General features: G+C 61.5%; 47 protein-coding genes and 2 tRNA genes (1 of these 49 running past the window's edge). 28 read left to right on the top strand and 21 right to left on the bottom strand.

The window, feature by feature from the left end:
* The 12 genes from WC421_00800 to WC421_00745 all read left to right on the top strand — a co-directional run.
* On the top strand, window positions 1-1,104 hold the 3' portion of the coding sequence (locus WC421_00800; GenBank protein ID MFA5160761.1) for a DegT/DnrJ/EryC1/StrS family aminotransferase. The gene continues 30 nt to the left of window position 1, outside the view; 1,104 of the gene's 1,134 nt are visible here — the last part of the coding sequence; its start codon lies beyond the left edge, outside the window; it ends in the stop codon at window positions 1,102-1,104.
* 47 nt (window positions 1,105-1,151) lie between these two features.
* Window positions 1,152-1,943 (top strand): HAMP domain-containing sensor histidine kinase, encoded by a 792-nt coding sequence (locus WC421_00795; GenBank protein MFA5160760.1) that lies wholly within the window; start codon window positions 1,152-1,154, stop codon window positions 1,941-1,943.
* Between the two features lie 64 nt (window positions 1,944-2,007).
* Window positions 2,008-2,082 (top strand) — tRNA-Arg (locus WC421_00790).
* Between the two features lie 421 nt (window positions 2,083-2,503).
* Window positions 2,504-3,457 (top strand): NAD-dependent epimerase/dehydratase family protein, encoded by a 954-nt coding sequence (locus WC421_00785; GenBank protein MFA5160759.1) that lies wholly within the window; start codon window positions 2,504-2,506, stop codon window positions 3,455-3,457.
* 65 nt (window positions 3,458-3,522) lie between these two features.
* A tRNA-Pro gene (locus WC421_00780) sits at window positions 3,523-3,595 on the top strand.
* 44 nt (window positions 3,596-3,639) lie between these two features.
* Complete coding sequence (locus WC421_00775; protein ID MFA5160758.1) at window positions 3,640-5,628, top strand: NlpC/P60 family protein; 1,989 nt, start codon at window positions 3,640-3,642, stop codon at window positions 5,626-5,628.
* A gap of 3 nt (window positions 5,629-5,631) precedes the next feature.
* Window positions 5,632-7,338: an adenylate/guanylate cyclase domain-containing protein gene (locus tag WC421_00770; protein ID MFA5160757.1), complete on the top strand. Its 1,707-nt coding sequence runs from the start codon at window positions 5,632-5,634 to the stop codon at window positions 7,336-7,338.
* Window positions 7,339-7,345: 7 nt separating this feature from the next.
* Window positions 7,346-9,055, top strand: a complete 1,710-nt coding sequence (locus WC421_00765; protein MFA5160756.1) for a tetratricopeptide repeat protein — start codon at window positions 7,346-7,348, stop codon at window positions 9,053-9,055.
* Window positions 9,055-9,876, top strand: coding sequence for a 16S rRNA (adenine(1518)-N(6)/adenine(1519)-N(6))-dimethyltransferase RsmA (gene rsmA, locus WC421_00760; GenBank protein ID MFA5160755.1), 822 nt, complete (start codon window positions 9,055-9,057; stop codon window positions 9,874-9,876). Before WC421_00765 ends, rsmA begins: the two co-directional genes overlap by 1 nt.
* 115 nt (window positions 9,877-9,991) lie before the next feature.
* Complete coding sequence (locus WC421_00755; protein ID MFA5160754.1) at window positions 9,992-11,257, top strand: hypothetical protein; 1,266 nt, start codon at window positions 9,992-9,994, stop codon at window positions 11,255-11,257.
* Window position 11,258: 1 nt separating this feature from the next.
* Window positions 11,259-14,495, top strand: a complete 3,237-nt coding sequence (locus WC421_00750) for a prepilin-type N-terminal cleavage/methylation domain-containing protein (GenBank protein MFA5160753.1) — start codon at window positions 11,259-11,261, stop codon at window positions 14,493-14,495.
* Window positions 14,458-15,519: a prepilin-type N-terminal cleavage/methylation domain-containing protein gene (locus tag WC421_00745; protein MFA5160752.1), complete on the top strand. Its 1,062-nt coding sequence runs from the start codon at window positions 14,458-14,460 to the stop codon at window positions 15,517-15,519. Before WC421_00750 ends, WC421_00745 begins: the two co-directional genes overlap by 38 nt.
* Here WC421_00745 and WC421_00740 read toward each other — a convergent pair.
* From WC421_00740 to WC421_00715, 6 genes are read right to left on the bottom strand one after another with little or no spacing between them, the layout of a single operon-like run.
* Window positions 15,491-17,686: a hypothetical protein gene (locus WC421_00740; GenBank protein ID MFA5160751.1), complete on the bottom strand. Its 2,196-nt coding sequence runs from the start codon at window positions 17,684-17,686 to the stop codon at window positions 15,491-15,493. The two genes, WC421_00745 and WC421_00740, sit on opposite strands and share 29 nt — an antisense overlap.
* Window positions 17,683-18,414 carry a hypothetical protein gene (locus WC421_00735; GenBank protein ID MFA5160750.1) on the bottom strand — a complete coding sequence of 244 codons (732 nt, stop codon included), beginning with the start codon at window positions 18,412-18,414 and terminating at the stop codon, window positions 17,683-17,685. The genes WC421_00740 and WC421_00735 overlap by 4 nt, the downstream gene beginning before the upstream one ends.
* Window positions 18,414-19,505, bottom strand: a complete 1,092-nt coding sequence (locus WC421_00730; GenBank protein MFA5160749.1) for an AI-2E family transporter — start codon at window positions 19,503-19,505, stop codon at window positions 18,414-18,416. The genes WC421_00735 and WC421_00730 overlap by 1 nt, the downstream gene beginning before the upstream one ends.
* Window positions 19,502-19,996 carry a cyclic nucleotide-binding domain-containing protein gene (locus WC421_00725; protein ID MFA5160748.1) on the bottom strand — a complete coding sequence of 165 codons (495 nt, stop codon included), beginning with the start codon at window positions 19,994-19,996 and terminating at the stop codon, window positions 19,502-19,504. The genes WC421_00730 and WC421_00725 overlap by 4 nt, the downstream gene beginning before the upstream one ends.
* A 2-nt stretch (window positions 19,997-19,998) precedes the next feature.
* Entirely contained in the window at window positions 19,999-20,256 is a 258-nt protein-coding gene (locus tag WC421_00720) for a hypothetical protein (GenBank protein MFA5160747.1), read from the bottom strand.
* A gap of 57 nt (window positions 20,257-20,313) precedes the next feature.
* A complete protein-coding gene (locus tag WC421_00715; GenBank protein ID MFA5160746.1) occupies window positions 20,314-20,778 on the bottom strand; it encodes a prepilin-type N-terminal cleavage/methylation domain-containing protein in 465 nt (154 codons plus the stop codon).
* Window positions 20,779-20,854: 76 nt separating this feature from the next.
* On the opposite strand from WC421_00715, the gene WC421_00710 reads away from it, so the two are divergent.
* The 11 genes from WC421_00710 (at window position 20,855) to WC421_00660 (ending at window position 31,476) form a co-directional block, all read left to right on the top strand.
* Complete coding sequence (locus WC421_00710) at window positions 20,855-22,741, top strand: hypothetical protein (protein MFA5160745.1); 1,887 nt, start codon at window positions 20,855-20,857, stop codon at window positions 22,739-22,741.
* 107 nt (window positions 22,742-22,848) lie between these two features.
* Window positions 22,849-23,190 carry a 30S ribosomal protein S6 gene (gene rpsF, locus WC421_00705; protein MFA5160744.1) on the top strand — a complete coding sequence of 114 codons (342 nt, stop codon included), beginning with the start codon at window positions 22,849-22,851 and terminating at the stop codon, window positions 23,188-23,190.
* 1 nt (window position 23,191) lies between these two features.
* Window positions 23,192-23,644: a single-stranded DNA-binding protein gene (locus tag WC421_00700; protein MFA5160743.1), complete on the top strand. Its 453-nt coding sequence runs from the start codon at window positions 23,192-23,194 to the stop codon at window positions 23,642-23,644.
* Between the two features lie 70 nt (window positions 23,645-23,714).
* Window positions 23,715-24,011 (top strand): 30S ribosomal protein S18, encoded by a 297-nt coding sequence (rpsR, locus tag WC421_00695; protein MFA5160742.1) that lies wholly within the window; start codon window positions 23,715-23,717, stop codon window positions 24,009-24,011.
* Between the two features lie 63 nt (window positions 24,012-24,074).
* Window positions 24,075-24,524, top strand: coding sequence for a 50S ribosomal protein L9 (gene rplI, locus WC421_00690; GenBank protein MFA5160741.1), 450 nt, complete (start codon window positions 24,075-24,077; stop codon window positions 24,522-24,524).
* Between the two features lie 91 nt (window positions 24,525-24,615).
* Window positions 24,616-26,007 (top strand): replicative DNA helicase, encoded by a 1,392-nt coding sequence (gene dnaB / locus WC421_00685; protein ID MFA5160740.1) that lies wholly within the window; start codon window positions 24,616-24,618, stop codon window positions 26,005-26,007.
* Window position 26,008: 1 nt separating this feature from the next.
* Window positions 26,009-27,130 carry an alanine racemase gene (gene alr / locus WC421_00680; protein MFA5160739.1) on the top strand — a complete coding sequence of 374 codons (1,122 nt, stop codon included), beginning with the start codon at window positions 26,009-26,011 and terminating at the stop codon, window positions 27,128-27,130.
* A 29-nt stretch (window positions 27,131-27,159) separates the two neighbouring features.
* Complete coding sequence (gene gatB / locus WC421_00675) at window positions 27,160-28,608, top strand: Asp-tRNA(Asn)/Glu-tRNA(Gln) amidotransferase subunit GatB (GenBank protein MFA5160738.1); 1,449 nt, start codon at window positions 27,160-27,162, stop codon at window positions 28,606-28,608.
* Window position 28,609: 1 nt separating this feature from the next.
* Window positions 28,610-29,461, top strand: a complete 852-nt coding sequence (nadC, locus tag WC421_00670) for a carboxylating nicotinate-nucleotide diphosphorylase (protein ID MFA5160737.1) — start codon at window positions 28,610-28,612, stop codon at window positions 29,459-29,461.
* The gene (locus tag WC421_00665) at window positions 29,445-30,572 is read left to right on the top strand and encodes a metallophosphoesterase (protein MFA5160736.1); all 1,128 of its coding nucleotides are present in this window, start codon (window positions 29,445-29,447) and stop codon (window positions 30,570-30,572) included. The genes nadC and WC421_00665 overlap by 17 nt, the downstream gene beginning before the upstream one ends.
* Window positions 30,573-30,576: 4 nt before the next feature.
* Entirely contained in the window at window positions 30,577-31,476 is a 900-nt protein-coding gene (locus tag WC421_00660; GenBank protein MFA5160735.1) for a M23 family metallopeptidase, read from the top strand.
* Between the two features lie 73 nt (window positions 31,477-31,549).
* Here the strand turns inward: WC421_00660 and WC421_00655 are convergent, their stop codons facing one another.
* From WC421_00655 to WC421_00645, 3 genes are all read right to left on the bottom strand, one after another.
* Window positions 31,550-32,935: an 8-oxoguanine deaminase gene (locus WC421_00655; protein MFA5160734.1), complete on the bottom strand. Its 1,386-nt coding sequence runs from the start codon at window positions 32,933-32,935 to the stop codon at window positions 31,550-31,552.
* 3 nt (window positions 32,936-32,938) lie between these two features.
* Window positions 32,939-35,032 carry a tetratricopeptide repeat protein gene (locus WC421_00650; protein MFA5160733.1) on the bottom strand — a complete coding sequence of 698 codons (2,094 nt, stop codon included), beginning with the start codon at window positions 35,030-35,032 and terminating at the stop codon, window positions 32,939-32,941.
* A 201-nt stretch (window positions 35,033-35,233) separates the two neighbouring features.
* Window positions 35,234-35,440 carry a cold-shock protein gene (locus WC421_00645; GenBank protein ID MFA5160732.1) on the bottom strand — a complete coding sequence of 69 codons (207 nt, stop codon included), beginning with the start codon at window positions 35,438-35,440 and terminating at the stop codon, window positions 35,234-35,236.
* A 94-nt stretch (window positions 35,441-35,534) separates the two neighbouring features.
* Here WC421_00645 and nagZ point away from each other — a divergent pair, with 94 nt between their 5' ends.
* Window positions 35,535-37,061, top strand: coding sequence for a beta-N-acetylhexosaminidase (gene nagZ, locus WC421_00640; GenBank protein MFA5160731.1), 1,527 nt, complete (start codon window positions 35,535-35,537; stop codon window positions 37,059-37,061).
* A gap of 158 nt (window positions 37,062-37,219) precedes the next feature.
* On the opposite strand, the gene WC421_00635 is transcribed toward nagZ, so the two are convergent.
* From WC421_00635 to WC421_00620, 4 genes are all read right to left on the bottom strand, one after another.
* Window positions 37,220-37,909 (bottom strand): DedA family protein, encoded by a 690-nt coding sequence (locus WC421_00635; GenBank protein ID MFA5160730.1) that lies wholly within the window; start codon window positions 37,907-37,909, stop codon window positions 37,220-37,222.
* Window positions 37,902-38,837, bottom strand: a complete 936-nt coding sequence (locus WC421_00630; protein MFA5160729.1) for an ABC transporter permease — start codon at window positions 38,835-38,837, stop codon at window positions 37,902-37,904. Before WC421_00630 ends, WC421_00635 begins: the two co-directional genes overlap by 8 nt.
* Complete coding sequence (locus WC421_00625) at window positions 38,830-39,876, bottom strand: ABC transporter permease (GenBank protein ID MFA5160728.1); 1,047 nt, start codon at window positions 39,874-39,876, stop codon at window positions 38,830-38,832. Before WC421_00625 ends, WC421_00630 begins: the two co-directional genes overlap by 8 nt.
* A 131-nt stretch (window positions 39,877-40,007) precedes the next feature.
* Complete coding sequence (locus tag WC421_00620) at window positions 40,008-40,991, bottom strand: EFR1 family ferrodoxin (GenBank protein ID MFA5160727.1); 984 nt, start codon at window positions 40,989-40,991, stop codon at window positions 40,008-40,010.
* Window positions 40,992-41,199: 208 nt separating this feature from the next.
* On the opposite strand from WC421_00620, the gene WC421_00615 reads away from it, so the two are divergent.
* Window positions 41,200-41,469, top strand: a complete 270-nt coding sequence (locus tag WC421_00615) for a hypothetical protein (protein MFA5160726.1) — start codon at window positions 41,200-41,202, stop codon at window positions 41,467-41,469.
* A 113-nt stretch (window positions 41,470-41,582) separates the two neighbouring features.
* On the opposite strand, the gene WC421_00610 is transcribed toward WC421_00615, so the two are convergent.
* From WC421_00610 to WC421_00575, 8 genes are all read right to left on the bottom strand, one after another.
* Complete coding sequence (locus WC421_00610; protein ID MFA5160725.1) at window positions 41,583-43,895, bottom strand: glycosyltransferase family 39 protein; 2,313 nt, start codon at window positions 43,893-43,895, stop codon at window positions 41,583-41,585.
* Window positions 43,896-43,899: 4 nt separating this feature from the next.
* Window positions 43,900-44,856, bottom strand: a complete 957-nt coding sequence (locus tag WC421_00605) for a tetratricopeptide repeat protein (GenBank protein MFA5160724.1) — start codon at window positions 44,854-44,856, stop codon at window positions 43,900-43,902.
* The gene (gene lspA / locus WC421_00600) at window positions 44,844-45,347 is read right to left on the bottom strand and encodes a signal peptidase II (protein MFA5160723.1); all 504 of its coding nucleotides are present in this window, start codon (window positions 45,345-45,347) and stop codon (window positions 44,844-44,846) included. Before lspA ends, WC421_00605 begins: the two co-directional genes overlap by 13 nt.
* Window positions 45,344-48,103, bottom strand: a complete 2,760-nt coding sequence (gene ileS, locus WC421_00595; GenBank protein ID MFA5160722.1) for an isoleucine--tRNA ligase — start codon at window positions 48,101-48,103, stop codon at window positions 45,344-45,346. The genes lspA and ileS overlap by 4 nt, the downstream gene beginning before the upstream one ends.
* Before the next feature lie 99 nt (window positions 48,104-48,202).
* On the bottom strand, window positions 48,203-49,507 hold the full coding sequence (locus WC421_00590; GenBank protein ID MFA5160721.1) for a clostripain-related cysteine peptidase: 1,305 nt from the start codon (window positions 49,505-49,507) through the stop codon (window positions 48,203-48,205).
* Window positions 49,508-49,624: 117 nt separating this feature from the next.
* Entirely contained in the window at window positions 49,625-51,904 is a 2,280-nt protein-coding gene (locus WC421_00585) for an acetate--CoA ligase family protein (GenBank protein ID MFA5160720.1), read from the bottom strand.
* On the bottom strand, window positions 51,897-52,853 hold the full coding sequence (locus WC421_00580) for a hexose kinase (protein ID MFA5160719.1): 957 nt from the start codon (window positions 52,851-52,853) through the stop codon (window positions 51,897-51,899). The genes WC421_00585 and WC421_00580 overlap by 8 nt, the downstream gene beginning before the upstream one ends.
* A 4-nt stretch (window positions 52,854-52,857) precedes the next feature.
* A complete protein-coding gene (locus tag WC421_00575) occupies window positions 52,858-54,096 on the bottom strand; it encodes a CinA family nicotinamide mononucleotide deamidase-related protein (GenBank protein MFA5160718.1) in 1,239 nt (412 codons plus the stop codon).
* Between the two features lie 95 nt (window positions 54,097-54,191).
* On the opposite strand from WC421_00575, the gene WC421_00570 reads away from it, so the two are divergent.
* The 3 genes from WC421_00570 to WC421_00560 are packed head-to-tail and all read left to right on the top strand — an operon-like array spanning window position 54,192 to window position 57,567.
* Entirely contained in the window at window positions 54,192-55,235 is a 1,044-nt protein-coding gene (locus tag WC421_00570; protein MFA5160717.1) for a M48 family metallopeptidase, read from the top strand.
* Window positions 55,232-56,578 carry a tetratricopeptide repeat protein gene (locus tag WC421_00565; protein ID MFA5160716.1) on the top strand — a complete coding sequence of 449 codons (1,347 nt, stop codon included), beginning with the start codon at window positions 55,232-55,234 and terminating at the stop codon, window positions 56,576-56,578. The genes WC421_00570 and WC421_00565 overlap by 4 nt, the downstream gene beginning before the upstream one ends.
* Window positions 56,575-57,567: a potassium channel protein gene (locus tag WC421_00560; GenBank protein MFA5160715.1), complete on the top strand. Its 993-nt coding sequence runs from the start codon at window positions 56,575-56,577 to the stop codon at window positions 57,565-57,567. The genes WC421_00565 and WC421_00560 overlap by 4 nt, the downstream gene beginning before the upstream one ends.
* Window positions 57,568-57,671: the final 104 nt, after the last annotated feature.

Genomic DNA, 57,671 nt, shown 5'->3' with positions numbered 1-57,671 from the left:
CTTTTCAACCTGAAACTCCAGCACCAGTCCATACAAAAGGAAATTAACGAGGCCGTCATCCGCTCGCTTGAATCCATGCAATGGGTTCTGGGGCCGGAAAACACCGCTTTTGAAAAAGAATTCGCCGAGGCTATGGGGGCGAAATACTGCGTAACCTGCTCTTCCGGCGCGGCGGCGCTGCAAATCGCGTTGGGCGCCTGCGGCGTCGGGCCGGGGGACGAGGTTATCACCACCCCGTTCACCTTTATCGCCACCACCTCGTCAATTGCCCTGACGGGCGCGAAATTTGTTTTCGCGGACATAGACCCCCACACCTGCAATCTGGACCCGGATAAAATAGAAGCCAAAATCACCGCCAGAACAAAGGCCATACTGCCCGTCCATATCTACGGCTATCCGGCGGAGATGGACAAGATAATGGCCATCGCCAAAAAACACAATCTGAAGGTGATAGAGGATTGCGCCCAGTCCCATCTCGCCGCGTATAAGGGGAAAATGACCGGCGCCATCGGCCATGCGGGGGCGTTCAGCTTCTATCCCAGCAAAAATCTGGGAGCCTGCGGCGATGCCGGAGCGGTAACCACAAACGATGAAAACGTGGTCAAAGCGGCCCAGAGCCTGCGCCATTGCGGCAGGGCGCTGGGCAAGGCCTACGAATACAGTCATGAAGGCTCCACCCTGCGCATGGACGACATGCAGGCCGCCATCCTGCGCATCAAGCTGCGCCATCTGAAAAAATGGACGGAAATGCGCCGCGCCGCCGCCGCGCTTTACAACGGGGGCCTCAGGGATGTTCCCCAGCTTTCGCTTCCGCCGGAAACAGCGGGCGGCTCCAGCCAGTCTTTCTATGTCTACACCGTCAGGGCGGTAAAGCGCGACGAGTTGGCCGCGCATCTCAAGGAAAAAGGCATAGGCACGGCGGTGTATTATCCGCTTGCGCTTTACCGCCAGCCGGTGTATGCTTCGCTGGGGCTCAAGCCCGGGGATTATCCGAATACGGAAAAAGCCTGCGATTCGGCGCTGTCGCTGCCGATGTTCCCCGAAATCACGGCGGAGCAGGTGGCCCGCGTCTGCGAAGAGATAAAGGCCTTTTACCGCAAATAGCCGCGGCGGAGCATGCGGCAGTCTGAACGGGTTGCGAGGGTGTTTCCATGAAGCCACCGCTTCCGGCGGACTCTTTTTTCCGCGCGCCGCGTCTTGGCGGCGCGCTCAAAAAAGAGTTTTACAATTCGCTGTCGCACATATTCCGCGGTCCGCTGATGGGCGCGTCGGGGTATGTGGATTACCTGTTCAAAGGCTATGCCGGCCCGCTGACAGGGGAGCAGCTCAAGCAGCTGGCGCGGGTGCGGGAATCCATCAACCGGCTTGCCGGCGTTACCGATGCTTTCCTGGACCTGGCGGCTTTTGACCTGGGGCTTATACAGCCGGCCCGGTGCAGCAGCGATATCCGCTCCATGCTGGAAGGCATGGCGGCGGACATGGCGCCGGACATCAGACACCGCGGTTTTTCCTGCCGTGAGGCCGGGGGCAGGCCGCTTCTTGCGGTTGACATTTCCATCCCTTCCCAGCCGCTTTATGTGAGCATGGATTTCCACTGGCTGCAAACCCTGTTGCGCGAGCTGGCGGCCAATGTGATGCTGCTGGCGGAGGATGCCTCCTCCATAACCATAAGCGCGCGTCCGCGCCGCTCCAAAACGGAGATAGTAATTTCCTGCTCCGCCTCGCGGCTTGAGGACGGGAATATCCGGCTTTTCCGGCCTTTTTACCGGCTGCCGGAGCGGATTTATCCTCAGGGCGGCAGGCGCGGCGGGCTGGGGATGAGCCTTGTCCGGCGCATCATAGGCCTGCATGGCGGCGCGGTTAAAACCGCGCGCTGCGGCAGGACGGGGTTTTCGGTAACCGTAACTCTTGCGCGCGCGCGGCAGCCGCAGCGCGGCGGATAGCAATTCCCCGGCGCTATCAGCTATAATTGAATAAGAGCTTATTCTGACATAAGCCGGAATTTATGCGCCCGTAGTGAAACGGATATCACGGAAGCCTCCGAAGCTTCAAGTACAGGTTCGATTCCTGTCGGGCGCACCAAATAAAAAAACTGCAGCAGCGGTTTTTTTATTGCGCACGAAGCAGGCCAACTGCTTGGCCTGCGTCAGGAATCGAAGGCCGGAGCGATGCCGAGGCAGCAGCCGAGGCCGCGAGGCGGGGTCGCGACCTGCGGGTCGCGGCGGCGTCCCGCAGAGTTGTGACCGATTCCTGTCGGGCGCACCAAATAAAAAAACTGCGGCAGCGGTTTTTTTATCAGACATGCTCCCGAGAGAGATTTTATGACCCTGGAAATTGCGGCTGGCAGCGATAACCGATGCGGCGGACGGCGGGGACAGCCCGGCGCGGAATTTGACGGGCATACCCGCGTGTGCAAAAACAATTCTGCACAGGAATGCCCCGCCGGCTGCCGCCGAACCCCGCTGTGCAGCTGCGGGAAACGGGCTTGTCCGGGAGGAAGTTTGTGAAGGCTCTTATCACGGGCGGGACCGGTTTCATAGGCAGGGCGCTTGCGGCGCGGCTGCTGGGCGAAGGCTGGCAGGCGCGCGTGGCGACGCGGCGCATTCCCCTGAATCCGCCGCAGGGAGTGGAGATTGCCGAGACGGATTACGGCAGCGTGGAATCGCTTGCAAAAGCGGTTGACGGCTGCGACGCGGTGTTCCATCTGGCGGCGGCGATATTCGCCTGTTCTTATGCGGAGTTTGAAAAGGCCAATGCCGCGGCCACCGCCAATCTTGTTGCCGCCTGCGCGAAAGCGCAAAAACCGCCGGAATGCTTTGTCTACGTCTCCAGCCTGGCGGCGGCGGGGCCCGGCGCGTCCGCCACCGTTGCCAGGACCGAAGCCGACCCGCCCGCCCCGGCCTCCGACTACGGGAAAACCAAGCTGGCGGGCGAGGCCGCGCTTGCAGCCCTGCCCTCCGCCGCGCGCCGGGTGATTTTGCGCCCGGCCATAGTTTACGGCAAAAACGATTCCGGCGTCTCCAAAATCGCGCGGTGGGTGCGGCGGGGCCTTATGATCAACATGTGCGCCGGGGAGACGATGTTCAGCTTCACATATATAGACGACCTCGTGGACGCCATAACGGAAGCGCAGAAAAACCCCGCGCTGAGCGGGAAGGCCTATTTCATCTGCGAGGACAGAACCTATCCATGGACGCATTTCATCTCCGCCATGGCCAAAGCTATGGGCGCGCGCCAGCCGTTCATGCTTACGCTTTCCCCCTCCGCCATGCGCGTGGCCGGAAAGATATACCAGACCGTCTCCCCGCTGATAGGCGCGGACCCGGTTTTCAACACCGACAAGGCGCGCGAGGCCTGCGCCGGACACTGGACCGCCTCTCCCCGCCGCTGGATGGAGGACGCGGGCCGCAAAAGCTGGACTCCGCTGGAAGAGGGCCTCAAAAAAACCTTCGTGTAATCCCCTCCGATTTTTGAAAAAAGCGGCTTATAATTTGTATCCTTGAACCTGGCGGATTGTCTGCGCGGGGCATAGCTCAATTGGCAGAGCGCTTGGTTTGGGACCAAGAGGTTCCCGGTTCAACCCCGGGTGCCCCGATTGCCGTTTCGCGCAGGGTTATCTTAATTATGGGCGGTGCGCTTATGAAACTCGCTCTTTTCCAGCTTATGTCCTGCAACGGGGCTTATGCGGGCGCGTTGTGGCAGCCCGTGTCCGGGCCGGCATACACGGTCGTGCATATGTCCCTGTCGGATTTCGCCGCGGCGAAAGTCTCCGGCGGGGAGGAGATTGACCCGGGGCGCGGCGTTTTCGCCGTGGCCGCAGGGCCGGAGCGGCATGGCGTGATGACGCTGGAATCCGCGCCGGTCATGGCGCTTTTTGATTTTGACAGGCTGATAATCTCCGCCGCCGCCGATTTGCCCGCCGGGGCGGAAATATCCTGCGAGCTCAGCGCGGCATTCTCCGAAAAAGGCGGGCTTGCATGGAGCGGCTGGTACCGGATGGGAATGTTCCGTCCGGGCGGCAAGTCCGAAAGCTTTCCGGCGCAGGAGGACGATTTTGGCAAGGTGGAGACCGACATTCTGGCCCTCAAAAAACCCGCCGCCGCCTTCCGCTACAGGATTATTCTGGACGGCCCCTCCGGCGAAACCGCGCTGCGGCTTATTGCGGTGAGCTATCTGGATTCAACGCGGACCCGCGCCGGAGCGGACGCGCTGTGCACCCTTGCCGGCGGCGACAAGGCGCCCTGGCGGCGCAGGCTGGGCGTGCCGCGCCGGTCGCAGGAGGTTGAGGATAAAAGCGTCCGCGGCGACATTTGCAGCCCCACCTCGCTTGCCATGCTGCTGGAATACCACGGCATCAGGAAAACCACCATGGACGTTGCCCGCGCCGTCTACGACAACGGCGCGAAAATATACGGCAACTGGCCTTTCAACACCGCCTACGCCGCCTCTCTGGGGTTTGACGGTTTTGCGGACCGCTTCTCCGGCATAGCGCAGGCCGAGCATGAAATAGCCAACGGCAGGCCGTTCATAGCCAGCATAACCTATGCGCAGGGCGAGTTGGACGGCGCCCCCGTCAAGGCGACAAAGGGGCATCTGGTGCTTGTGGAGGGTTTTGACGCGGACGGGAACTTCCTCGTCAACGACCCGGCGGGCAAAACCGCCGACATCGTCTGCCGCGTCTACGACCGCAAGCAGTTCGCGGGCATATGGCTGGGCAACAAAGGCGGGCTGGTGTACCGCGTCATCCCGCGGCTGCCCAGGGTGATGCGCGCCGGCGCGCCGCTGACCGATGTCTACGAGGAGCCGGAAATCCTGGACGAAAAGCGCGTTACCCAGCTGCTTATGGGCGAGCTTGTGCTGGTTACGGGCCGGCAGGGCCGCTGGGCGCATGTGCAGTGCCTTGAGCAGGCCTATTATGCCGACGAGAAGGCCCCGCCCGAGGACGCCATGTCCCTGCCGGAAAAATGGGTGGGCTACCCCGGCTGGGTGCTGGCCGACAGCCTGGTCTACGGCGATATTTACGCCGACGGGCTGGCGGTCGCCGTTCCAGCCGCAAAGGTGGAGGAGCGCGCCGCAAGCGGCCCTCTTCCGCTGGAGGTTTACATGGGAACGCGGCTGTGGCCGCTTTCCGAAAAGGACGGCTCCGCAGACACGGTGCTGCCTGGCGGCAGGCCGGCAAAGTTTGACATAAGCGTCGCCCGGCTGGACAAAACCGATTTGCGCGGCGAGATAATACGGCTCGCGCGCGAGTTTATAGGCACGCGCTACCTCTGGGGCGGGCGCACGATAAAGGGGATAGACTGTTCCGGCCTTTCCAGCACGGTGTTCAGGGCGGCGGGGATATACCTGCCGCGCGACGCGCAGGAGCAGTACCAGTCCGCCCGCAAGGTAACGCGGAAGGAATTGAAAAAGGGCGATCTGGTGTTCACCACCTCGCGCAAGGATTTGACGAAGGTCAACCATGTGATGATTTACGCCGGAGGAGAAACGTTGCTTGAATCCACACAGGAAGTCAGCATGATGCGCGAGGTGTCTTTCCGGGACAAGCTGGGACTGCCGCTGGAAAAGATTGAATACGGCGACATGGCCTCCGGCAGAAAGGTGTATTTCGGTTCCGTCATGGATTAAAACATGAAACGGACGCTGGGGTGGGTTTTTGTGGCGGCGCAGCTTGCCGCGCCCGCGGTTTGCGCGTATGCGGAAGCGGGCGGCGGCGTTTCGTCCGGGACGGTATATCTTGACCCGGCCAGATTCAACACGACCGACAGGGAGCGTCTGTCCGCCGCGCGGGACATTTTCGCCGCCGCGCGCGCGCTGGCGGCAGAGCGGGGCGCGAAACGGGCCGCGCTGGCCGGCGGCGCGGCGCTGCTTGCGCTGTTTCTGTTTGTGATTCCGCGCGCCGTGCGCCCGAATCTGGAAGGCGCGGGTCCGGCGGAAATAATCGGAAAACTGAGCCGCTTTTTCACCCACCTGTGGGGCGATGAGGAGCTTAAAAAGCTTGCCTGGGCCTGCGTCCGGCAGGATATTTTGTGCCGGAAACTGGCCCGCAGGCTCAACGAACACCAATTGCGCGAATTCCTTAATTTCCTCTATATAGAAGGCGCCTTCCGGCTATACGCGGAGACGCTTTTTCTGCGCCGCGATGTTTTCGGGGCCGCCGCCGAAGCCGCCCCGGCGCTGGTTTACGGCCAGGTTTCGTGGGCGCAGATAAAAAACCTGCCGCAAAAACCGCTGGCGCGCGCGCTGGCCCTGCTTAACTCCGGCGGAGACGCCATGGCCGCGTTCCAGGCCGCAAACGCGCTGGCGCGGCAGCTTGTCTGCTCGCAGGAAAAGGAAAAGGCCGTGGCGCTGCTGGAATCTATACCCGTGTCCCTGCTGCATAAGACCACCTGGGAAACGCTGCTGGAGATAAACGGCGCGCGCGCGCTGCCGCCGCATCATCTGGACGCGCTGCCGCGCCATATGCTGGCGCAGGTGGTTACCATGCTGGTTGACGAGGGAAATTCCCAGATGGCCAAAGCGCTCATGGACCGCAACCCGCGCGACAAGTGGAGCGACGCCGACTACCTGGCTTATTTCACCCTCCAGCTTGAAACGGACCCGACACTGGCCAATGAATTCTACCCCGTGTTCGCCCGCAACGTAGACATCAGGCGCGCCACCGAACTGCACTATCTTGCCGCCAAGCGCTGCGAGCAGAAGGGCCATGCCGACATAGCCGTAAACATTTACCGCAAATTCACGGCGGAGGGGATAAACTACAGGGACGCCGTCTCCCGCTACAACATGCTGCACCAAAATCTGTCGGTGGAAACGCGCAACTATACGATAATGATGACCGACATCAAAGGCTACACCTCCAGGACCGCTTCCGAAACTCCGGCTTTTATGATGGAGTACCTCAGGCGGCATAACGACATTGTCGCGCCGGTCATACGCCGGTTCAAGGGCAAAATCGTGAAATCCATAGGCGACGCTTTCCTGGCGGTTTTTGAAAGTTCCTCCAATGCCGTAGCCTGCGGCGTGGAGATACAGGAGTCTCTTGCAAAATACAATGCCGGCAAAAGAACGCGCGAGGCGATATACGTGCGCGTCGCGCTGAACGCGGGAGAGGTGTCCCTCGGCGCCGACGGCGACATATACGGCGACGCCGTCAACATAACCGCGCGGCTGGAAGGCGCCGCCCAGGCGGGCGAGGTCTGGCTGACCGAGGCGGTTACCACCGCCATGAGCGGCAGGGACGCCCGCTGCCTTCCGGTAGGCCCGCACGATTTCAAAGGCGCGGGCCGGGAGATAATGGTCTACAGGATAGCGCCGGGCGGGGGCGCGTCGTCCTGAATCTCATATGCTGACGCGCATCTTGCTTTGCGTTTGCCTGTGCTGCGCGCAGGCTGCCGCCGCCGTCCCCGCAGACGACGAGCCGCCGGAAAAACACACCGTCTGGGACAGGCTTATGATGGCCCAGTCCTACCGCAACATGACGCACGGCGTCTCGCTGCTGGACGCGGGCCGCTATTCCGAGGCGGCAAGCGAATTCGGGCGCGCGGTGGTGGAAAACCCCTCCCACCCCTGGCCGCATCTGCTGCTGGGCGCGGCGCTTTACTGGTCCGGGCAGGTGGACCAGGCGCTTACCGAATACTCCGCCGCGCTGAAGCTGGACCCCCAAAACTCCGACGGCTGGCAGCTTGCCGGCATCGCCTATGCCTGGAAGGGCGACGCCCCCGCCGCGCTGGACGCCTTCGGCTCCGCCGCGCGCTACGCGCCGCGGCGCTCCGACATACAGATGAATCTGGGCTCCATACACATGGGGATGGGGGATTACGACAAGGCGCTGCCCTACCTGCGCCGCGCCGCGGAGATGGAGCCGCGCAACCCGCTTTACTGGTTCCAGTTGGGGACGCTGCATTCCCGCGCCGGGCGCGACGACGAGGCCGCCTCCGCCTTCAAAAACGCGCTGGATTTTTACCCGGACTACCAGGACGCCGCCATGGAGCTTGCCGCCATCTATGAGCGCGGGGGCAACACAAAGGAGGCGCTGCCGCTTTACAAGCGGGCCGTCAAGCTCAAACCCGGAGATTCGGTGGCGCGGCTGCGTTACTGCCTGCTGCTGGACAAAACCGGACAGCGCGCCCTGGCGCAGGAGGTGATAGGCCGCGGCTTTGCGCTGATGCCAAACACCGGCGGCGGCATCGCGCTTTCAATAGCCTATTCGGGGCTGACGTCCAAATCGCGCTCCTCCGCAGGCGAGGGCGCGCAAAAACCGGCGGCGGAAACCTCCCCCGGCTCGCCGCTTGATTCGCTGCGGCGCAATATGGAGCGTGTCCCGCTGGACCAGCCGGTGCGCGTTTCGGTGGAAATGGTTTATATGCCGGAGCATAAGCCGGAAAAACCCGCGTTTTCCGACAGCGGCAGCATGGGCAGGGCCCTCGGCGCGGAGTTAAACAAGCCCGCCGCGCTGGCCGCCCGGCGCGACTTTTCGCTGCCGCCGGCCTCCGGCCCGGAGGAGCGGGCAAACCAGATAAAATCCATCACGGACGAGCTGGACAAGGCCGTTTCCGGCGTGCCGGCGGGCGCGCAGATGAGCATGGCCGTCAGCATGACCTCCGCCAAAACCGGCGGCGCGGGCGGCGGCCCCGCCCCGGAAGGCGCGCCGGAGGCGGACAATTCAAAGGCGGTTTACAACCCGCGCATGGTCGGCAACGATATGGGGCTGTGGGTGATGGGATCGGGCTGGCTGGAGCTGGTCAGCGAGGTGCGGCCCTCCCTCGCCTCGCTGCCGCAGAGCGAAACGGACCCCGCCAGATGGTCCGCCGCCGGGCTTGCGCACCTGATACTGGGCGAGGCGGGCCCCGCGCTGGAAAAATTCAGCCGCGCCGGGGAGCTGGGCGCAAAGGAGACCGCGCTTATGGGCTCCGCCGTGGCGTGGACCATAATGGGCAAAGAGGACGAGGCGGCAAAATGCCTCAAAGAGGCGCTGGACCTCAACCCCGGCAACCAGACGGCGCAGGAAAATCTGAAATGGCTCTCCACGCCCTCCAACGTGGCGAAAAACTGATGCGGCATATAGTTAAATACGGGCAGAATTTTCTGGACAACGCGGCGGTGGCGCGGGGCATTGTCTCGCTGGCGGACAATTTTCCGGGGCATTTTATCATTGAAATCGGCCCAGGCAGAGGCGCGCTCACCGGCATGATAGCCGCGCGCGGCGCGGCTTTTGCCGCAGTGGAGATAGACCCCGCCCTGGTCCTCCGGCTGCAATCCCGGCCCGACGTGGCACGGCTTTGCGATATCGCCGGCGCCGATTTCATGGAGGCGGACCTGTCCCGCTTCCCGCCGGGCGGAGGGCGCATTCTTTTCATCGGCAATCTGCCCTACTGCTGCGGCGCGGCAATAATGCGCCGGGCGCTTTCGCATCCGGCTTTCGGCGGGGCGGTGTTCATGCTGCAAAAAGAGGTGGCCGACAGGATAACCGCCAAACCCGGCGGCGCGGACTACGGGCTGCTTTCGCTGGCGGCGCAGACAAAAGCCCGCGTCCGCCAGGCCATGCGGGTTGGCCGGGGCAATTTCAAGCCGGTTCCGAAAGTGGATTCCGCGGTGCTGGAATTTTCAAGACTGGAAACCCCGTTTTTTGAAAACGAGACGCGGGAGGCGGCGTTTTTCAGGACGGCAAAAGCCGCTTTCGCCCACCGGCGCAAGACCGTGCTGAACTCACTGTCGCTTTGCCTGGGCGCGGGCAGGCGGGATATTGAAGCCGCGCTTGAAGCCGCCGGCATAGACCCGCGCGCCCGCGCGGAAACAATTTCCATGGAAAACTATCTCAAACTTTCCGGCTGCCTGGATAAAACCGCCGGTCCCGGCGCGGCCCGTGGATTGTGAACAGATTTGCCCCGGGATAAGATTTATGAAACAAAGCGGAAAACGGGATGTGTTCATGTTGCTATTGCAATGCCCGTGTTAGGAGTTTATACTACTATTAAAAGGGTAATTTGATATGGGAATTGTTTTTCTGCGCGGCGCAAGGCGCGGGTCGGCTCTGGTGATAGCGGTGCTGCTGTCGCTGCTGGTCGTGTTTTTCATGACCGTGGGCGGACAGCTCATCGCCACCTCGCATAAGGAAACAAAAATCCAGCAGCATGTGCTGACCGAGGCCGACAACCTTGCCCGCGCCGGGCTGGTGGACTGCATCTCCTGGTTCAAGCGGCAGACGGTGCAGCCGGTGCGCAGCGGTGTGCCGCCGACGCTTTATTCATACCCCGACGCCGCTTTTTATCCGCGCTACAACGCCAACCCCCTGCTGCGCGACACCATAGACGAAAGCACCGGCCTGGTCAAGGAATTTCCCATAACAAACGACAACTCCAAATGGGGCCGCTACGAATTGCAGAGGCAGACCGTAAATCCAGCCTCCGGCGGGGCCAATGTCCATGCCGTGCGCGACATCACCGGCGACCGGGTTGACGGCCACTATTCCGGCGAGGGGCTGGTCTGGTATCTGGAAAGCGCGGGCTATATTTATAAAAAGGTGGACCCGGCGAAGGCTTACAACGTCTCGCCCAATGTGGTCCTCTCCCGGGTGCGCGCCTCCACCGAGATACGGCGCATCTCGCTTTCGCTGCCGATGGAGGCGGCATTCACCGTCAAAAACGGCGGCAGCGGCAGCACGAGAACAGTGGTTCTCAATAAAAACGGCAGGGTGATGGGAATGACCGGCGTCGGGGCCTGCCGCTACAGCGGCAACGCGCCCACGGTCAACACCGGCGCCACCCTGGCCGGCAGCCAGGCCAGCGCCACAATCACCAACGACCCCACCCCGCTTTATGTGATGGGCGTTTCCAGCGCGGATCTGAAGCTGCTGGCGGATTATGTGGTTACGGACACAAGCCTGCTTCCCGCCACATTGCCGGAGATGACGCTGATGTTTGTGGACGGGAACGCCGTTTTCTCCTCCACCCGCCCGCTGGTGGGCAGCGGGGTGCTTTTTGTGAACGGCAACTTGTCCATTACAGCCGGGTCCAACTCCTATTTCAGCGGGTTTATATACGCCACCGGCACTACAACCATTTACGACCCCGCGCTTATAAGCGGGGCGGTGGTAGGCTATACCGGCGGAACAATATCCCGCTCCGGCGCGACAAGTGTGGCGGAAATAGACTACGATTCCGCCATACTGAACGCCGTGCGCCAGCAGATTTGCCAGTACCGGGAGAACAAGTCCACGCTGCACGTCTTTATAGGCGTGCCGGGGCTGGAGAACTGATATGTTTTCAGAGCGTAACAAACCCGTTTCCCGCAGCCGGGCGGGATTCACTCTGATAGAAGTGGTGATGGCCAGCGTGATTCTGGCCATAGCGGTGCTGGGGCTTATGCAGATACAGAATTTCATGAGCAAGCAAAGCGTAACCATAAGCGAAAAAACCTTCGCCAACCAGAAAGCCATACAGATGCTGGAGGAGCTGCGCTCGCTGGTTTCCGGCTCGGAAAGCACCGACCTGTCCGTGCTGGACGATTTTGACGACGGCGCGGTGTACAAAAACATACTTACCACCAACACCTCCGTAACCTCGCCGGATTCGCCCGAAAGCGGCAATGTCAACGGCCAGTGCGGCGACAGCTGGAAATACCTGCGCCAGATTTCGGTGATAAAACTGCCGGAGGAGCCGTTCTCGCGCAGGGTGTATGCGCGGGTGTACAAGGCCTCCTGCTCCAACCCCAATCAGCCGGGCGAGACGCTGGCCGAGGCGATGACCATTCTCAAAACCATCAAATCCCAGTTCGTGCCCACGCAGGTGATGGATGTTTTCATTCTTGCCATAGAGAATGTCGCGGGCTGGTGGTCTTCGATAAGCGACATGAGGCCGACTTTTGACTCCGTCATGCAGGACCTGCAAAACCGCAATCCGGGGCTGGAAATACGCACGCATTGGGTAACCCGGCTTTCCTACGGGCGGGACCAGTATTACATGCCTTATATCAACGATGCGGCGCGCACCAATGTTTCCCCCAGCCCGCTTGTATATCTCTATCCCGGCAAAACCCAGCAGAGCGACGGGAGCGATTATGATTTCTACGTTTGGGACAAAATCAACGGAAGAATCAACGTGGACGGGGAACGCAAAAACGAAGACAACTATGCTCTGGCGGACCAGTTTAACCATTCAATGCGCGAGCCGGACGAAGAGGACGCCTATGCCCTGGCGGTTGCCTCCGCCGCGGCCATAGGCCAGCCTGCGCCGGAGCTGAGCTGGCGGCTGCTGCTGGAGCGGCTTAATCAGGCCGACACTCCATACAGGAACATTCTGCTGGTGAACCTGCACGGCGAATTGCTGCCGCTGCCGCCTATGCACAATTATTCCGACGCGGCCAAAGACCCGGTGAACTCTCCCAACCGGCGCGTGGTAACCCATCCCGAGAGAATACTTTACACCAGCACGGACACGGTCAAACTGCGCGTTTACGCTTATGTAACGGACCAGGCCGTATGCACCGCCGACCCTTCCGCCGCGCTTAATGACATCACCTTGCAGTTGTCAACAAGCGTGCCGCTCGTGAATCTGTTGACCGCACAAAGGATTGATGGCGACGCCAACAACAACTACGAAATAAATGATCGAAAAGGGGATGGCCTCACCGGAGCTGTTCGTTATGATGCGACATCATCAACATGCACGGTTATCCGGCTTACAAACGGTACCAAGCTGTGCAGCGGTCTACGTTCCACCAAAGGCCTGGCCAGTTCGGCACAACTTTACGGCATGGAGTATATCCCCTGTCCGATAGGAGCGGATTTCACCGCCGATTTGACCACGACCGGCACTACCCCCAAAAACACCGCGCGGTGGATTATATCGCTTGCGCCTCCGGCGGGCGGCTGGACGCCGGGCCGCTGGGATGTTGACACCTATATCGGGCCGTCCGCAAGCAGCGGAACGGTGTATTCCAATGTTTCAAGAACCCATGTGTGGATAAGCACGACTGTTCCGATAACAGAGCAGTACCAGCTTACCGGCGATGCCAGATACTGTCCCTACATGGACGTGAAAGCCAATAACGGCTACAACTGGTATTTTGCCGACCCGGATTCAATCGACAGCAGCTATAACGGAAATGCCGCGTACACCAATTTCTCAAAAGGCGCAAACGGCTGGGGCGAAACAGCCAACGATATAGACGTGCCCCGCTATATGTACATCGTCCGCAACGGGCTGCTGAACTCCCACGCGGTCTGGACGACGATGAACGGCTGGAGCTACTATTACCACGGTTTCGGCGGCGAGTTCGGCAGCGACATGCAGCCGCTGCCCAATGCGGTGCCGTATATCGTTACGCCCTGGTCGGCGACGCGCAACGTAACGGATGTCTACGGCGTCAACGAAATCGTCAATTATTGCGGCGCGTCAAGCAATAAGGTCAACAGCCGGCTTGTGGCCACCACCGACAATGCCTGGCATTGCAGCCCCTGGCTGGGAGAGCTGTATCCCGATACTGATTACTCCGTGTGGGGCGACACTTCCGCCGCGCCAGGCAATCTGCCTACAAACCTGAATTTGCGGACCGGCGTTCCCAACTATTACCGCGCCACGCATACCGCCAATGCGGCATGGAAGTTGGGACGGGTGCGCGAGTTCCGGCTGCAATCCAAAGGCTGCGAAACTTTCTTCAACGGCAAACCGGCTTCCCAGAACGGACCGTTTGAGCATGTCAGCGTTACCGGCAACGGCACAATAACCTCGCTGGCAAGCGATGTGGGCTCCATGTTCAATTTCCCGCTGCTCTCGTCAATAAACACGCCGCGGCCTTTCACGCTCAACTATAACAACAATTTCCCGAATGAATGGAGCGACACCACCTATTCCGGCACGTTGCGCACCACCATAGACATCCCATCCATAGGCAGCGTCGCACGTAAGTATTACACCTACGACAGTTCTTATGATTCAAGCGCGATAGTGCGCATGACCAATGCCGCGGGAACGGCTTTCGTGGTTGTCTCCGGCATGGGAACGCAGTCGGATTTCGGCACCTCGCAGCTTGGAAAATACATGATAATGCTGCTGCTGCGCAGCTTCATGGACGGCGGCCTCTACACCGGCGACAGCAAGATAACCCAGGTGCCGGTGGTGTCCATTTCCTCGCCCACGGTGGCCGACACTTTCACCGACCCGATGACCATAAACGTCGGCTGGAACACAAGCTGGACCCGCTGGGACGGCCAGCCGTACACAACCGAATACTCATCCGGCTACGCCGACAGCGAGACGCTGATGTACCATGTCAAATACTCCACCAACAACGGCAGGACCTGGAAATTCTGCTCCGACAACACGGCCACAACGGCGGGCGCGCGCGATTCGGCGCATCTTACGGCGCTGACTTCCTATGTCTGGACCGTGGCCGCGCTGGAGCGCGGGTCGTATATATTAAGGGTGGAGGCCTTCCGGGGCAACGTAAATCTTCATTATGCCTATCATCAGATGCAGGTATATATCTACCGCTGACAGCAGGGGCTTCAGCCTTATGGAGGTGGTGCTTGCCGCCGCCATAATGGCTATTGTCATGCCCGCCATAATAATGCTGCTCAACCACACCAACAAGGGGTTTGCCGGTTTTGAGGCTTTCAACTCGCTTAAAACCATGAACGAGAACACGGTAAATCGCATGTACCTGCGGCTGGGCCGGTGCAAACGGCTATTCCAGAACGACACCATGGGAACGGCGATGCTGAGCAACATGATGATGACCGGCGCCCCCGCGAAAATGATCGGCTCGCGCCTGCCGGTGGTTTTGCAGAACGGCTCGCTAACCCCGGGCACCACCAGTTTTGACGGGACCGCGTTCGGCAACAGCATGCTGCTGGCCTATAACAGCGAAACCAGGGTGATGGACAACATATCGGATTCCGCGTCCACCCCCTCCACCTGCACCGTGCGCGTTGATTTGTACAAATTCGCGTATTATTACCTGACGCCGTCTGGCTCTCCGTCCATAGGCGGCAAGCAGACCTATAAAAACACCGAATGGGAAAGCATTTCCTATGCGGACTGCGGCCAGCTTACCACTATTTCAAACTCGCAGAAAAGGTCCAAATCCATAGTGGCGCTCTATGACGGCGGCGTGCGCTATTGCTGGAACTCTTCCGCGTCGGCATACAATGTTTCCTTCTCCTCGCTGGTGGTAACCGGCACAGGGTCGGCGGCGGCAGGCTCGGTGTTTTCCGCGCCCGGGCACAAGGCGCAGAAAAACAGCGTGAAAACGCTTACCTCGCTGGTGATGGGGATAATGGGCGGCGCGTATCAGTACGGCGTGTCCGCCAACACCGCCGGCATGACGGGCAATACCCGCACGGTGCCCGCATTCGCCACAACATCCGGAACTTTCCCGGCGGGATTTGAAGTCGGAGTGATAGGGCCCACGGCGGGCAGGAAGGTGCTGGTGCGCAGCGTGATATATGCCTCCGGCCCCATGAACCGCCCTATCATGGACGAGAAGCTGATTATAGCGGTCGCCCGCGATATATGGTGAAGGCGGCGGCCAGCAGCGCCAGCAGCCGCAAAACAAAAGCCGCCAGGTATCCCGCCGGACAATAGCTGAACAAAACCTCGTGCCTGCCGGCGGGAACGAAAACCGCCTTGTTTATCAGGTTGGCGCGGTAAAGCGGCGCGGGCCTGCCGTCAATTTCCGCGCGCCAGCCGGAATCGTAATTATCCGCAAACACCAGAAAAGCGTCCTGTGCCGTTTCAATGGCGGCGCGCAGTTCCGTCTGCGAGTATCCGAGCGCGCGGACCTCGCCGCCCGGCCTGCCCCGGTTGCGTTTCCAGCCGGCGGGCGAACAAAGCAGCGCCCCCGCTTGCGGGGGCGGATTTTCAATCACCGCGGATTCATCAAAGAACTCTGGCGATGGGATGTGCTGGAAGCCGTAATACGCCTCCTCCGGCGAATGCGCCGGGACGGCGTTATAAGCCAGCCGCAAAACCGGCGCCGTAACGCCGAAAATTTTCTTTTTGTAGCTTTCCGGCATGGAGCAGCCGGCCAGCGCGTCGTAGTATTTCAGGCTGGCGAAATTGGCCATGCCCAGCAGCAGTCCCGGATCCTCTTTTGAAACCACTACGGCGGGCGACACAGCCGTGAAAACGCCGTATACCGCCGGCGCCATCATGGGATAGGCAGCGTATTTGTAAATGTCAATGCCGTAGGGCCGGTATTGCGGAAACTCAAGCGGGGGCTGCGCCCTGTAAACCGGAATTTTGCTTCTGTCCGGCGCAAAATCCGTGTTAAGAACCGTTTCGTAGCCGCGCGAGTAGCCGATTACCGCCGCCGCCGTCGCCGCGAAAAACACCGCTCCCGGATTGCGCCGTCTCATCAGCCATAACAGCGCGGCGCAGGCGGCCAGATACAGCGCCGCCGCTGAAGCGGCGAATACCGCCCCGCTCTCCGAGAGCCGCGCGAAATTCCCGAACGGCGGATGAAGATGGCGCGCGTCAATGCCCGCGGCGAAACACGCCGCCACGGCGGCCAGCGGCAGTTGCAGCGCCATGAAAAGCCGCCGGTCCGGCGCGGCGCAAAATCTCTCAAAACCGCGCAGCGCCAGCATAAGCAGCGCCAGCATGGCGGGGGTGAGCATGAAACCCCAGTTCCTTGTCAGCAGGAAGGTGCGGTCATGCCTGAAATAATCGCCGATTCCGAAAAGCCCCAGCGCGGGAACAATGCAAATTATAAAAAGCGCGGCGAAGGCGGTTTCCTCCGGCGGGATGTTTTTCCTCCTTGCAATATCCGCCGCCGCAAGCAGAAACCCCGCCGTCCCGAAAGCCGCAAACGCGGGGCCGATATGCAGCCCGCCCTGCCAGGTCGCAACCAGACGGACGGGGCTAAGCAACGTGGCGAAGGCAAACTGCGGCTCCAGCATGAAGCCGTAGTTGAACGCCCGGCGCAGCACCGGCGCCATGCCGGCGACTTTCAGCGCGGCCAGCGCGCTTGGCGCAATTCCCGCCGCGAAAACAAGCGCCGCCGCGCCGAAAGCCTTCCAATGCGCCGCGCGCGCGCCGCCGCGCGCCGCCGCGTAAACCGGCGCGAAAACGGCAAAAGCAAGCGCCGGATAAATCGTCAGATAGCCGAAATTGCCAAGAAAAGCCGCCGCGCCAAGCAGAACGCCGTTGAGAATGCAGGGCTTGTCCCATGCGCGCATGAACAGCCACAAAACCAGCGGAAAATACCGGTACGGGGCCAGAAATGTGAGCTGGGCTATGCCCGCCTCCATAGCCGGACCCGCCGCGCAAGCCAGAAACACCGCAAGCGCGGCCCACCAGTTTTTCGTCATGCGCAGCGCGCACAGCAGCGCGCCCAGGCCGAATGCCGCAAGCCACAGCGCGGCGCTCTGCTGAAGCGCCAGCATGGAATTGGCGCCGGCAAAATAATTCGCCGCCCATGCGATAAATGCCAGCGGGTCGCAGACGCCGTGCAGTTCCGCGAAAGGCCACAGCGGATGGCCGCAGTTTAGCTGCGGGCTCCACAACGGCAAATGTCCGGAAAACAGCGCGGAATAGAAAATCTGGAAGGAGGCCAGCATCGCCCTGTTGTCGTGAGTGAAAAGGAAGCGGCCCGTCAGAAAATGCCGGAACGCGAACAGCGCGAACGCGGCGCACAGCGAGAGAGATATGATTTTGACGCTGCGCGGCGGGGTATTCGTATTCATTTTGCGGGCGCAAACGCCGCGGCCAGTTTTCGCGCCTGCGGCGGGAAGGCCTCCGTTTCGCGCAGGTAAGCCTCTTTGTCCGCGCCCAGTTTGACTGCGGTTTTGACGTCCGCCGCCGCGCGCGCGTCCTGGCCTATGAAGGAATAGGCGGCGGCGCGCGCGGCATAACCGCGCCAATCCTCCGGCGCGATTTCAACGCAGAGGCCCGCGTCAACCAGCGCGTCGCCGAACCGTTTCAGCCGCGCGTATACGGCGCAGCGCCCGCGCAGAATGCGCCCGTAAAGCCCGCGGGACACCTCGGCCAGATTGGAGCCTCTGGCGCGCGCCTGCGCTTGCGCCTGGCTGTTTTGGGCAAGCGAGCGCAGGTACGGCTCCATTTTCAGCATCGCTTGATTGTAGTCGTCCAGCGCGGCCCTGAGGTTGCCGAAGGAGGCTGCTATTTCCGCCCTGTAGATATAGGCCGCCGGATAGCCGGAGGAATGTCTTATAACCCTGCCGAAATCCGCCCATGCCTGGGCTGGCCTGCCGGTTTGCATGTTCACGATACCACGCTCGGCCACGGCTTCGGCGCAGCCCAGCGCGGCGGCGGCGTTGAGAAGTTTCATTTTGGACCCGATGTCCGGCGCGGCGCAGGCCATGGCAAACAGTTTCCTGCCGCCGAACCACGCGCCCAGCATAAGCGCCGAAAACGCGAAAGCGCAGAGCAGCGGCGTCCTGAACCGTTTCATCAGATGTAGGGGATGCTGATGCGGGTCGGCTCCGGCTTGGGCTTCCAGGCGAATTCGGTGCGGTGCAGCTCTATGGCTATGGAAAGGAACACCTTAAGCATGCAGGTTACCGGCATGGCAAACACCACGCCCCAGATGCCGAACAGCTCGGCCCCCGCCAGCAGCGAAAACAGTATCACGATGGGATGCACCTTCACGGCGCGCTCCAGTATGAAGGGCTGCAGGAACCAGTCGTCAATAAACCGCAGAGAGACAAACAGCAGCAGCACCTGCACCACCGGCCCCGGCGAGGAAAACTGCATGAACGCCGCTGCGCCGCCCAGCGCGCCGCCCACTATCGGCCCCACATAAGGTATAAGGCTGCTTACGCCCATTATGACCGCCACGGCCACCGCGTATTCCAGATTCAGCATTTCCAGCCCCACCAGCGCGAGCAGGAAAAGTATGGCGGCTTCCACCAGCACGCCGCGCAGGTAGTTGCCAAGCGACTGGTCTATTTCGGACATTATGTGCAGCGTCATCTCCACATAGCGCGACGGCAGCAGGTCCAGAAACGAGTTGAGCATGCGCGAGCCGTCTATAAGCAGGAAAAACGCGATGAACGGCACCAGCACTATAAGCGTCAGCCCCGGCAGGATTTTGATAATCAGCATGGGCAGCAGCTCCGCAAACGAAGCCAGCTTCTGCCCGGCTATGGCGACCCAGCCGGCGTACATCTCCTTTGAAAACGGGGTGCCTTTTGTGACCCTGCTTTCCAGCGCGCCGGAGGCGGCCTTTATTTTGTCCACATACGCGGGCCACTGCTGCTGGAAAAGCTGCGCCTCGCGCACGGCCAGCCCGTAAAGCCAGTATATCGCCCACACCGCAGCCAGCCCCGCCACCAGATATATCGCGGCCACGACATGCAGCCGCTTGCAGCCCCTGTTTTCAAAAAAGGCCACCACCGGGTTGAGCAGATACGCCACCGCCATCGCCAGCACGAACGGGAACACCGCCGCCGAAGCCGAGACGGCAAGATACGCCGCCGCAGCGGCCAGCACAAGCGGCAGCGCCATCTCCGCCGGGCGCCTTTTCTGTGAAAACAGGTTCATTGCCCCGCCGCGGCGGACTGCTGCTCCATTATCGCCCTCAGCCGGGAGGAAAGCGTTCTGGCCAGATAATGGACTATCACCACGCCGATGGCCGGATAATCCAGCATCATGTTTTCCAGCCGGTTTTTGTAGAGAAGGTACACTTTGGTTTTTTCAGACGCCATGGCGCCGGCGGTGCGCGGCATTTCCTCCAGCAGCGCCATTTCGCCGAATATCTCGCAGGGGCGGACTTCCGCTATCACGGCGTCCGCTCCGCCGGTTTTCCTTGTAAGCTGCACGTTGCCGGCGGCCACTATGAAAAGCGCGCGGCCTATGTCGCCCTCGCAGAAAAGCGTCTCGCCTTTCAGATAGGAGCGTTCCTCCAGCACCTTGGCCAGATGCGTGAAATCGTTCTGGCGCAGCCCCTGGAAAATGGGAAGCTGCATCAGGAACTCGCGCTTGTCCGCGTGCTCCTTGTCGCGCAGGAAGGAAAACAGGCCGGAGAGCGGCATCGCTACTTCACCCTGCCGCTTACCACCGCCGCCGCGCATTGCGCGGCCTTGAACCAGAACGACTGCACAGTGTTGGAGATGGCGCTGACGGCGTTGAAAAGGCCGCGCGTCGCCTCCACCTTGTCGTTGGCGTTGATGGCCAGGTATTCCACCGCCTGCGCCGTGGCGCGCAGCTGCTTCATCGTCTCCACGAAATGCCACGCGGCATACGCCACGGAGATTGTTATCACGCCCGCGCACACCGCAAGAAACAGTCCCATAGAATTCTCCTTATCAAGCGGCCCGGCGGCGCGCCGCCGGGCCGGAAAACCGCCGCGTTAGCTGAGCAGCTCGTCGCACTGGCCGGAGCCGCCGGGGCAGGCCGCCGACGTTGGAACAGGCTTAAGCGGCATTGTTACGCTTATCGCGTAAACCCCGTAGCGCGGGGCAACCGTTGTGCTCATCGTGTGCCGCGTCATCGTAAGGGTATACGTCGGCGCGCCGCCGCTTCCCGCCGCCAGCGCGACAGCCGCCGTGAAATACTTCAACGTGATGGAGTTGGTGCTCATGTTCGGATACGAAATGTCCAGCTTGGTGAAATCGTTGCCGTACATCCCGCCGTTGCTGAGATACCGCTCCTGCGCCGATTTGATGGAAGACGCCAGCGCCATCGCCTCGCTGACCCGCGAGCGTTCCACCACCTTGAAATACTGCGGTATCGCTATAGACGCCAGCACACCCACTATCAGAACCACCACCAGCAGTTCTATAAGGGTAAAACCCAGCCTTGCATTCTTGCGCATACCACCTCCGCGTAACAGACGGCAAACCTCATCCGCATATCGGATGCGTGCTGCCTATGGTAGAATTATATGTGATATGAAAGTTTCCATCAAGCCCGCGCGGCGCCATGCGCGCGCCGCCGCGGCGGTTGCGCTGTTTGCGGTGCTGGCGGTCATTGTGTGGCGCAAGCTGTTTTTTGGCGGGCTTGTGCCTGCGGACGGCAACGCCCTGGCTTTTTTCTATCCCTTCACCACGGCGGTAAAGGACGCATTCGCGCGGCGCGAGTTGCCTTTGTGGAATCCGCTGAAAAACATGGGAGAGCCGCTGCTGGCGGATCCGCAGGCCATGATGCTGTATCCGCCGATGTGGGCCGCAGCCGCGCTGGGCTATGCCGGCTTTGTGAAATTCTGGGTGATTTTTCACTTCGGGCTGCTGTTTTATTTCTGCCGCAGAACGGCGGGGCTGGCCGCGGCGGGCGGCGCGGACGCCGCCGCCCAAGCGGCAGGCGCGGATGCCGCCGGCGCCACAGGCGGCTGGGCCGCGCTTGCCGGAGCGGTGTTTATCGCATTCAACCCGGCGCTGATTTCCAAGATAACGCTGCTCAATTATGTGTCGGCGGCGGCGTGGGCTGCGGCCTCGCTTTATTTTTTCATGGCGGGGAGGCTGGCCGCTTTCTCGGTTTCGCTGGCGCTGCTGTGGCTGGCGGGTTTTCCGCCCTACTGCATAATCGCCGCGCTGGCTCTGGCGGGGCTGGCTTTGTGGGGGCGGAAGGCGAAACTGGTTTTCTTTGCCGCCGGCTCGGCGCTGGCGGCGGCCCTGTCCGCCGCGCAATGGCTGCCTTTTCTGGAGATGCTGCGCAACTCGTCCCGCGGGCTGGTTCTGGGCCCGGAGCAGGCTGCCAAGTTCAGCGTTCCGCTCCATGCGCTGTTTACTCAGGTTCTTGTCCCGCCGGCGCTGAAAACGCCGGATTTCGGGGCCGGCGACCCCGCCATCCTTTCCTTCTATATCGGCATCCCCGCGCTGTGCCTGGCGGTTTATGCGGCCGCAAGGGACAGGCGCGCGCTGCTTGCCGCGCTGGCCGGCATTGCCGCGCTGGTTTTGTCGCTTGGGCCGACGTGTCCGCTTTACCGGCTGCCGCTGTTTAACATATTCCGCTTTCCGGCGCACTGGCTGCTGCCGGCGGTGTTCATAACGGGGCTGCTGTGCGCGCGCGGCATCGCCGGGCTGCGGAACGGGCGGCTGGCCGCGCTGCTGTCTCTGCTGGTCATGGCGGATGTGTTTGCCGCGGCGGCGGCGCTCAACTCCTGCGCCTGGGTAAAGCCGGTATTTTTCACGGAGGAGCCGCCGTTGTCTGTCATCGCGCGGGATACGGGCGGCAGGATATACCACACCGAAAATTACATGCGGCTGGTGGGCGCAAGACCGTTATACGAGAAGGCCGATTATCTGCGCGTCAAGGAGACGCTGCTGCCCTCTCACGGAACGGCTTTCGGCCTGGGCGAGGCGCGCAGCCTTCAGGAAATGCGCTCCCTTCAGTGCGCGTGGTACCTTGACCGGCTGGAAGACGCGCCGGACAAGCGCGCCCTGCTGGACGCCGCCCGCATCACTGTGGTGGTGGACGCCGCTCCGGGGCAGGGCGGCGCGCCGGAAATAATACTCTCGCGCAACGCCGCCGCCAGGCCGCCCGCGTTTTTTGACGGGCCGCAGCCTCCGCCCGAATACATCGCCTCGCGCAACCGGCTGCGCGCGCGCTTTGCGCCGGGAAAAGACGCGCGGCTGGTGTTTTCGCAGGTGAATTATCCCGGCTGGCGCGCCACAGTGGACGGCAAACCCGTCCCGCCGGAGGATTGGTGCGGCTTCATGTCGCTGCGCATTCCGTCCGGCGCGCGAGAGGCGCAGGCGCGGTATATGCCGCGCTCTTTTATCGCGGGCTGCGCGGTTTCTGCCTGCGCGATGCTTGTTCTGGGGCTTTTTTTGCTATAATAAATGTGTCCCTGCGGCTTGCCGCGGGACGGATTCACGGACGGCGATTTCCCAGAACCGCACCGGGCGGAGGGAGGTTTTCCGCCTGAAAACACATAAGGAAACATATGCGCATATATGAACTGACCATAATACTCAAGCCGCAGCTTTCGGACGCGGAAGTGGCCGCTTTCGTGGACAAGTCCAAAAAGCAGATAGCCGCAGACGGCGGCGAAGTCCTCGTGGAGGAGAAGCAGGGCCGCAGGCGCCTGTTTCACGAGGTGGACAAAAACAGGGAAGGTTTTTACGTTTTCCTGCGTTTCAAGGGAACCCCCCAGTGCAGCGAAAAATTCGGCGCCCAGTTGCGCGTGAACGAGACGGTGCTGCGCTTCATGGCCATACGCAGCGACGAGAAGGAAACTTCCGCCGCCGCGCCAAAGCCGGCCCCCAAGCCCGCGGCGGTGAAGTAAGATGGCCGCAGCCTTGCGCCTGCCGGAACAGAATCAGGTGCTGCTGGTAGGCAGGCTTACGCGGGACCCCGATGTGCGTTTCACCCAGAAGGGGCAGGCCTGGGCGCGTTTTGACATCGCCGTAAACCGCCGCTACAAGGACGCCGCCTCCGGAGAATGGAAGGAAATCGTCTGTTTTGTGCCGGTAGTTGTCTGGGGCCCCGCGGCGGAGCGTTGCCGCGACCGCCTCAAGAAAGGCAGCCCCGTGCACGTGGAAGGCCGCCTGGAGATGAACGACTGGACCGACAAGTCCGGCCAGAAGCGCAGGACCCTCCAGGTGCAGACGCGCCGGCTGCAGGTGCTGGCCTCCGAAACGGACGCGCCGGCAGAAGCTTCGGTTCACGCCGAAGGCGAGCCGTCCTCCGAGCCGCAGGCCGAGCCGTCGCCCGAGGCGATGGACGACGTGCCGTTCTGATTTGCGAAAGTCTGTCCGGCATCCCCGCGCGCGGGGATATTGAGCAGGCCGCTTTTTCAAGGAGACTGTTATGAAGGAAGAAGTTAAAACGGAAATCAAGCGCCCCGCCGCGCCGCCAGCGCAGGACGGCAGGCCCCCCATGCACCGCCGCCGCTACGAGGTGCGCCGCAAGGTGTGCCGCCTCTGCGTGGACAAGGTGGAGAAGATAAGCTACAAAAACATCCCCGTCCTTAAAACTTTCATGATGGACAGCGGGAAAATAATCTCCCGCAGGATAACCGGCACATGTGCCAGGCATCAGCGGCAGGTAACGCGGGCCATAAAGCGCAACCGCACCATAGCCGCGCTGCCCTACGAGATGAAATAGACAAACTGCCGCCGCCGCAGGGCCCGACAGGCCCCGGGGCAGGCCGCCAGGAGGGTTTTTAACATGAAGGTCATCATACGCAAGGACGTTCCCGCTCTGGGCAAAGCCGGCGAGGTCAAAAATGTGCGCGACGGCTACGCCCGCAACTATCTTCTTCCGCGCCGCATGGCCGAACTGGCCACCGATGGCGCGCTGAAGAACTGGAAGCTGGGCGCGCAGCGCCGCTCCGACCGCGCCGCAAAAGAGACCGCCGAGGCTAAAGCCCTCGCCGGCAAGATGGAGGGGCTGGTGCTTTCTTTCACCCGCGCCGCGGGCGAGGACGGCAAGCTCTTTGGCTCCGTAGGCAAATCCGACATCTGGAAAAGCGTCAAGGCCTCCGGCCACGAGATTGCCAAGGAAGCCGTGGACATCGCCGCGCCCATCAAAACCGTGGGCGATACCGACGTTACCCTGCGGCTGGCGCAGGGCGTAACGGCGACAGTCAAAATCCGCATCGCGGCGAAGGCGCAGTAATTTAACGCCGGAGGCCACGGGCCTCCGGCAATTCCGTCAAACCTGCCAAAACCCTGCGGATAGTTGCGGGGTTTTGCTGTCTACAAACACTATGGCCACGGCAAAAGACCGCGTTCCCCCGCAATCAATAGAAGCCGAGATGGCTGTTCTTGGCTCCATGCTGATAGAGCGCGACGCGCTGGAGCGCGCCTGCGAAATAGTGCAGGAAGAGCATTTCTACAGCGCCGCCCACCGCCTCGTTTACAGCGCCATGCGCGCGCTCTACGACAAAAGCCGCGCCGTTGACCTGGTAACGCTTACCGAGGAGCTCAAGCGCTCCGGCAAGCTGGAGGAGGCCGGCGGCGAGGTTTACCTCTCCGAGCTTATAGAGAAAGTCTCCACCGCCGCCCACGTGACCCATTACGCCGACATAGTGCGCCTCAAGGCCACCATGCGCGACCTTATCAACGCGGCCACCGGCATAGTGGAATCCTGCTACCGCGAGGACAACGAGCCCGACGAGCTTGTGGATAAGGCGCAGGAGAAAATTTTCGCCGTGGGGCAGAAGCAGCAGCTTAAAGGCTTCACAGACGCGGGCTCGCTCTCCCAGATAGTGATGGAGCGCATAGAAGCCGCCGCCCGCAAGAAAGAGACCATTACAGGCGTGGCCACCGGCTTCAAGCGTCTGGACGAGATGACGGGCGGACTCCAGCCATCCGACTTCATAATTCTCGCCGCCCGCCCCAGCCAGGGCAAAACCGCGATGGCGCTTAATATCGCCTACCACGCGGCGCTGTCAAAACATACGCCGGTGGCGATGTTCTCGCTTGAAATGTCCAAGGAAAGCATTTTTGAAAGAATGGTGTGCTTCGGCTCGCATGTGAATCTGCACGAGCTGCGCACCGGCATGTTCCGCCGCGAAAAATGGGCCGACATGACCCGGCAATTGGGATTGCTGGGACAGGCGGATATTTTCATAGACGATTCGCCCGGCCTTTCCATCACCGAGATAAAGATGCGCGCGCGCCGCCTCTCCGGCGACCTTAAGAAGAAAGGCAAGAAGCTGGGCGTGGTAATCATAGACTACGTGCAGCTTATCGCCGGCGCGCGCCGCGTGGAAAGCCGCCAGCAGGAAGTGGCCGAGATTTCGCGCCACCTCAAGGACCTTGCCCGCAGCCTTAACCTGCCGGTGCTGGCGTTGTCGCAGCTTAACCGCCGCACCGAGGACAAGGGGCGCGACGGCAACCGCCCCCAGCTTTCGGATTTGCGGGATTCCGGCTCGCTGGAACAGGACGCTGACGTGGTGGCCCTCATCCACCGCGAGGGCTATTACAAGCGCGACGACCCTGCGCTGGAAAACCAGGCCACCCTCATACTGGCCAAACAGCGTAACGGCCCCACGGGAGACATAGAGCTTAATTTCCTGCGGGAATACACGCTGTTCACAAACCCGGCACCGGCCAGCGCCGAATTCACCGGCGAAGCGGCGGTGCTGCCCTCCTGATATGCAGCCTGCCGGCGCGCTGCGCCCCGTCTGGGCGGAAATAAATCTTTCCGCCGTGGAAAGCAATTTGCGCGCGCTGCGCGCCGCCGCCGGAACCAAAATCATGTTCGTGGTCAAGGCCGACGGCTACGGCCACGGCGCGGCGGCCCTGGCGGCATTCGCGCAGGAAAAGGGGCTCTGCGACTGGTTCGGCGTCTCCTGCATAGAGGAAGGTCTGGAGCTGCGCCGCGCCGGCGTCAGCCTGCCTGTTCTGGTGCTGGGCAGCATATACCCGTTTTCGGGTTTTGACGCCGCGCTTGAGGCCGGGCTTTCGGTTACGGTGGCAGGTTATGACGCCGCCGTCCATCTGGAACGGGCCGCCGCCCGGCTTGGCAAAACCGCGCGCTGCCATATCAAGATAGACACCGGCATGGGCCGCATAGGCAGCCGCAGGCCGGGGGCGGTAAAGACGGCGCAGTTCCTGGCGCAGTCCCGCTCCGCCGTGATTGAGGGCGTCTACACCCACCTTTCAAGCCCGGACTGCGACGCGGCCTTCACCCGGCTGCAACTGAAGCATTTTGACGACGCGCTGGACGACATGGCCCGGCTGGGAATCAATCCGGGGCTGCGCCATGCGGCGGGCTCTTACGCCGCGCTGAATATCCCCGAAAGCCGCTACGATTTGATAAGGCCCGGCCTTGCCGCCTACGGGCTGATGGGCGATTTCATCCCCGCACTGTCGCTGAAAAGCCGGATAGTCTTTATAAAGGATATGCGCGCGGGCGCCAGCGTCAGCTACAACCGCTCTTTCCGCTGCCAGAGGCCTACGCGAGTGGCCACAATTCCGATAGGCTACGGCGACGGGTGGAACCGCCGCCTCTCCAACTGCGGCTGCGCGCTGGTCGGCGGAGTCCGCTGCCGGGTGCTGGGCAACATAACGATGGACATGACGATGCTGGATGTTACGCCCATCCCGGACGCAAAAGTGGGCGACGAGGCCGCGCTTATCGGCGCGCAGGGCGGCGAGGCGGTAACCGCGCAGGAGGCCGCCTCCGTCGCCGCCACCATCCCGTACGAGATAACAAGCGCGCTCACCCGCCGCGTTCCCCGCGTATACACGGCGGGGCAGCCGCCGGTTTTTTGATACCATATAACAGTACGGAGGATTTTTTTATGGCGGAACATGCCACCACGGAATTTGAAACCGTAATCGGGCTGGAAATTCATGTCCAGCTAAACACGGAAAGCAAGCTGTTCTGCTCCTGCCTCTCGGGCGCGGCGGACGCAAAGCCCAACACATCCATCTGCCCTGTATGCACGGCCCAGCCGGGGACGCTGCCCGTCCTCAACCGGAAGGCGGTGGAGCTGGCCATCAAGGCGGCGCTTGCCCTCAACTGCAAAATCAACGAGCGCTGCGTCTTCGCCCGCAAAAACTATTTCTACCCGGACCTGCCCAAGGGTTATCAGATATCGCAGTACGAACTGCCGCTTGCCAGCGGCGGCGGTATTTCAATCGGCGAAAAAACCATAGGCATCACCCGCCTGCACATGGAAGAGGATGCGGGCAAGCTGCTGCACGCCATAGGCAGCGCGGAGCTGGATTATTCGCTGGTTGATTTCAACCGCTGCGGCGCGCCCCTTGCCGAGATAGTCTCGGAGCCGGACATGCGCTCCCCCGACGAAGCGTATGCCTATCTTACCGCGCTGAAAGCTGCGCTTCAATGGGCCGGAATCTCCAACTGCGACATGGAAAAGGGCGAGCTGCGCGCCGACGTAAATGTCTCCGTCCGCCCGCGCGGGCAGGAGAAATTCGGCGTAAAGGCGGAGATAAAAAACCTCAACTCCTTCAAGGCGGTCAAAGACTCTCTGGCCCATGAGACAGACCGGCAGATTGCCCTCATAAAAAGCGGCGGCAAAGTAACGCAGGAAACCCGCCTCTGGGACGACAGGGAAGGCAAAACCTTCCCCATGCGCTCCAAAGAGGAGGCGCACGACTACCGCTATTTCCCGGACCCGGACCTGGTGCCGCTGTCGCCTTCGCGGGAACTGGTGGAGGGGCTTAAAGCCTCTCTGCCGGAACTGCCGGACGCCCGGCGGAAAAGAATTGCGCGCGAGTATTCGGTAAGCGACTACGACGCCGGAGTGCTGACGCTGGAAAAGCCGCTGGCGGATTATTTTGAAACCGCCATGAAGGCCGAAAAAATTCCGGCCAAGCCGCTGGTCAACTGGCTGACAAACGACCTGCTGGGCCGGCTCAACGCCGACAAGCGGGCTGTTTCCGATTCCCCCGTTGCGCCGCAGCGGCTGGCGGAACTGGTGGCGCTGGTGGAAAGCGGCAAAATCTCCGGCAAAATGGGCAAGGAAGTTTTTGAAAAAGCCTACTCCTCCGGCCAGTCGCCGCGCGAGATTGTAGAGGCCGCCGGCCTCTCCCAGGTAAGCGACGCTTCCCTACTGGAAGCCTGGGCGAAGGAAGCCATAGCCGCCAACGGGAAAGCGGCGGCGGATTTCAGGGCCGGCAACGAAAAGGCCGCCGGCGCGCTGGTGGGATTTGTGATGAAAAAATCCGGCGGGAAGGCCAATCCCGCCGCGCTTAACGCCATGATAAGGAAACTGCTTGCCTGATATGGACATCAAACAACTCGTCAAACTCGCTCTTCAGGAAGACATCGGCTCCGGCGACATTACAACGGAGGCGCTGCTGCCGGCGGGGGGGAAATACCGCGCCTGCGCGGTGGCCAAGGAAAGCGGCATAGTCTGCGGTATAGAGCCGGCGGCGCTGGCTTTCACGCTGCTGGACGGCAAAATCACCGCCGCGAAGCTGCTGCGCGACGGCGACCCGGTAAAGCCGGGAACGCGGATACTGGAGGTTTGCGGCGGACGCTCCATATTCACGGCGGAGCGGGTGGCTTTGAATTTTCTCCAGCATCTCTCCGGCGTGGCTACGCTCACCTCGCGCTTTGTAAAAGCCGCCGAGGGCACCGCCGCCGTCATACTGGACACGCGCAAGACCACGCCCGGCCTGCGGGAGCTGGAAAAGCGCGCCGTCAAATGCGGCGGCGGCTTCTGCCACAGAATGGGGCTTTACGACGCCGCGCTTATAAAGGACAACCATATCCGCGCCGCCGGCTGGAAGCGGGTGGCCGCCGCGGTGGAGGAGCTTCGCTCCCGGCGCGGGGTGGAATTCATAGAGATAGAGGCCCAGTCGCTTGACGAGGTCCGCCAGGCCGTTGCCATCGGGCCGGACATAATACTGCTGGACAATCTGCCGCTGCCGGAAATAAAAAAAGCGGTGCGGCTGGTGCACGCGCTGCCGCCCGCCCGCCGCCCGCAGCTGGAAATATCCGGCGGGGTGAATTTGGACACCGTGGGCGCGCTGGCGCGCGCCGGGACCGACAGGATATCGGTGGGCAGAATCACCCATTCCGCCCCCGCGCTGGACATAAGTCTTGAGATAACCGATGAAGCTTTATCTTAACATCATAGGCGTGCTGCTGGCGCTTAACGCCATATATATCGGCATGCATCTGTTCGTGGCGTGGTGGCTGGTGCGCCATTTTGAGTGCGTGCCGCCGGGGACGGCGCGGCTGCTGTTTCTGCTCATGGCGCTGCTGCTGCCGTGCGCGATGTATTACGTGCGCCACTGGCCCGGGGGCTTTACCGTAGCGGTGGAGATGTTGACGTATGCGTGGATGGGCGTCCTGTTTATCTGGTTCTGCGCGGCGTTTGCCGGCACAGTGGCGGAGTTTGCCGCCGGGTTTTTCGCCGGCAGGGCGGAAATTCTGTTCTGGGGCGGGCGGCTGACGCTGGGCGCGGTGGCGGCGCTGTCGGTATTTGCGGTGTTCTGCGCCTGGCGCGGGCCGGTGCTGCGGCGCATTGAAATTCCGGTGAAAAACCTGCCCGCCGCGCTGGATGGTTTTGTCATAGCTGAACTTGCCGACATTCACCTGGGCGGTTCGGTGCCGTTTTCCCGGCTGGAAAAGACGCTGCGCATACTCTCCTCAGTGAAACCGGACATGCTGGCAATCGCGGGCGATTTCGTGGACCCCGGCTTCCACGACCCGGAAAAGCTGCGCCGCGCGGCGGAACTGCTGCATTTCCCCGCCGGCAAATACGGGGTGTTCGGCAATCATGAGTTTTATTACGGCATACCGCAGGCGCAACTGATGTACGAGGCTTTCGGCGTGAAGCTGCTGCGCGGCGCGGCAGCGGAGCTGCCGGGCGGCCTGCAAATCGCGGGTATAGACGACAAGCGGGCGGGCCATGTCTCCTCCGCGCAGGTGGCGGAGCTGCTTGCGAAGCTGGACCCCGCCAGGCCGTCGGTGTACCTGTCGCATGAGCCGCTGGATTTTGACATCGCCGCGGCGCACGGCGTGTCGCTGATGCTTTCCGGCCACACCCATGCGGGGCAGATATTCCCGTTCAACCTGTTCGTGCGGACCACTTATAAAAAAATCTACGGCCTGTTCCAAAACGGCGGGGGCTGGCTGTATGTAACCTCCGGCGCGGGCTGGTGGGGGCCGCCCATGCGGCTGCTTACAACGTCCGAAATTCCTGTTTTCACGCTGCGCCCGGCTGTTGTAAAATAATCCGATGCATAAACTGATTCTGCTGGCGGCGGTGGCTTCCTGGGCGGGGACTCCGGCGGATATGGCTTCTTTCTATCCGCAATGGGCCAGATACTCGGTATGGACCCAGGCCGGCCCGCCGTCGCCCTCGGCGGAGACCTACCGCGCATTGAACTGCCTGGTGCAGGGAAAACACAAAATCTCCCCGCGCGACAGCATCAATTCCATAGCGCGCGTATATGGCACGGATGTGCGCTCGCTCCAGTCCACCAACCAGAATGAATTTGTCGTCATGCGCTCCGGCGGTTATATCCGAGTGATGAACAAGAAAGGTTTTCTCTACGAATCCGCCAGGGAGGAAAACCTGGATTCCATAGTCGCGCGCTACTGCAAAGGCGGGGACAAGGCCGCGCTGAAACGTAAAATTATAGACGAAAACCGGCTGCCCCCCTCGGCTATGCTGGGACCGTATCATCTGGAAAAAGGCGAGTACCTGATTCTGCCCGGGGTTTTCGTGGCGGTGGACGGCTACCATATCCCGATAAACGGGCAGTGGCGCATCAGCTCGGGTTTTGGCTACAGGCGGCATCCGCTGCTGCGCCGGCGGATAAAGCATCAGGGCATAGACCTCCCCAAGCCCTACGGGGCGAAGGTGTACCCGTCCCGCTCCGGCACGGTTTCTTTCGCCGGCTGGGAGGGCGGCTACGGCAATATGGTGGAAATAACCCACGACAACGGCGAGGCCACCAGGTACGGACATCTTTCCAGAATTTCAGTCGCCTGCGGCGAGCGCGTTAAAAAAGACAAAACCCTCATCGGCCTGGTCGGAGACACCGGCTACACTACCGGCCCCCATCTGCATTTTGAAATACGCGACAGGCGCGGCAGGCCGGTAAACCCCTACCTGCGGCTTGGCAAAGGCTGACCCGTCCCTCCGCCCGGAGCGCGCATGGCTCCCTGCCGCAACCGCGACTGCGGCCAACCGCATAAAACATTGCTCATGCAGGGGTAAGTCCGGCTTTGCGGTAGAGTTTGGCGGCGGCTTTGTTTTGCGCAGCGGCGATGCGGCGCTCGTCCAGTTTCGCCAGCCTGCCGTCCTTGACCGCGATTTTGCCGTTTACTATCACATGCCTGGCCCTGTGGCTTGTGCCGCAGAACATCAGCGCGGCCACCGGGTCGCTCTGCGCGCCGGCAAAATCCAGCCCGCTCACATCAAACAACGCTATATCGGCGGCCATGCCCGGCTCCAGCGAGCCGATGTCGTCGCGGCCCAGCACGCGCGCGCCGCCAATTGTGGCAAGGCGCAGCGCCTGCCGCGCGCTCATCGCGCCGGCGCCGTCTTTTACGCGGGCGCAGAGCATGGCGTTTCTGGCCTCGCCCGGCATGTCGTTGCAGTCGTTGGAGGCGGAGCCGTCCACCCCCAGCGACACCGCCACGCCGTGCCGCAGATACATATTCACCGGCGCGATGCCAGAACCCAGCCGCATGTTGGACGACGGGCAATGCGCCACGCCGGCACGGGTTTTGGCCATAAGCCGCGATTCGGCGGGATTGAGGTGCACGCAGTGCGCGAACCAGCTTCTGCCGTCCTCCAGCCAGCCGGACGAGCGCATGTATTCCAGCGGGCGCATTCCCAGGGTTTTCAGGCAATAGTCGTTTTCATCTTTTGTTTCGGCCAGATGGGTGTGCATGCGCACATCCCATTTCCGGGCGGCCTGGGCGGTGAGTTTCAGAAGCTCCGGGGTTACTGAAAAAGGCGAGCAGGGCGCAAGCGCGATGCGCGTCATGGCAAAACGCCCCCTGTCGTGGTATTTATTGACGAGGCGTTCGCAGTCCCGCATAATCTCGTCTTCGGTCTGGACCACGTCGTCGGGCGGCAGCCCGCCGGCGGATTTGCCGCGCGACATGGAGCCTCTGCACGGATGGAAACGGATTCCCAGCTCGCGGGCGGCCTCTATCTCCGCGTCTATGAGGTTTGCGCTTGCGCCGCCGGGGAAAAGGTACAGGTGGTCGCTTGAAGTTGTGCAGCCGGAAAGCAGCAGTTCGGCAAGGCCGGCCCGCGCGCTGGCGTGGACGCTTTCCCCGTCTATATGCCGCCAGATTTCGTAGAGATAGACCAGCCAGTCAAAGAGCTTGCTGTCCTGCGCGCCGGGCAGATTGCGGGTGAGCGTCTGGTAGAGATGATGATGCGTGTTCACCAGCCCCGGGACGGCGACGCAGCCGCGGGCGTCAACGGTCTCCATGGCTTTCACGCGCAGGTTTTTGCCGGTTTTAACGATGCGCGGGCCTTCAATATAAATATCCCCGCCGGAGATTTCGGTTCCGGCCCCGTCCATCACCGCGATTTTAAGCGCGTTTTTTACAAGCAGGGTTTTCTGTTTCATAAGTCATCTCCCGCGCAGCATTTTTCCGGCCACGGCTTTGCCGTTGCGCGCCGCCGCGTCGCCGGGGTTTAGCGAAAGCGCCCTGTCAAAATCCGCCAGCGCCTCGCCGTGCCGGCCCAGGTTGCCGCGCGCTATGCCGCGGTTCACATAAGCCTCACCGTAGTCCGGCCTCAGGCGCAGCGCCTCGTTCATGTCGGCTTCGGCGGCGGCAAATCCGCCCGTCCGCATCACGGCGCAGCCTCTTGAAAGATAATCTTCCGCCGAAGGCTCCAGCGCGATGGCTTTTCCGTAATCCCCGGCGGATTGCGGGTACCGGCCCAGCGCAAACTCCGCCGCCGCGCGCAAACGCCATGCCCCGGCGGAAGGTTCCAGCTCCAGCGCTTTGGAAACATCCTCCAGCGCCTGTTCATGCCGCCCCAGCGCGGCCAGAACGGAGGCGCGCGCGTAATAAGCATAACCGTAACGCGGCTTTAGTTCAAGGGCTTTTGCAAAATCCTCCATGGCGGCGGCGTATTTTTTTTGCGCGTAGCGCACCTTGCCCCGGTTCACATAGGTTTCCGCATACCGGGGCCGGGATTTTATGCCGATAGTATAATCCGCCTCGGCCCGCGCATAATCGCCGGTCGCGCTGCAGGCCGCGCCGCGATAGCCGTAAACATAATCAAAGGAGGGGTTGAGCTCTATCGCTTTGGTGAAATCCCCAAGCGCATTGGCGTACTGCCCGCGCGTGAAATACTCCGCGCCCCTGTTGGCCAGCATCGTGGGAACGGCGGTTGAGTCCGCGGAATTGCCGATTTTGGCGATGGCATCGTCGCAGAGGGCTATGCCGTCCAGCCATAAATTCACCCGCGCCGAGCAAAGCCAGCAGCACGCCAGCAAAACCGCGCCGGCGCAGGTTATGGCCGCTTTGCCGTAAAACCGGGCGAATACCGCGCCCGCCAGCAGGAATATCCCCGCCGCCGGTATATACGTGTACCTGTCCGCCGGGAACAGGTCCGGGAAAGGCAGCGCGGGCAGCAGCAGCAGCGCGAAAAAACCCAGCCCGAAAAACGCGGGCGCGCACAGCGGCGTTTTTTCCGGCGCGGCGGCTTCCCAATTCTTCCGGCGGCACAATAATGCCGGGGCAGCCAGCAATGCCGCAAAACCGGACAGAGGCAGGTATTTCGCGGCAAACTGTTCCGGCTGCGCGAAATGCGGGTACAGCACCGAAAGCCGCGCGGGCCACAACGTTTTTGCCAGATAAAACCACAACCCCCGCCCGCACAACGCCAGCTTGTCCATTACAGGCAGCCCCGCGCCGCTTGCCGACAGGAAAAACCCGCCTATGAAAAATGACATTGAAAACATCGCCGCGCCCGCAAGCAGGAACAGGATTTTTTCCGCCCAGACCACGCGCCCCCAGCCGCGCCGCAGCCGCCAGTCAACCAGCACAAGCGCGAAGGGGGCCGCCGCCGCGGTGGGTTTTGACAGCATGGCCAGCGCGAAAAGCAGGCACGAGGCCGCCAGCCCCCGCCAATCCCGCGATTTGACGTATCCGATATAAACCGTCAGCATCGCCAGCAGGAAAAAACAGCAGAGCAGGTCCTTCCTGCCGGAAATCCAGCACACCGATTCGGCGCGCAGCGGATGCGCCGCAAACAGCAGCGAGGCCGCCAGCGCGGCGGGCGCGCCGCCCTCAAGCGCGAGAACAAAGCGATACAGCAGCGTGCAGTTGGCGGCATGCAGCGCGATATTAGTGGCGTGATAGGCGGCGGGGTTGAGGCCGAAAACCAGCCTTTCCAGCCGGAAGGAAAGCGGCGTCAGCGGATGGTAATATCCCAGCGAGGACGACGAAAATACGCCGCCCCATCCCGCGCCGACGACATCGGCGTTGCCGGTTACATACTGCATATCGTCGCCGCCGAGGAAGCCGCCTTTCAGCGAGGGCCAGAACAGCGCGATAGCCAGCGCGGCGGCCAGAAAAGGCGCGGTTTTCGCTTTAATCCATTTCCTGCAGTTGGACAGCGGAATTCTGCGGCAACCGGCGGAATATTCCTGCGCGGAATTTTCCCTGCATGCCGGACGGGCATGCCCGTCAAATTCCGCGGCGGGAATCATCGGACTTGCTCCCGAATAAGCTTTTTGGCAAAAATCACGGCTTTCGCCTTGTGGCTTTGCGGTTTACGGCTTGCAGTCCCGGCGGGATGTCCCGCCAGCCGCCGCCGATTCCGCTGTCAGGCCGCAACTTCCGGATTTATTGCGGCAGACTCCAAAAAAAAGCCCCGGCACTAACCGGGGCTTTCGGTTTCGCTTTTCGGATTAAGCGGCTTTTCTGACGTTGATGGCTTTGGGGCCCTTGTCGGAATCGGAGGTTTCAAACTCCACTTCCTGACCTTCGGTGAGGCTCTTGTAGCCGTCGCCGGTTATTGCTGAGTAATGGACAAACAAATCTTTTGAGCCATCCTCAGGGGTGATGAAGCCGTAACCCTTCTGATTGTTGAACCACTTCACTTTTCCTTTTGCCATTTCTTTATTTCCTCTTTGTGTCTACAGCTTTTGCAAGGAAGCCGCACTGCGCTCCCTAAAACCATTATAGCACATAATTTTGTATTATGGCAGCATGTCGGCATTAAAAGAACTTATAGGCTGGAAACTTGTATTCGGAATATCCGGGCCCGAGGTGGACGAACGCACCCTGGCCCTCTATCACGAGACGGGCGCGCGCGGGCTTATACTCTACCGGCGCAATTACCGCTCCCCGCAGCAGATAAAAACATTGATTTCAACTCTGGAAAGCAGGCTGGAGCGCAGACTGCTGGTAACTCTGGACCACGAGGGCGGGCGTGTGGTGTTTTTCGGCGAGGACGCGGTAACCGTTTTTCCGGACAATTACACCTTCGGCCTGATGGGGGACAGGGAAGCCGCCCGCCAGCACGGAACAATAGAGGCGCGCGAATTGCGCGCGCTTGGCGTGGACGTCAATTTCTCCCCGGTTTGCGACGTCATAGCGGAAAATTACAACCCCGGCATACTTTCGCGCTCCTATTCCAAGTCGCCGGAGGTGGTGGCCTCTTTCATCAAAGAGCGCATCGCCGGCTCTCAGGCATTCGGCCTCAGCGCGACGGCCAAGCATTTTCCCGGAAAAGGCCACACCACGGTGGACGCGCATATAAAGCTGCCGGTCATCCATTCCACCATGAAGGAGATGGAGGATTTCCATCTCAAACCCTTTGAGGCCGCCATGGAGGCGGGGGTGGACTGCATCATGTCCTCGCATCCGCTTTATGTCAATATAGACCCGGACGCGCCCGCCACATTCTCGCGCAAGATAATCCACGGGCTGCTGCGCGAGAAATACGGCTACAAAGGCGTTATAGTCTCCGACGACCTGGAGATGGGCGCGCTGGCGGACTACGGCGGCGCGGGGGCGGCCATAGTCAAGGCCGACAAGGCCGGGCACGACCTGCTGCTGGTCTGCCATGCGACCGACGCGCAGAACAAATCGTATCACGAGCTGCTGAAGGCTTACGAGGACGGTTCCCTCAAGCGCGCCGAGCTGGAAAAATCGGTGGAGCGCATAAAGGCGCTGTTTGCCAAACGCGAAAAGCGGTTTGACGGCCAGCCGGGCCCGCTGGCCGAAGGCGGCGAGCTGGCAAGGCGCGCCGCGGGCCGGGCCGCCGACATAATCAATCCGGGCAATTTTGAGATTCCGGTCCGGCTTGCCGATTTTACCGGCAAAACTGTTTTCATTTACCCGCGCTTTGCCGACATGACCGAAACCCTGATGTGGGAGCGCGGCGCCGCGGACCTGGACAGGTATTTCCTGTCCCAGAGCTGCGCGCGCGGTTTCCGGCCCAAGCTGTGCCGCGTGCCGCTTGCCCCGGACGACAATGCCGTGGCCAGGACAATCGCGCAGATTGAAGGCGCGGACCTCTCCGTGATATTTGTCTGGGACGCGGGTCTGCATGACGGCTGGCGCAAGGTGTTCGAGGCGGCGCAGTCGCGCTCCAAGCGCTGCATCGCCATTCTGCTGCGCGATTTCTTTGACAGCCGCTTCGCGCTGCCCGGCACGCTTGTGGCCTCCGGCTACGGCTTCAGGAAATGCCAGCTTGACGCCGTCTGCGCCAAAGTCTTCGCAGATAACTAGCCCGGAAATCGCAGTTGGATTGCGGAATTCATCGGCGGCTGGCGCGGCCAGTCCGGCGCGGAATTTGATGGGCATACCCGCACGAACAATTCCGCACAGGAATGTCACGCTCTCCGCCGGCGAATTCCGCTGTCCAGCTGCAATTTCCTGGCTGAGCTTCAGCGGGAACCGGCGGCGGCAAGCTCTTTTTTGTGCCTGGCGGATTCCCTGAGGTATTCCACCACAGCCGGTATCACCGATATTATGATGATGGCGGCTATCACGTAATGAAAATGGTGCTTGACCACCGGCAGATTGGAAAACTTGTTTCCCGCCCATAAAAACGCGCATACCCACGCGATTCCGCCCGTAACGTTATAGAGCGCGAACTTGCCGTAGCCCATTGTCCCGATTCCCGCGACAAAAGGCGCGAAGGTGCGTATTATCGGGATAAAGCGCGCCAGTATTATGGTCTTGCCGCCGTATTTCTCGTAAAAATTATGCGCGCGCAGCAAATGCCCGCGGTTGAGCCAGCGCGAAGTCTCGCTGCTGAAAACCTTCGGCCCCGTCCAGCGGCCTATGGCGTAATTCACCGCGTCGCCCGCCACCGCCGCGACCGACAGCAGCAGCATGGTAAAGCCTATGTTGATGGGAGAGCCGTCCCTGGCAGACAGCGCGCCTATCGCGAACAAAAAAGAATCCCCCGGCAGGAAAGGCGTAACCACAAGCCCCGTCTCGCAGAATATCACCAGAAAAAACACCACATACAGCCACTGCCCCAGCGAGCCGGCCCATGTGTTGAGATGCGTGTCAAGATGAAAAAAAATATCAACGGCGGTGTGCAGCAGTCCGACAAGGGAGTCAATCATGCTCGTCCTCCGGGTATGGTTTGCCGTCGGCGGCGGGCGGGCGGGTCCTGCCTATCACTCCGGCCAGCACGGCTATGGTCAGCACGTAGGGTATCATTTGTATGAACTGCGCGGGAATATGCACGCCCGCGGTCTGGAGATTTATCTGCGCCGTTTCCGCCAGGCCGAAAAACGCGGCGGCGCAGGCCGCGCCCAGCGGGTTCCACTTGCCGAAAATCATGGCCGCCAGCGCGATATAGCCGCGCCCGCCGCTCATCCCGTCGCTGAACTGGTGCTGGTCAAAGGCCAGCCACGCGCCCGCCATGGCGGCCAGCACGCCGCAGAACAGAACCGCCAGATAGCGGGTCAGATACACGTTTACGCCCAGCGTCCCGGCGCATTCGGGATGCTCGCCAACGGCGCGCATCCGCAGCCCCAGCGGTGTGCGGTAGACCAGATGCCAGGCCGCATACATCAGCAGCGGCGCCGCCAGCATAAGCGGGTCCGCCAGCAACGTGCCCAGCGCCGGGATTTTTCCCAGAACGCCGGCCCCGCATTGCGGCAGCCCCGCTATCCGCGCCGAATTGGCGGACGAGTTGAATATCAGCTTGAGGAAAAATTTGGTGGCTCCCACCGCCAGCATGTTCACCGCCAGCCCGGATATTATCTGATTCGCCCGGCAGTGTATGGAGACGAAAGCGTGTATCAGCGAGACCGCAATCCCGCCCGCCGCCGCGCACAGCGCGCCAATCCACGGGTTGCCGGTGTAATAGGTCCCCAACGTGGCGCAGAAGGCGCCGGTGAGCATGATGCCCTCCAGCGCGATATTGACCACGCCCGCGGTTTCCGACACCGCCGCCCCCGCCGCCGCCAGGGCATACGGCACTGAAATCCTGATGGCCTGCGCCAGCAGCGCGGCGGCAAACACTATATATCCGCCTTCAGTCATCGGAAAACTCCGCCCGTCTTGCCAGCCCGTCAAAGGCTATGACGAAAATAATCACCAGCGCCTGGATGGCAAGCACTATATCTTTCGGGACCAGCGCGTTTATGACCAGCGTCCCGTGCGACAATGCGCCAAACAGCAGCGCCGCCGCCACTATGCCCGCCGGGTTGTTCTGCCCGGCCAGCGCCACCGCTATGCCCATAAACCCCGCCCCGCCGCAGAAACCTTCCTCAAAATAATGCTTGTAGCCCATCACGAAATTCGCCGCGCCCAACCCGGCCAGCGCGCCCGCCGCCACAAAAGCCCCGGCCATGCGCGCGGGGACGTTTATTCCCGCAGTGGCCGCCGCGTCCGGGCTAAGCCCGGCGGCGCGGACCTCGTAGCCGAACGCGGTTTTGCGCAGCAGCCACCAGACCGCGGCGCAGGCCGTCAGCGCGATGAGAAGCGACACATTGGCGGGCGAGCCTTTGAAAGCGCCGATAAACGCATCCAGCCGCGGCAGGAAGGAAGACGGCATTCCGGCGGCGGTATGCACGGTTTCCGGCTCGTGGAATTTAACCGCCACCAGATAGTTGGCCAGCGCGGCGGCGATGAAATTCATCATTATGGTGGTGATAACCTCGTGCGCGCCGCGCCGGGCCTTTAGCAGCGCGGGCGGCGCGGCCCACAGCGCGCCGCCCAGCATGGCGGCCAGCAGGCAGACGGGGATATGGACAACCGCCGGCAGCCCGCGCAGCTCCGACGCCGCCAGCGCGCAGCACAGGCCGCCCATCGTCATCTGGCCTTCCGCGCCGATATTAAACAACCCCGCCTTGAAGGCAAGGGCAACCGACAGCCCCGCCAGAATCAGCGGAGTTGCCTTGAATAAAATCTGCGCCAGGCCGTAGGGGTTTAGCAATGTCCCCTGCGCCAGCCGCGCGTAAACCGCCAGCGGGTCAACCCCCACAGCCAGCATAAGCGCGGCGCCTATGGCGAAAGCCAGCCCCACCGCCGCAACCGAGCTTGCCAGCCGCAATAAAGCCGTTTTCCGGGAGGCGGTCATCAGGCCTGCTTCCCGGGCATGGCTTGCGGCTTATGCGGGCTTGGGCAGGCAGGTTCCCGGCGAGGACGCGCTGTTTCGCCGCAAACCGAAATCTTGTGTTCTTGCCTCATAAATCTTATCCGGGAGCATGGCTATTTCGCCTCCGGGCGCTCTCTCATCGTATAGCGGCGGTAATCCTGCGAAAGGCTGGATGCCAGCAGCCGGCGCAGCGCCGGGAATTTATCGCAGCGGCGGAAAACCGAGTCGGCCAGCGGCAATGTAACCGCGTAGAAAACGAAGTTGAACAGAAACCCGGAAAACCATCCCAGCCCCAGCCCGAAAATAAGGCTCCACGGAATCAGCCAGCCGAAATTCATCGCGAAGGCGCGCAGCAGCGAAAATTGTATCGCCCGCTGCGGGCAGTCGTTTATGCAGCGCTGGCAGCCCTGGCAGGAGAATCTCCAGACAGGCCTGCCGCCGGACAACGTTATCGCTCCTGCGGGGCAGCTTCCGGCGCAATGGCCGCAGCCGTTGCAGTTATTGTCAGCGGCAAAGCATTTGCCCATCAGCCTGCGCCCCAGCGGCAGAAACAGCGCGCCCATGACCAGGCCGGCGGCATAAGCCGGGGCGGCGTTGGTCCTGAAATGCCTTTCCCCCGATACAATTGCCAGCGCGGCGTCATCCGCTTTTTCATCGGCGCGCTCGGTGATTTTGTCGCACAGGTCCTGCGGCGGCGGATTGAGAAACGACGTGATATTGCCCGGATAGGATATCGCCTCGGTGAAAAAAACCAGATAGCCGCGCGCCGCCAGTTCCGCGCAGGCCTGCTCCAGCGCGCGGCCTTCGTTGCCTTCCCTGCCGGGGGACTGGCTGCCCATGGTGGCCACCACAGCCGCCCTGGTCCGGGCGCAGCGCGGCAGGCCCGCGATGTGGCGCGACATTATCTCCGGCACGGAGCCGGCGTATACCGGGAACATGAACACATGCGCCGCATCGGACATGCAGTTGCCGCCCTTTTCTATGTCAAGTATCGGCGCGATTATATTTTTTGCCGAGAATGCGCGCGCTATCCGCCGCGCCGCGTGCATGGTGTTGCCCGTGCCGCTGAATACATGAATGCAGATTTCGGACGACATACGCTATGATACCATACCCGCCGCGGCGGGGGGAACATTATTGATGTCTGCATAAATAAAAGCCTATGCGAAGGCCCGAATTCAGGCTGCGCGCCAGCCTGAAAGTTTCAGTTGGTGTGAGGACCGAGGCGAAAAAGCGCGAGATAATGCCGAACAAAATTATCCGCGCGTGCTTCACAGCACGAAAGGATAATTTTGTGAAGGCAGTATGAAGCGATTTTTCGCCGAATCCCGCAGCCAACTGAAACTTTCAGGCCAGGCGCGGCTGCGCCGCTGTGCTGTCCGCACTGCAAACAGCCGCAACGACGCGCGCGGCCTGAAGGCGGGCCTCCCCGAAGGGGCCGAGCCGCTTTCGGGCTGCAACCGCGTCGCCAAAGGCCGGACATACGAACAGTATGTCCAGCCTTTGGCTTCTTGTTTCGCTGCGAAATCGGCTCAGTCGCATAGGCTTTTATTTATGCAGACATCAATAGCCTGAATGTTTCAGTTGGATTGCGGGATTCGGCGGCAGCCGGCGGGACATTCCTGCACAGAATTTTCCCCGCATGCGCCGGACAGGTATGCTCTTCAAATTCCGAGCCGCGCGGAACGTCAGTCGGCGCGTATTGAGATGGACGTGTTGTCAAAAACCACGTTGCTTACCACGAACCAGAAAGGCCTTGTGGGCGTGGGCGCGGCGTGAACGCCGATCTGCAGGGTGTTGAGCATGAAATCCGGCACGGTCCAGTAGGAGATATTGAGCGGATTGAATTTCAGGAACAGGTCGGAGGCCCCGCTGCGCTCTATTGTCGCGCTGCCGGAAAAAGGCGAATCGTTGTATTTGCCGCTAAGCGAGAGCCCGCTGAGCGTGTGCTGCTGTTCCTGTCCGGGCAGCAGGTGGATTTCCATTTTCAAATCCGACAACTGCGGAATAAGCGCGTGCGCCGCCTCGCCTATGTTGTCGGAGTCCACTATGCCGCTTGTAAGGCGCAGTGTCCCCAGCTTGAGTATTTTCGCGCCCTCAAATGTGGCCGGCGAGGCGGTTATGAACCGGCAGTCCTGCAAAACGGCTGAGACGCCGAACACATCTCCCTTGCCCAGCCTGATGGAGCCGGCGGTCAGGTTAATCCATCTGTAGGACTGCCTGTCCGGGTCCCAGGGGCCGATGTCCGCCAGCACGTCTTCCGCTATAAAGCCGGCGAATTTAAGCCGCTTGACGCTGTATGCCGCGCTTTTGAACGGCGGGAACCGGAAATCGCGCTGCGCCAGCACCGTAACAACGTCGCCGGTGTCAAGCTTGTAGCTTCCCCTGGCCTCATAGGCGTCAATGACCGGGTCCGGCCTGGCCATGTCGCCAAACAACGGGGATTTGGCCGGCGCGGCTCCCGGCGGGCGGACGTCCAGCACGACGGCGGGATAAACTGAAAATCCCGCGTCATCCCACATGAAAGACAGCGGCTTGAACCCGGCCCGCTCCGCAAGCCAGTTCAGATAGTACGGCTCAAGGGACGGGTTTTTTGATACGGCGACCACGCTCTGCCCCCTGGCGGCGGCGAGCCGTGCCGCATCCTGCAAAACCCTGCCCAGCGCCTGGCCGTAGGGCTTTCGCCGTCCGGCGTCCACAAGCGCCACCCTGCCCAGAGGGGTTGTGATATGCAGCGACGGCAGCGCGCCAAGCTGGTAAGCCGCGCTGAAAACGAATAGCCCGCCCAGTATCCAGAAATAGAATTTCCGGGGAGACATCACTCCCAGCATGACCGAAACCGCGGCAAGCGAAGGTAGATAATACTCCGCCCTGTGCTGCGGCAGAAGCGACACAAACAGCAGCGGCGCGAACAGCCAGTAGCATATGTCCCGCCTGTAGGGATAGACGGCGAACTGCGTGGTGAAAAACCACAGGCCCATGACGGATGCGGCGATGAAAAACGGGATCTGCAGCCAGTCCGCGGAATTGACCAGATACCACGGCATGGCGGACAGCGTATGCATGGCCAGCTGGCGCAGGTTCTCAAATATGCTTACAGAGGAAACCACCACCATCCCGGGCAGCACGTTGTGCGTAACCCACTGCATTATCGGCACCATGTTGTTTGACAGCCACAACAGATACACCCCCGCCCACACCCAGAACACGCGCATGACATTGGCGCGCGTTACATGGTTCATTATTCCGTAAAACAGAAGGTTCATCAGCGGAATGGTGCAAAGCGGGTAAACCCACGAGGTCAGCATCCCCAGCAGGCTGAATATGCCCCAGACGAAGGTCCACGGGGCGGATTCAAAATCGTCGGACCAGATGAAAGCCGCGTAAGCCGCGGCCGTAAACGCTATAAGCGCCAGCTCCGGAGAAAGCTGCCGCATGCAGCCCAGCACGAACGGCAGGCTGGAGGCGAATGCCGCCGCCACCAGCGACGCCGGCTCGGTGCGGCTGCGCCGGGTTATCAGATAGACCGACATGCATAATATCGCCAGATAAACCGTTTGAAGCCCCGTGCCGGAAGGCGGCCTGCCGGACTGTTCGGGCGAGGTCAGCGCCAGCGTCCAGTAATAAAGGGGCGGGCGGGGCAGCCCGTCCTCGTCCAGCGGGGACTTTATCAGCTCCATGAGCTTCCCGGAAGAAGCCGCCTGCCGGTATGTCTGCGCCGCCCGCAATGAGGCCACTTCCTCCGGCCCCAGCCGATGGCGCGCGTCCCTTGCCGCCCACATTGACAGCAGAAATCCCTGCGCCAGCGCCATCAGGCAGGCCAGAAACAGCCCGTAAAGCACTTCCGGTTTTTTGCTGCCGCGGGCTATGGTATCGGCGGTTTCCTTTTCAAAGTAAATGCCCTCCAGCACCATGCGCATCAGCCGGATTTTCTCGGACAGACTGCGCGGCCTGCAGCTTGGCTCCGCTCCGGCTCCGCGGGGGATTACAGAGTCGCTCATAATTTTATTTGCGGTTCCTTGCGGACGGCATGTTTCGCTCCAGATTTTTCTTCATAATGAGCACCTTTACATTGTAAATCGGCGCGTTCTGCGGGTCCAGTGTTCTGGCGGCCACATAGCTGCGTCCGGCTTCAAAAGGGTCTATATTGGCGTAAATGTCGCCGCGCAGCGCGTAGACGGCGGCGTTCATCTGGGCAAGACGCATGGCACGGTTTATATCCTCCGCCGCGCCGTCGTAGTAGCCGGCGCGCCAGGCGGCGCGCGCGCGCAGAAACCAGCCGTCGTAACTGTCCGGGCGCAGCGATATCAGCCTGCCGTAATCCTGGGCCGCGCCGCCGAAGTCGCCGTCGGTTTCGCGTATTATGCCGCGCAGCCGCCAGGCGGCGTACATGCCGGATTTTATGTCCAGCAGCCGGTCAAGGTCCTGCAGGGCGGCGCGGTTGTCCCCCTGCCCGCCCAGCGACAGCGCGCGCCCGTAAAGGGCCTGCGGAAAATCCGGCTCCAGTTTGAGCGCATGGGAAAAATCCTGCGCCGCGCCGGCCATATTGCCCTGTCCGTAGCGGGCCGAACCGCGGTTCACATAAGCCAGCACGTATTTGGGCGCTATTGAAACGGCCCTGTCGGCCAGCTTCTCGGCCTGGGGGTAGCGGTCCCTGTCCAGTTCCAGCGCGGCCAGGTTGTTGTATGCCTGAGCGAAAGACGGGTCGGCCTTTATGGCCAGCGCGTAATCCTGCGCGGCTTCCGGCACATCGCCGCGTTTTTCGCGCGCCATGCCGCGGTTGTTGAGCGCGGCGGCATAATCCGGCCTTTTTCCCAGGGCTTTGTTGTAGAGGACTATGGCGTCAGTATAGGCGCCGTTAAGCACCAGCTCGTTGGCTTTTGCAAACAGCTTCTCCGGGCTTTTGTAACAGCCGGACAGAAAAAACGCGGACAGCAGGACGAGTAGTCTTATCGGGCGCATCGTTTTTCCCCGCCGCGGTAGAAAGCCAGAGCCATCAGCGCGGCCCCGACCGTGATAAATGAATCCGCGGCATTAAACACCGGCCACACCCTGAAATCTATAAAATCCGCCACCGCGCCGCAACTAAGCCTGTCCCAGAGATTGCCCAGCGCGCCGCCCGCTATAAGCAGCATTCCCAGCCGCGCGGCCCTGCCGCAGGCGGCTATTTCCTCCCGCCAGAAAAACATCGCTCCCAGAAAAACGGCGGCCACCGCCGCGAACAGCCAGTTCATCCCGCGCAGCATGCTGAAGGCCGCGCCGGTGTTTTCCACATAGGTCAGCCGCAGAAGCCCCCAATCCAGCCCGGCGGTCCCGTCCAGGTATTTATGCGCCAGGAATTTGGTGATTCTGTCCAGCGCGAATACGGCGGCTATCACAGCCGCCGCGCGTGGCGAAACCCGCGTCAGCGCGGCCCGTTGTGTCCGTTCCGCCGGGGCGGAGCAGCAGTTCATTTCTCCGCCTCCAGCACGCCGGCGCAGCGCGCGCAGACGTCCGGATGCGCGGGATGCGCGCCGATATCCTTTTTCCACTGCCAGCAGCGCGGGCATTTCGCGCCGTCGGCGTGAACGACTTCAACGGAAAGCTGCTCCGGCCCCTCCGCCAGTTCCGCTGCGGAGACTATCAGCACGGAAGGCCACAATTCCAACGTGCCGCTTATGAAAGCGCGCTCAGCCGCGTCATTGGCCCTGAAAATAACTTTCGCCTCAAGCGGCGCGCCTATGATGCCGGCCTTCCTTTTTTCCTCAAGGGCTTTGAGCGCAAGCTCGCGTATCTGCCGTATTTTCTCCCATTTTTCCGCCAGCGCCTGCGGGCATTTTTCTCCGGCCTGAGGGAAATCCGACAGGAAGACGCTTTCCTCAAGGCCGGGATTGGCCTTGCGCAATTCCTGCCACGCCTCCTCTGCGGTGAAAGACAGCACCGGGGCCATGAGCCGAAACAGCCCCGTGGCAATCTCGTAAAGCGCGGTCTGGGCGGAGCGGCGCTCCCATGAATTCTTGCCCAGGGTGTAGAGCCTGTCTTTCAACGTGTCAAAGTAGAAAGACGACAGGTCCAGTATGCAGAAATCCGCTATGTCGCGGATTGCGGCGCGGTAATTGAGCCTGTCATAATGCCCGCGCGCTGCCGCCACAAGCTCCGCAAGGCGGTGGAGCATGTATCTGTCCGCCTCGTGCAGCTTATCGTAAGAAACCTTATGTTTTTGCGGGTCGTAATCCCAGAGATTGCCAAGCAGATAGCGCGACGTGTTGCGAATCTTGCGGTAGGCGTCTATGGGCCCCTCCAGCAGTTTTTCGGAGAGGCGCACATCCTCGGTGCAGTCGGACAGGGCGACCCAGAGCCGCAAAGTCTCCGCGCCGTATTTGCCTATTATTTCCTGCGGCGAGACGGCATTGCCCGCCGATTTGTGCATGGCGTGGCCCTTCTCATCCATTATAAATCCGTGGGTGTATACCGCCTTGTACGGCGCATGGCCGTTCAGCGCGACCGACGGGATAAGCGAGGTCTGGAACCAGCCCCTGTGCTGGTCCGAGCCTTCCATATAGAGGTCAGCCGGATAATGCCCCTCCGGCAGCACCGCCGCCCAGGAAACCCCCGAATCCAGCCACACGTCCAGAATGTCGGTTTCCTTGACGAAAGTTGTCCCGCCGCATTTGCATTTATAGCCGGGGGGAACTATCTTTTCCGCCGGATCGCTGAACCAGAAATCCGAGCCTTCGGCGAAAGCGCGTTTCTCTATGGCGGCAAAAAGCGTTTCGTCATACTGAAGCTGATGGCAGGAGGAGCAGTTCATCATCGGCACCGGCGTTCCCCAGGCGCGCTGGCGCGACAGGCACCAGTCCGGCCTTTGCTGCACCATGGAGCGTATTCTTTCCCTGCTGCCCGGCGGCACCCAGTTCACCTTGTCTATGGCGGCGACAAGTTTGTCGCGCAGCCCGTTTTTGTCTACGCCCAAAAACCACTGCTCCGTTGCGCGGAATATGACCGGCTTTTTGCACCGCCAGCAATGCGGATAGCTGTGCGAAATATCCTTTGCGGCCAGCAGCTTACCCGCGGCGCGCAGTTTTTCAATGACCGCCGGGTTGGCCTCCCAGACCGAGAGCCCCTCAAACTCGCGGCCCTCTTTAGTAAAGCGGCCCCGGTTGTCCACGGGACAGAAAATCTCTATACCCTGCTCCAGGCCGGAGTAGAAATCGTCCTCGCCATGGCCCGGCGCGACATGGACTATGCCGCTGCCCGTATCCATCGCCACGAAATCCGTATGGATGACCGGATTGGCTTTATCCGCGAACAGCGGATGGCGGTATTTGAGGCCCAGCAGCGCTTTGCCGGGGATTTTTTCGCCCTTTTCGCAGTCCAGCCCGCATTCGGAAATAAAAGAATCCGCCAGCTTTTCGGCGGCGATGTAATGCTCGCCGGTTTTGCGGTCGCGCAGGAGGATATAGCTTTCCTCCTCGTCCACGGCGGCGGCCATGTTGGCGGGCAGGGTCCAGGGGGTGGTGGTCCAGATGGCCAGCGCGGCTTTTTTACCGGAGAACGGCTCCGCCAGTTCAAATTTCACGAATATGGAATTGGAGGTTTTATCCTTGTATTCCACTTCCGCGTCGGCTAGCGCGGTCTCGCACGAGACGCACCAGTATATCGGCTTTTTGCCTTTGAATATGCAGCCCTTGCGCGCCAGATCCAGAAAAGCCTTTATGACTGTGCCCTCAAAATGCGGCGACATGGTGATATACGGATTGTCCCAGTCCGCCGGTATGCCAAGCCGCTTGAAATCCTCGCGCTGGAGGTCTATGAATTTCGCGGCAAACTGCCGGGCCTTTAGGCGGAAGGCGGGAATATCTTCTATATGCCGCTTGTCCTGCTTCAATTCCTTCAGGAGGGCGTGTTCTATGGGAAGCCCGTGGCAGTCCCAGCCCGGCACATAAGGCGTGTAATGGCCCGACATCGCGCGCGATTTGATGGTTATATCCTTGAGGATTTTGTTAAGCGCGTGTCCGTTGTGTATATGCCCGTTGGCGTAGGGCGGCCCGTCGTGCAGGATATAGGGGGTTTTCCCGCGGCGCTTTTCCAGCATTTTGCGGTAGAGGCCGATATCGTTCCATAATTTAATGGTCAGCGGCTCGCGTTTCGGCAGCTCGGCGCGCATGGGGAAATCGGTTTTGGGAAGCAGAACCGTGCCGGAGCGTCCGGCTGTCTCTTTTATAGCCATATCCTGTGGAATTATACAAAATACGGAATTCCCCCGCGGTTCCGGCGCAAAAAAGCGCCCCCCGTTTTGCGGGGGGCGCCGGAGACTGCGGCAATGCAATCAATTGGCCACAAGCCATTGCGCGAATTTAGGCCATTTGCCGGCTTTGGCGAAGGCTAGCTCGTCGTAATTCGTGTCGTACTTTTCCGCGGGAAGATAAACCGCAAGCCCGTGCGAATCCGCATAGTCGAACGTGACTCTGTTATGCTTGATTACGCTGCCCTTCAGATAATCCATAAGCGCGCCCGCGGCTTCCTTGATTTTCGGATTTGTCTCGGCCGGCGTGGCAACCAGGGAGACAAAGTGGTAAAGGTCCGCATTATCCCTATAATTGTGGTTCACGGCATAATGCTGTGTCGCTGTGAGGGCTTTCTTTACCGCCTCCTTGTTGCCGGAAGTCATGACAGCGTCGGCAAAAGCGTCCATCTTCTTTACCAGTTCCGGCATCGTCTTTGAATCCACATACGACTGCGTGGCCATGTATGTGTAATGGTCCGCATAACTGTCCACCGCAGCTTTGGACAAAGAGGCGGCCTCCATATCCGAACCATGCGCTTTCTGAAGGAACGCATCATAGGTGTAGCCGTCGCCCGCTTCCAGTTCCTCGGAACCGACCACATAGGAAGCGTAATCCTTCAACTCATAGGTAACTTCGGCCATCTGCATAAGGCAGGCGTCCGAGGCGTAAACATCCATTTTGCGCCCAAGCGACTTGAGCAGCGCGCCCATCTGCGGCGTGTTGATGTGGTTGCCGGTCTCGTCGTCTGCCGAGATTATTTTGGCGGGCTGATTATCCATCGCCTTGGTCCAGCCTCCGCCGTGATTCCAGAGGATATACATGTAATGCTGCGCCGGATATTTGGACATGGCCCATTTGCCGAAATCCGCGGCATGCTTGTAATCGCCCATATCGCATTGGGGGATGGTTTCAACCACTGGCGATGAGATTTTATCGGTGTCATTGGCTTTTTTCACCAGGTAGCGGCGGCAGCCGGTCCATTTGCCGTCGTTGGCGACATTGCCCATGCGTCCGAACTCCACCACCACCTGTATGTCATTGTCCGAGCCGACTCTTTCCATCTGGTAAAAATTCGTGAAGGCGAACTGTTCCAATTCGTTCTTGCCGTTCATAAACACCATGACAGTCCATTTAGGGAGCGCAGCGGGCTTGGCGGACTGCGGCGCATCTGCCGGACCGGCGGCTGGCGCGGACGGCACCGCCGTTCCGGTTACCGCCGCGGAGTTGGCGGCGTTTCTCACGCCTTTGGCGCCTGGCGCGGGATTGTCGTAGTTTACCGCCGCGAAGGCGGCGCAGGCCTGAAACACTACCGAGACGACCACTGCCATAACAATGTTGCCGGACATTGACAGCCTCTCTTGGGCGGGGGGGGTGTGCTGCGCCCGCCCGCACCAATTATACAGATTCCTATTGGAATGTCAATTCCGGCGCAAGGCAGGCGGGCGGGCGCGGTTTTGCGAGCCTTATCTGGCCGGCTGGGGGGAATGCGGCAGCCGCCGCAGCGACATAAAGCCGGACAGCGCGCGCAGCGCCCTGTCGGACGAGCGGAACACCGGGATGCCGCTTTTGGCGGCCAGCGCGCGGTAACCGTCGTAGAGCGCGCCCGCCGCGACGCAGAACACCAGCGGCTTGCCGTGCCGCCGCGCGATTTCGCCTATCTTCGCCGCGACGGAATTTTCCAGCCCTTCGCTTTCCAGCGTTTTCATCGCCGGGGTGAGCGGCACAAGCGACAACGCCATCGCATCCGTTTCCGGCGAGGCCAGCGCGGCCTCCGCGATTTCCAGTATGGCGGCGTCCGGGGCCATGGGGGTTACATCCAGCGGGTTGCGCGCGTCCACTATGGCGTCAAGCCCGTGGCTTTCCAGCAGGGCCTTTATTTTGCGCGACAGCGTCTCATCCAGAGGCGTGGCCGACAGCGGGCCGCGCGCCGGCAGATTGTCGGCCATGGCGGCGCTTTCAAAGCCGGCATTGCTCATCAAAAATACGTTTCCGCGCGCCGGTTTTGCGCCCGCGTAGCAGGACATGAGCTGCGCCATATCCTCAAAATCGTCCAGAGTATCGGCCACCCAGGCGCCGGCGCGGGCCAGCGTCTCGCGCAGGACCACGTAATCCCCGGCCACGGAGGCGGTATGCCCCATCACCGCCTTCTGCCCGGCGGGGGTGCGCCCGGCCTTGTAGACCAGCGCCTCCTTGCCCGCCGCCCTTGCGGTTCTGACCGCATCCAGCAGGCGCAGCCCGTCGCCGTCCTTGAGGCCTTCCAGATAAATAAACAGCGCCTTGACGTCTTCGTCCTTGGCGGCGTGGGCGGCATAGTCGGCCACCGTCACGTCCATCTGGTTGCCCACCGAAACGCTGTAGACGGGCTTAAGCTCCGGGAATTTGCCGCATATGGTTATCACGAAGGCGCCGCTCTGGCTGATAAGCGCGCTCTGGTGGAAGGGCAGCGAGGGGCCTATGGGCGGGGCCATTTTCTCCGCCGGGATGAAAAGCGTGTTCACCTTTGACGGGTTTGAGACTATGCCCAGCGAATTGCCGCCGCTGAGCGTGAAATCGGGATTATTCTTCTTGCCCTCGGCGACGATTTTCAGCACCTCTTCCTGCACCGCATGGCTGCCTTCCTTTTCGCCCATGCCGCCGGAAATCAGCGCCACGCCGCGCACCCTGCCGCTGCGGGCGGCGTCCCGCAGCGCGGCGGGGACGTCCTTGGAGGGGACTGCCATCACCAGCATGTCTACGATATGCGGGAAATCCGCCGCTTTCGCGAAACAGCGCGCGCCGTCTATCTCGCCCTGAAAATCCTTGAGAACATAGAGGTTATGCCTGTCAAAGCCGGCTTTCATGACATTGTTGAGGATGATGCGGCCCATGTTCATCTTCTTTTCGCTCACGCCCGCGACGGCGACGGTGGCGGGCCGCAGCAGCGCATGCACCCCCTTTGCCGTCGGCGCGACGCGCGGCTTGGGGCCGGGCGCGCGCAGCCGCAGCACCCCGTCCAGCGCGACAAGTTTCCCGCATGACACCGCCAGCGGGTTCACCTCCATCTCCTCTATAACAACATGCTGCCCGCCCGCGTCCGAGAACGCGGCCATCAGCCTGGCGAAAGCGTCCAGCCATTTAAGGATTTCCTCGTCCTGGGCCAGTTTTCTGCCGCCGCGCACGTTGCCGGCGGCGTATTTCCATATCCAGGCGGAGTTCAGAAACGCCCGCATCCCCTCCGGGCCGTCCAGCGCGGCCAGCGGCGCCACGGCGGGAGTGTTGCCGGGCCTGATTTTCTGCGTGATATTCTCGGCATCGGTGCCGCCGACGCCCAGGCTGATGACCGGCCCGAATGCCGGGTCCTGCCGCGCGCCCAGCATAAGCTCCTGCCCCAGCGAGAACACGGCATGTTCCACAAACTCGCAGACCATGAACCGCTCCACCCCGCGCAGCGCCAGGCGCATGTTGCGGATGGTTTCCACCACCTTGTCCTTGGCGCAGACTTTGACGCCGCCGGCCTCGGTCTTGTGCAGCGTCTCGGAAGAGACGGCTTTGACCACCACCTTGTTTCCGGGAAAACTTTCCACTATGTTGTGCAGCTCGCCGCGGTCTATGGCCTCGTGCGGCAGCAGGCTGCGCATCGGGGTGGGCAGGCCGAACGCGTCAAAAAGCTCGTAGACTTCCGGCTCGGTCAGTGCGTTGCGTTTCTGCGCCAGCGCGGACTTAAGGACTGCCTGGACGGTTTTTACAGGGTCGGTGTTATGCATGGCATACCTCGCGTATTTTTTCAAGCGCGGCGTGCCGCGCGAAATAAAGGCATTGTTTCCTGCTGATAATTCCCGCGCCCAGCGACAGGCAGTCGGAAGCCGCCGCGCCCAGCGCAAGCCTGAGGCACTCCTGCCGGCCCGCGCCCCGCGCGAAGCCGCAAATCAGCCCGGCCATAAACGAATCTCCCGCGCCCACGGCGGAGAGCGGCTTTATCTCCGGCGGGCGAAACCGCCACAGCTTCTGCGGCGTAACAGCCCAGCCGGGATGCGGGCCGTCGGTAACCACTATGTATTCCGTGCCTGCGGCGCGCGCTTTGGCGAAAAATCGGCACAGCGCGCCGCCGGAAAGTTTATCCCCGGAAAGGTATTCAAACTCCTCGCGGTTGAGCTTTACCAGTTCCGGCCCCGCGGCGGCGGCGGCTTTCAGCGCGGGGCCGCTGGTGTCCAGCGCGCAGAGCGCGCCGCGTTTTTTGGCTATCCTTATAAGCTGCGCGAAAAAGCCGTCGCCCAGCCCTTTGCATATCCTGCCGGAAAACACCGCCGCCCCGCAGCCGCCCAGGCAGGCGGCATAGGTTTTCAGAAAGCGCCGCCGCGCCGCTGCGGGGACGGGGCTGCCTTCCTCGTTGAAATCGGTGGCGATGCCGTCGCGCCCGTCCACGACCGACAGGCAGAGGCGGCTTTCCCCCGGCGAAAATATCACGCAGCGGTTTTCAATCCCCTCGCGGCGCAGCGCGCCGGCAATCCAGCGGCCCGAATACCCGGACAGAAAGCCCGTCAGGCGCGGCTTTACGCCCAGCGTCGTCAGCGCGCGCGATACATTGACGCCCTTTCCGCCCGCCAGGCTTTTGACTTCGGCCAGCCGGTATATGCGGCCTTTGTCCAGCCGGTCCACCACGGCGGTTTTGTCTACAGCCAGGTTAAGGTTGACGACAAGGACTCTGTTCGCCATAGGCCTATGAATTTATCATTTTTCGCAGCAGGTTCAGCGCGGCGGCGGCGGAATAGAGCTTGTTGTTTTCGCGCGAGGAGCAGAACCGCCGCTCCTGCGCCGCGCTTTTGCCGCCCGGCCCGGCGGCGGCGATATAGACCAGTCCCACCGGTTTTTGCCTGGTTCCGCCGCCCGGCCCGGCTATGCCGGTGATGGCCAGCCCCCAGTCCGCGCCGAAGGCCGCCCTGGCGCCGGCGGCCATTTCCAGAGCGCATTGGGCGGATACCGCGCCGTGCTTTTTAATGGTGGCGCGCCTCACCCCCAGAAATTTTATTTTGGCTTCGTTGGAATAGGCCACGATACCGCCCGGAAAATAGCGCGAGCTGCCGGGCCGGTCGGTTATCATGCTGGCGGCCAGCCCGCCGGTGCAGGATTCGGCCAGGGCCAGCGTCTGCCCCCGCTTTTCCAGCGCGGCGCCCAGCGCGCCGGACAGCGTGGCGCCGCCCTCGCCGAAAACAGCGCCTCCCAGCGCGGCCCTGCACATGCGCCGGATTTGCGCGGCGGCTTTCGCCGGGGTTTTGCCGCCGGGCGCGGCCAGAAAGCGCACCGTGCCCGGTGAGGCGAGAATGGTGTATTCCGCGTCCGGGAACCGCTCCATCACCGGCGCCAGCGCCTCTGCGGCGGCGGATTCGGCGGTGTCGCCTATGGAGATGTCAACGCGGGGCGGCGCGCCGCGCAGCCGGAAGGCGCGCTTTATTTCGGGCGCGATATAGCGCTTGAACATGGGCCGCCATTCGGCAAGCGGGCCGGGCTGGAGAAGCAGCAGCTTCCCTCCCAGCCGCAGCGCCTGCCCCGGCGCTGTCCCGGCGGGGTTGGGCAGCGCGCGCGCCCCCCGGATAAGCAGCGCCTGCCGCGCGTTTGTGGGCGGCATTTCGCGGCGCAGTTTGGCAAAACGCACTTTAAGTCCGCGCAGCAGTTCCGGCGACAGGACAAGTTTTTCGCCAACCGCCCGCGCGGCGGCCTGCCGCGTTATATCGTCAAAAGTGGGGCCGAGCCCGCCGGTTACAAGGACAATATCCGCCAAGCCCAGCGCGGTTTTTATCGCGCGGGCGACGGCATTCTCGTAGTCGGGCAGGGTGGTCTCCCCGCAGACGGAAACGCCCAGCTTTTCCAGTTCGGCGCAAATCAGCGGGGTGTAGGAGTTAAGCCTGCCCCGCACCAGTTCCGTGCCGGTGAATATAAGGAATGCGCGCGCGTTTGCCATCAGCGCAATTGTACAAAAACTTTTCAGAGCCTTTCCGAAACGAAACGGGCGCAAAACCTTGCCAGCGGCGTTCAACTTGTGGTAGCGTTGGTATTGTGAATATTTACGAACAGCAGATATCCAACCGGCGGTGGACGGCGGCCATAGTGGCCCTGTTTTTCGCGCTGTTCATGTTTATCGGGCTGGGGTTTGACGTGTTCATGCTGGGAATGCCGTTTCCCGTGCTGAATCCTGACGGGGCGCCCGGCGTCATGGCCTATGCCGGACACCGCCGTGCCCGCGCGCGCGCGCATGCCGAACTGCCGCGCCGGACCGACAGCGTTCCCTACGGGACTATTGCAAGCCTGCTTTTTGCCTGCGGGATGCTGCTGAACTCTGTTTTCAACGGGCCGGGGATGATATTGTCTTCCTGCATGGCGCGTCCGCCCAACCCGCTGGACGACAAGGAAAAGCAGCTTGTCAATATCGCCGAGGAGATGAGCATAGCCGCCGGCCTGCCGCCGCCGCAGGTTTATGTTGTGCCCGACGCGGACCCCAATGCTTTCGCGACAGGCTTTTCGCCAGGCGGGGCTAAAATAGCCGTTACGCAGGGACTGCTGGACTGCCTTTCGCGGGAGGAGTTGCAGGCCGTGGTCGCCCACGAGATGAGCCATGTCAGGAATTACGACATACGGCTGATGACAATGATTGCCGCGCTCTGCGGCGCGCTGGCGTTGCTGAGCGACTGGGCGGGACGCTCTGTGCGGGCAGGAGGCGGCTCGCGCGGGAAAGGCAAAAGCGGCGGCAATATCGTGGTTTTCGTGTTGTGGCTTGCGCTGGTGATACTGGCGCCGGTCATTGCGCAGCTGCTGGCCACGGCGGTGTCGCGCAAGCGGGAATACCTGGCAGACGCCACAGGGGCCGAGCTTACACGCAATCCGCTGGCGCTGGCCCGCGCGCTGGAGAAAATCCGCGCGGCGGCCTCCCCCACCCGGCTTATGAACCGCGAAGGCGTGGCGCATATGTGCATATCCGATCCGCGCGGCGGCCTCTTTGATGATAAGGAAGGTCTAGTGGCCGACATTCTGGCCACTCATCCGCCCATGGGCCGGCGCATAACCGCGCTTAAAATGATGGCTTATGCCGGAGGCGCGTCATGATTGCCGCCGCGCTGGCTTTGTCCGTGGCTGTTGCCGCCGCGCCCGCGCCGGGGCGGCTTGCGGCCTGCACAAGCGCGGGAAAAGAACTGTTTGCCCAGCGCCGGCTGCCGGAAGCGGAGGCAAAATTCAGGGAATGCGTAGCCTCCTGGCCGGAGGATGCGGGCGCGCATGTCAGCCTGGCCGGCGTGCTGATGACGCTGAAAAAATTTGACCAGGCCGCCCAGGAATTTACGGACGCGCTTGAAAAAATTGACCCCAACTCGCCGCTGGCGGCCTATTGCCACAGCCGGCTGGGCGACATAGCCGTGAAAAAGGGCAAGCTGGACGAGGCGGAGGACCGCTACCGCCGCGCCGCCGCCATAGACCCGCGCGAAGTCAACTCCATAATCGGCCTGGGCCGTTGCAGCGAGATAAAAAAGGACTGGTTTCCCGCCGCCGAAAATTACCGCAGGGCGCTGGCGCTGGAACCGGGCAACGAAATGGCCAAACAGGGGCTGCGTCGCGTGGAACCGACCGTGATGAGCGACGCCGAAATACTCTCCGAGCTTAAATTCCGCCGCGCGCTGGTGTCCGACGCGAGCGAGCTTTCCCCTGAAGCAAAACTGCTTTTCAAGGACATAAGGCGGGCGGAGGAGTACGGCGGCGTCAACTATCTGGCCAAAAGGCTGCGCGCGCTGCCGCCGGACTACACCGTGGAAAAAGACACCGGAACCCCGACGTACAGGCTTATGTTCAGCTATGCGGGATATCTGGTCTACCGCAACTATATATCCAGCGACGCGGTCCGGTTTTTTGAGAAAAAAGGCATAAAGCTCAAGGATGTGGTTAAGCTGCGCGCCAAAAACGGCGCCCTTGTGTTTGACCCCAAGGAGGGGGGGCGGCTCTCCTCGGACGGGCTGGAAGTTTATTATTATGCCATGCTGGGCCGCAAGGAATATATCCTGCCTTCGGAGCCGCTGCCGCCCGCGCTGTGGGAAAAGCTCAGCGAAAGCGACAAGCTGGAAGTCGAGATGAAACGCGACAAGTACATGGAAATATCCGAATCCGAATACCTGTGGCTGTGCCGGGCCACCAACTGCGCGGAGGAAACTTTCACTGAAAAACTGGACATGCGCATCCGCGAAATCATGCTTGGCGACGGTAAAAAACGCAAGCGCTATTTCATAGACACCACCGGCATGAGAAAGGATATGGGCGCGCTGGCCTCGCATATCTACCGCTACCGCAGCGGCGATACGGACACCTCCGGCTCCGGCAGCACCGGATTTTTCGGGCTGGGCGGCTCGCCCAAGCAGAAGCTTTGCGACAAATACGGGGGGATATCTGACGCCATAGAGCAATGAAAATATCAAGAACGGAAATTATCACCGTGGCGGCCCTCATGCTGTCCGTATTGGCGGCGGGCGTGTCCGGCTACATGATTATAGAGGGCTGGAATCTGGCGGATTCGCTTTACATGACCGTCATAACCCTGGCCACCATCGGCTACGGGGAGACGCACCCGCTGTCGCCGCACGGGCGGATTTTCACCATGCTGCTTATATTCGGCGGGCTGGGAATAATGGCCTATGCGTTTTCCATGTTCACCGCGCTGATTGTGGGCGGCCATCTCACAGACGCTTTCAGGAGAAGAAAAATGGACAAGCAGATAAAATCGCTGGCGGGGCATTACATCGTCTGCGGCGCGAGCCGGGCCGGACTCTCCATCGCGGAGGAACTGGCAAAAACGGGCAGGTCTTTTGTCATGGTGGAAATGGACGCGGCCTCCGCCGCCAGGCTTGTGGAGCGCGGATGGCTGACTGTCCGCGGCGACGCCACGGAGGATAAAACCCTCAAGGAGGCGGGGATGGAGCGCGCCGCGGGGCTGTTCTGCTGCCTTAACAACGACAAGGATAATGCCTTCGCCGCGCTTACCGGGCGGCTGCTGAACCAGGCTTCGCGCATAATAAGCGCCCAGCGCTCCGAGGAGGTGCGCCAGAAGCTCATGCGCAGCGGGGCGGACGCGGTCATAAATCCGGGGCATATAGGGGGGCTGCGCATGGTCTCGGAAATGGTGCGGCCCGCCACTGTTACTTTCCTGGACAACATGCTGCGCGAGGCCAGAAACGCCTACCGTTTTGAGGATGTGGAAATCAGGACCCCTGTCCTGCTGGGCGATATAAAGGGCGCGCAGGGCGGCGCGGCGCTGGCCGTGGCCGTCAGGCGGCGCGGCGCCGTGGATTACGAGATGAACCCCGCGCCGGACATGCGGCTGGCCGAGGGTGATGTTGTCATAGCCCTGGGCAGCCGGGAGCAGATAGCCTCACTGCGGCGTGGCCTCGGATTGCATTGACGGCGGCGCAAAGGTAGAATGTAGCTGAATTGGAAGGGCCGGCCAATGCCGGCAGGCGATACGGAGTTTGCCCGGCGGACGCGCAGCCGCGCAACAGTCCGGCA

Source organism: Elusimicrobiales bacterium (assembly GCA_041651175.1).
Classification (GTDB): Bacteria; Elusimicrobiota; Elusimicrobia; order Elusimicrobiales; family Elusimicrobiaceae; genus JAQTYB01.
This window is presented reverse-complemented; position numbering and strand designations above follow the sequence as displayed.

Coding starts and splice junctions, on each gene's coding strand:
- WC421_00795 (MFA5160760.1), top strand. CDS start 1,152: ATGAAGCCACCGCTTCCGGCGGACTCTTTTTTCCGCGCGCCGCGTCTT.
- WC421_00775 (MFA5160758.1), top strand. CDS start 3,640: ATGAAACTCGCTCTTTTCCAGCTTATGTCCTGCAACGGGGCTTATGCG.
- WC421_00770 (MFA5160757.1), top strand. CDS start 5,632: ATGAAACGGACGCTGGGGTGGGTTTTTGTGGCGGCGCAGCTTGCCGCG.
- WC421_00765 (MFA5160756.1), top strand. CDS start 7,346: ATGCTGACGCGCATCTTGCTTTGCGTTTGCCTGTGCTGCGCGCAGGCT.
- rsmA (MFA5160755.1), top strand. CDS start 9,055: ATGCGGCATATAGTTAAATACGGGCAGAATTTTCTGGACAACGCGGCG.
- WC421_00755 (MFA5160754.1), top strand. CDS start 9,992: ATGGGAATTGTTTTTCTGCGCGGCGCAAGGCGCGGGTCGGCTCTGGTG.
- WC421_00750 (MFA5160753.1), top strand. CDS start 11,259: ATGTTTTCAGAGCGTAACAAACCCGTTTCCCGCAGCCGGGCGGGATTC.
- WC421_00745 (MFA5160752.1), top strand. CDS start 14,458: ATGCCTATCATCAGATGCAGGTATATATCTACCGCTGACAGCAGGGGC.
- WC421_00740 (MFA5160751.1), bottom strand. CDS start 17,686: ATGAATACGAATACCCCGCCGCGCAGCGTCAAAATCATATCTCTCTCG.
- WC421_00735 (MFA5160750.1), bottom strand. CDS start 18,414: ATGAAACGGTTCAGGACGCCGCTGCTCTGCGCTTTCGCGTTTTCGGCG.
- WC421_00730 (MFA5160749.1), bottom strand. CDS start 19,505: ATGAACCTGTTTTCACAGAAAAGGCGCCCGGCGGAGATGGCGCTGCCG.
- WC421_00725 (MFA5160748.1), bottom strand. CDS start 19,996: ATGCCGCTCTCCGGCCTGTTTTCCTTCCTGCGCGACAAGGAGCACGCG.
- WC421_00720 (MFA5160747.1), bottom strand. CDS start 20,256: ATGGGACTGTTTCTTGCGGTGTGCGCGGGCGTGATAACAATCTCCGTG.
- WC421_00715 (MFA5160746.1), bottom strand. CDS start 20,778: ATGCGCAAGAATGCAAGGCTGGGTTTTACCCTTATAGAACTGCTGGTG.
- WC421_00710 (MFA5160745.1), top strand. CDS start 20,855: ATGAAAGTTTCCATCAAGCCCGCGCGGCGCCATGCGCGCGCCGCCGCG.
- rpsF (MFA5160744.1), top strand. CDS start 22,849: ATGCGCATATATGAACTGACCATAATACTCAAGCCGCAGCTTTCGGAC.
- WC421_00700 (MFA5160743.1), top strand. CDS start 23,192: ATGGCCGCAGCCTTGCGCCTGCCGGAACAGAATCAGGTGCTGCTGGTA.
- rpsR (MFA5160742.1), top strand. CDS start 23,715: ATGAAGGAAGAAGTTAAAACGGAAATCAAGCGCCCCGCCGCGCCGCCA.
- rplI (MFA5160741.1), top strand. CDS start 24,075: ATGAAGGTCATCATACGCAAGGACGTTCCCGCTCTGGGCAAAGCCGGC.
- dnaB (MFA5160740.1), top strand. CDS start 24,616: ATGGCCACGGCAAAAGACCGCGTTCCCCCGCAATCAATAGAAGCCGAG.
- alr (MFA5160739.1), top strand. CDS start 26,009: ATGCAGCCTGCCGGCGCGCTGCGCCCCGTCTGGGCGGAAATAAATCTT.
- gatB (MFA5160738.1), top strand. CDS start 27,160: ATGGCGGAACATGCCACCACGGAATTTGAAACCGTAATCGGGCTGGAA.
- nadC (MFA5160737.1), top strand. CDS start 28,610: ATGGACATCAAACAACTCGTCAAACTCGCTCTTCAGGAAGACATCGGC.
- WC421_00665 (MFA5160736.1), top strand. CDS start 29,445: ATGAAGCTTTATCTTAACATCATAGGCGTGCTGCTGGCGCTTAACGCC.
- WC421_00660 (MFA5160735.1), top strand. CDS start 30,577: ATGCATAAACTGATTCTGCTGGCGGCGGTGGCTTCCTGGGCGGGGACT.
- WC421_00655 (MFA5160734.1), bottom strand. CDS start 32,935: ATGAAACAGAAAACCCTGCTTGTAAAAAACGCGCTTAAAATCGCGGTG.
- WC421_00650 (MFA5160733.1), bottom strand. CDS start 35,032: ATGATTCCCGCCGCGGAATTTGACGGGCATGCCCGTCCGGCATGCAGG.
- WC421_00645 (MFA5160732.1), bottom strand. CDS start 35,440: ATGGCAAAAGGAAAAGTGAAGTGGTTCAACAATCAGAAGGGTTACGGC.
- nagZ (MFA5160731.1), top strand. CDS start 35,535: ATGTCGGCATTAAAAGAACTTATAGGCTGGAAACTTGTATTCGGAATA.
- WC421_00635 (MFA5160730.1), bottom strand. CDS start 37,909: ATGATTGACTCCCTTGTCGGACTGCTGCACACCGCCGTTGATATTTTT.
- WC421_00630 (MFA5160729.1), bottom strand. CDS start 38,837: ATGACTGAAGGCGGATATATAGTGTTTGCCGCCGCGCTGCTGGCGCAG.
- WC421_00625 (MFA5160728.1), bottom strand. CDS start 39,876: ATGACCGCCTCCCGGAAAACGGCTTTATTGCGGCTGGCAAGCTCGGTT.
- WC421_00620 (MFA5160727.1), bottom strand. CDS start 40,991: ATGTCGTCCGAAATCTGCATTCATGTATTCAGCGGCACGGGCAACACC.
- WC421_00615 (MFA5160726.1), top strand. CDS start 41,200: ATGAAGCGATTTTTCGCCGAATCCCGCAGCCAACTGAAACTTTCAGGC.
- WC421_00610 (MFA5160725.1), bottom strand. CDS start 43,895: ATGAGCGACTCTGTAATCCCCCGCGGAGCCGGAGCGGAGCCAAGCTGC.
- WC421_00605 (MFA5160724.1), bottom strand. CDS start 44,856: ATGCGCCCGATAAGACTACTCGTCCTGCTGTCCGCGTTTTTTCTGTCC.
- lspA (MFA5160723.1), bottom strand. CDS start 45,347: ATGAACTGCTGCTCCGCCCCGGCGGAACGGACACAACGGGCCGCGCTG.
- ileS (MFA5160722.1), bottom strand. CDS start 48,103: ATGGCTATAAAAGAGACAGCCGGACGCTCCGGCACGGTTCTGCTTCCC.
- WC421_00590 (MFA5160721.1), bottom strand. CDS start 49,507: ATGTCCGGCAACATTGTTATGGCAGTGGTCGTCTCGGTAGTGTTTCAG.
- WC421_00585 (MFA5160720.1), bottom strand. CDS start 51,904: ATGCATAACACCGACCCTGTAAAAACCGTCCAGGCAGTCCTTAAGTCC.
- WC421_00580 (MFA5160719.1), bottom strand. CDS start 52,853: ATGGCGAACAGAGTCCTTGTCGTCAACCTTAACCTGGCTGTAGACAAA.
- WC421_00575 (MFA5160718.1), bottom strand. CDS start 54,096: ATGGCAAACGCGCGCGCATTCCTTATATTCACCGGCACGGAACTGGTG.
- WC421_00565 (MFA5160716.1), top strand. CDS start 55,232: ATGATTGCCGCCGCGCTGGCTTTGTCCGTGGCTGTTGCCGCCGCGCCC.
- WC421_00560 (MFA5160715.1), top strand. CDS start 56,575: ATGAAAATATCAAGAACGGAAATTATCACCGTGGCGGCCCTCATGCTG.